This is a genomic window from Leisingera sp. ANG-M6 (assembly GCF_000813905.1).
Lineage (GTDB): Bacteria > Pseudomonadota > Alphaproteobacteria > Rhodobacterales > Rhodobacteraceae > Leisingera.
This window is the reverse complement of record NZ_JWLG01000018.1, coordinates 1-55,859: the sequence shown is the minus strand read 5'-3', so window position 1 is coordinate 55,859 and position 55,859 is coordinate 1. Positions and strand designations below refer to the sequence as shown.

Here is a 55,859-nt window from a genome sequence, read left to right as displayed (position 1 = left end):
GCTCGATCGAAGAGCCGATCACCTTGGCGCCTTTGGGGGCGTTCACACAGGCGGTACGGATCATCCGGAACAGCAGTTCGGTGCCGCTTTCGCCGGCAAAGAACTGGCCGGACTGGGCGTTCATGAACTCGGCCAGGTCTGCCTTGGCCTTGTTGATTGTGGTCTGGGTGGCTTGGCCCGCCGGATTGATACGACCCGGGTTGTCGGGGATGGCGGCGTAGAAGGCTGACGTCTCCGCCACCGATTTCAGCGTCAGCGCGCCGCCGGCGTTTTCAAAGAAGATGCGCTCGCCCTGGAACGGGCAGCTGTCCACATGGGCAAAGCGGCTGCGGATGGCATCGATAAGGGCGGGGTTGTCCTGGATCATGGTCTTGGGTCCTGTCAGATATCAGAGCGCGCGGCTCACGATGGTACGGCACAGCTCGACCACCGCAAGATGGCTTTGCCGGGGGAAGCCGTCGACGCTGTCGTCGACGATTCCGTGCGTGGAGTTGATGAGGCCGCTGGCCACCATGGTGTCCAGAAGCAGCGCCTCGCGTTCGGGGGTGTGCAGCAGCTTGGCGTTGCCCGCGCGGGCGGCCATGGCCGTGGCAATGGCGGTGCAGCCCCAGTTGGAGCAGGCTGCGGTGACCAGCACGTCGCAGGTGGTGACGGCGCCGATACCGCCGCCGCAGCCGCATTGGCAGGTATCGCCGTAAGGCACATGCGCCTTCACATGGTCCGCCACCTTGCCCATGCCGATCTCATTGCCGCCGTCGCCGACCGCAACCACGGGGATGCCGCGGGCCAAAGCCTCGTCGAACAGAAAGTCCACCCGCGCCCGGCCCATGCCGTAGTCGATGCCCTTCATCGAGTGGTAGACGCCGTATTCATTGCGCCCGACCCGCTCGGTCGAGAACAAGAGGTCCGGTTGCAGCTCGTCCAGCATCTGCACGCCCTGCGCCTGGCCTGCTTCGTCTTCGGTGGCATAGGGCAGCATCACGATGGTCGCGAGGCTCTTGTCGGCGCGCGCGATGGCCGCCTGCTCCAGCGAGACTGGAAACAGCCCCGCTGCCTGGCAGGTGCTGCGGATCGCGGGCAGCAGCGTCTCCTCGCACAGCATCACGCAGGTTGCATTGCGCGCCAGCACCAGCGCCCGGGCAATCGCCGCCGCGCCGGAGGGGCCGTCGTTCTCACCCAGATCAGGCGTGATCCAGGCGCGCGACACCGAGCCGGTAGTCAGCACCACGGTGCCGCCTTCGGGCACTGCCATCAGCGCATCCGCCGCGGCGCCCACCAGCGAGCCGTCCTGCAGTGCGCGGGCGGCTTCAAACAGATGCTCGACACCGCGCTCGCCCATGTCGATATTCACCAGCTGGTCCAGACGGTTGTCGAGCCGGGTGATCAGGTTTTGGTCTGCCATTTATGTCTTCCCGAATCGCATAACACCGAGAGCGGCGCCCGGCCTCGGAGGGGTGCGAAGCGCCCCCCCGTGGGGGAGGCCGGGCGCTGCCCGGCCTATCAGCCAGGCGGGACAAACAGTTTCAAACCCCATCTCAGCCCTCTCCGAACAGCAGGTTTGCAAACCACGCCGCATCGTCCAGATGCGCCGCAACGTCCCTCAGCGCCGTAACCAGGCATTCTGCCACTGCCGCGGCGCCGCCTGCCCGCGCCACCGCGCCGGAGGTCGGCTTCAGCCGGATCGAGACCCGGCCGCCGGGCTGGCCGTGGGTGTTTACGGTGACAATGCCCTTATCACGCAGCATCAGCATGCCCGCGGCGGCAGTGACCTCGGCAGGCACCCGCGCGGCAGAGGGCTTGCCCGCCATCTCCAGCACGATCTCCATCGCATCCTGTTCGTCAATCTTCGGCCCCAACGCCGAGCGGCTGACCCGCTCCGTGCCAAGCGCTGCCTCCAGCGCCACCGCTAGGTCTTGGCCGTCCTTCGCCTCCTGGATCAGCAGATCGGGGGTGAAGCCCTGCAGGCTGCGCATGGCGCCAACAGCCACCGGCGCCCGCGCTTCCATGCCCAGCTCGCTGGCCTTGGCCTGCACCGGCACCAAGGCGGCCGGATCGCCGCACAGAACGCCTGCGCGCGGACCCGATAGCCCTGCCTTGTCGGCATTGGTGATGACCAGATCGGCCCCGAACGTGAGCGACGCGCCGCCGCCATGCAGCACCGGGCGGAACCGCGCGCCATAGGCGTCGTCCATGAACACCACGCAGCCTGTCGCCTTGCCTGCCGCCGCAGCCGCGCGGATCAGGTCGTCAGGCAGCATCGCCAGCTCGGAGGTGACCGGCGTGATCACCATCAGCGCGGGCGCATCCGCCGCCAGTGCGGCTTCAACGCCGGCCAGATCGTGGACCTCATTCACCGCAGCATTGGCCAGTTTGGCGCCGCGGGTCACCGAGGCATGGCTGCGGTCGCCCGCGGGCACCAGCGACAAGACCGGCTTGCCGCCGGCATGGGCCAGCACTGTGGCCACGATGCCTGCGCTGGTGCGATTGACCACCGCTGCGGCCTCATCGCCGCGGCCACCCAGATGGGCAATCGCGGTCTGGCGCAGCTCCTCGCCAAAGAGGCCCGGTCCGACCCATTCCTCGCAATTGACGCTCAGGTCCTCGGGCGTGGCCGGATAGAACCGCAGGTTGCCGGTGCAGATGGCGATCTTTTCGATCCCCTCGCGTTCAACAAAGCCCGCCGCGGCCCGGCCCGCCTGAGCCAGCCGCCGCACCTCATCCGCCGAGCCTGCCAGCAGCGCTCCCCGGGCGTAGCCCACGCCCGGGTCGATGGCATTCCCGAAACGGTCGGTGCTCATGCCTCCGCCTCGATGTTGATGGTCACGCATTTGCGGTAGGTATAGGCCTCCAGCGCGCCCTCAATCGAGTATTCGCTGCCCATGCCCGACTGCTTGGTGCCGCCATAAGACATGCCCGGGATCTGGCCGCCGCCCTGGTTCACCTGGATCCAGCCCGCATCAATGGCGCGGGTGAGGCGGGTGATGCGGCTGACGTCATGGGTAAAGAGGAAAGCCGCCAGCCCGTAATGGGTGTCATTGGCCATTGCGATGACTTCTTCCTCGGTCTCAAACGGAATGGCGACCATGACCGGGCCGAACACTTCTTCCCGCGCGATCCGCCACGTGTTATCGACGCCGGTGATGATGGTCGGGTTCGGGCAGAAGCCTGCCGGATCTTCGGCCGGGGTTTCCCCGATCAGGAATTCGGCGCCTTCAGCCTCGGCCTCGGCCACAAAGCCGCGGATCTCGCCATAGCGTTCGGCATTGACCACAGCACCCATGTCCGCATCCGGATCCAGCGCATCGCCCACTTTCAGCGCCGCGGATTTCTCTGCCACCTTCGGCATCAGCACATCCCAGATGTCCTTATGCACAAACAGCCGCGATCCGGCGGTGCAGCTCTGCCCCTGGCGGGCAAAGCGCATAGCATTGGCCACCTGCTGGGCAGTGGAATCCAGACGTCCGTTTTCAATCGCATCCGGGAAGACGATGGTGGGGGATTTGCCGCCCAGCTCCAGCGTCAGCTTGGCAATGCGGTCTGCGGTGGCCTTGCCAATCAGCTTGCCCACTTCCGACGAGCCGGTGAAGGAGACCTTGTCGACCCCGGGATGCGCGGCTAGCGCGGCGCCAGCCTCTTCGCCGAGGCCGGTGACCACGTTGAACACGCCCGGCGGGAACAGCCCGTCGGCCAGCTCTGCCAGTTTCAGGATCGCCAGCGGCGCATCCTCAGCCGGTTTCAAGACCAGGCAGTTGCCGGTGGCGAGAGCCATCGAGATTTTCACTGCGCCCAGCTGCAAGGGCGAGTTCCAGGGGATGATCGAGCCCACCACGCCGTGGGGTTCGCGGGTGGAATAGCAGAGGAGGCCCGGCCCCAGCGGCAGGGTTTCGCCCTTCTGCTCGACCGCGACGCCGCCGTAGTATTTCAGCACGCCCGCCGCCCCCAGCGCCTCGCCGCGCGACTGGGTTTTGATCGCATTGCCGCTTTCCGCCGCCAGCACCCGGGCCACTTCTTCGGCGTTCTCTTCCAGCCGGCGGCCGAGTTCCGCGAGCAGCTTGCCGCGTTCGGCAGCCGCAAGGGAGCGCCACGCAGGCAAAGCGGCGCGGGCGGCCTGGACGGCCAAATCAACCTCGCGTGCCGTGCCGCGTCCGACCTCGCAGATAGCCGCGCGGCGGGAGGGGTTCTCGATGGTCAGCGTCCGGCCGTCCTCAGGCCGGTGCCAGGCCCCATTGATATAGCTCCCGGCCAGCCCGGCGCCGGGCAGTTTCGGTTCTAGAAGCGTTGTCATCCCTGTTCTCCTTGGCGAGATCGGTATTCAGAAAAGTCAGGTGCGCCGCCCTGGGGGAGCCGAGGCGGCGCAGGGCCCGGATGAGAGCGGATCCGGCCCCGGGAAGTCTCAGAGCTTGGCCTTGACCACGGCCCAGGCGTCGTCCAGCGCGCCCTTGAACCGCTCGGTGGCAGCCTCGATTTCGTCCTCATTAATGATCAGCGGCGGCATGAAGCTCATCCGGTCGCCGATCGCGCGCAGGTACAGCCCGCGGTCATGGGCAAAGTTCTGCACCAGCTCGCCCACCTTCCAGGAGGGATCAAACGGCTCGCGGGCCTTGGCATCCTTCATCAGCTCAAAGCCGCAGAACAGACCGACACCGCGCACCTCGGCCACCAGCGGATGATCCGCCATCGCGTGACACTTGGCCAGGAACTTCTCGCTCACCTTGCGGACATGGCCGACCAGGTCGATCTCGTCGTAAATATCCAGCGCTTCGAGTGACACTGCCGCACCGACCGGATGGCCCGCATAGGTATAGCCATGGCCGAACACGCCGACCTCGTCGGAGTTCTTCATCATGTCCGCATACATATCGTCCTTGAACATCAAGGCTGAGACCGGGAAGAAGGCCGCCGACAGCGCCTTGGCGCAGGTCACCATGTCGGGCTTCATGCCCCAGGTCTCGGATCCCCACATGTTGCCGGTACGCCCGAAGCCGCAGACCACCTCGTCGGCCAACAGCTTAATGTCATACTTGCGCAGAACCGCCTGCATCTGCTCCCAGTAGCCCTCCGGCGGCATCAGCGCGCCGCCGCCCGAGATCGCCGGCTCGGCAAAGAAGGCGGCAATGGTTTCCGGGCCTTCCGACAGGATCAGCTCTTCAAACTTGGCGGCCATGCGGGCCGAGAATTCCTGCTCGCTCTCGCCGTCGATGTGGAAGCGGTAGTAGTTCGGCAGCTCGGTGTGCTTGAACTCAGGCAGCGGCAGGCCGAATTTGGCGTGCATATGCGGCTGGCCGGACAGCGACACGGTGGCGATGGTGTTGCCGTGGTAGCCGCGCACCCGGCCGAGCACCTTGCGCCGCTCCGGCTCGCCTTTGGCAGTGTTGGTGTACCACAAGAGCTTGATCGCCGTGTCGTTGGCTTCGGACCCTGAACACTGGAACATCGCCCGCGTCATGCCGTTCGGCGCCATCGCGGTCAGGCGCTCGCCCAGCTCTGCCACCTTGGGATGCGAGCGGTTGTAGAAGGTCGGCGCAAACGGCAGCGTGTTCATCTGGCGCATGGCGGCGCTGGCCAAGCGCTCATTGTGATACCCAAGGGAAACACAACCGAGGCCGGAGAAGCCGTCGATGATCTCACGCCCTTCGCTGTCATAGATAAACACCCCCTTGCCGTGAGTGATCATGGTCGGCCCATTCTCGGAATGCTGACGCAGGTTCGACTGCGGATGCACGTGGTGGGCTTTGTCCTGCTCGATCGAGCGTTTCGCGTCGGCGTTCATGTCTGGCTCCAATGGAATTCTTAGAGGCGATTTCACATTCAACTTGACTGAAGTTCAATCTCGAAGTTTTCTCACTTTCGTGAAATGAATTCAGGCTAAAATCTATGAAACCACTCCTCGACCTGCGCCATCTGCAGCTGATTCAGGCTGTTATTCAGACCGGGAGAATCACTGATGCGGCCAAGATGCTGGGTGTCACCCCTTCTGCTCTGTCCCACCGTCTTCGCGAAGCAGAGCGCCGCCTGGACGTGCCACTGTTCACACGGATGCATAAGAAACTCCGAAGAACTCCCGCCGCGGACTACATGGCAGTTGTAGCGGAACGCATTCTCTCTGACCTAAGTCGAGCCGAAGAGGACGTGCGCCGCATGAATGCCAACGTCCAGCATGTTGTCCGCCTGTCAGTGGAGGCCTACAGCAACTACCGCTGGTTGCCCGCTTTCATCAAATTCCTGAAATCCAGCACAGAAGGCATAGACCTGCAGATCATGGCCGGAGCCAGCAGTGACCCGCTGAACGGAGTGTTGAACCGGCACATTGATATCGCGGTCATGTCGGGCACGGTCGCCCAGGCGGGCCTGCGCAGCCTGCCCCTGTTTGAAGACCCTCTGCTTTATATCATGTCCCCCGGCCACCGGCTCGCCGGCCGGGACTATGTCGAAGGCTCCGACATCGTAGGGGAGCCCTTCATCACCTACACCAAAGTGCCGGAACCCGACCGCGAGTTTGCCCTGCTGTTCCGCCCCACTGACAGCTACCCGAAATGGGCCGCCACCGTCGAGTTGCCCGAGGCCATCGTCGAACTTGTTGCTTCCGATCTCGGCACAAGTGTCCTGGCGAGCTGGGCTCTGCAAACAGCTCTCAACGAAGGCCGGATCGTTGGCGCCCGGGTGACACAGGACGGGATTTCAGTGCCCTGGTGCGCCGCCATCCGGGCCGAGGACATGGAAGAGGGCGATCCGATCTATCAGGTTGCCCAGCTGCTGTCGGAATGGTGCAGCCTGCCGGATGCAGGGTTCCACGTCGTGTAACGGAAAAGGGCGGCTTCTGCCGCCCTTCCGATGCGCTGGTCAGCTGCGCGCCCGCGCCATCGCCGGGTCGTAAAGCGGACGGGTGCTGGCCGTTGCTTTGATTGCGCGGCCGTTCACCATCACCTCATAGTTACTGTCTGCCAGATCTTTCAGGGTCATGCCCTCTTCCTTGGCCACATAGCCCAGGCCGACGGCGCTTCCGGCGGTCCAGCCATAAGTCGCCGAGGTCAGCCGCCCGACGATCTTGCCATCACGCAGAATGGGCTCCTTGCCAAAGATCAGCGCTTCGGGGTCCTCCAGCTTGAAGCTCAGCAGGCGGCTGGCGGTTCCTGCCGCCCGCTTGGCCTCAATCGCCGCTTTGCCGGTGAACTCTGTTTCAAGATAGCAGGCAAAGAACAGACCGCTTTCCACCGGGCTGTCATGCGGGCCGATGTCATGGCCCCAGTGGCGGAAGCCCTTCTCGATTCGGCAGCTGTCCACCGCCATGCCGCCGCAAAGCCGCGGGGCATCTTCGGCTGCCATGACGGTTTCGAACACCGCTTGCGCAAACTCGGCCGGAACATGCAGCTCCCAGCCCAGCTCGCCCACATAGGTGATCCGCTGCGCCCGCACCGGACAATGGCCCAGATGCAGATCCTGGAAGCTGCCGAACGGGAAGGCCTCATTCGACAGATCCGCGCCGGTCAAACCTTGCAGAAACTCCCGCGAGCGCGGCCCCATGATGGCCAGGGTTGCCTCGGACGCGGTCACGTTGACCACGCTGACGCCGGTGCCCTCCAACTGGGTTTTGAGCCAGCTTTCTGTCTGCGGTTCGGCCCCTGCCGAGGCCATCACCATGAACCGGGTACCCGAGAGCCGCGCAACGGTCACATCGGCCTCGATCCCGCCCTGTTCGTTGAACATATGGGTATAGACCAGCGCGCCGGGTTCCACCGCCATGTTGGCACCGCAGAGGTGCTGCATCTGCGCCTCTGCTTCCTGCCCGTCGACAATGAACCGGCCAAAGGTCAGGTCGATCATGCCGAGGTCGTTGCGCAGCGCCTCATGCTCGGCTTTCCAGTCGTCAAACCACGGCTCGCGGCCAAAGCCATCGGTCATTTCGCGGCCATAGTACAGCGGCCGTTCCCAGCCGTTGGCGCTGCCGAACTGGGCACCCGCTGCCTTCAGATGGCCGTAGTAAGGCGTGCGGCGCAGCCCGCGGGCCTCGGTCTTGCGCAGGTAGGGCCAGTGCATCGCATAGGCATGGCCCAGCGTCTCCGCCGCCTTGGTTGCCGTATAGCTGCGCGCATTCAGCGCCGGCACAATGCGGCGGGAGTCCACATCCGTCAGGTCCATGGTCATATGCCCGGCCATGATCCACTCCGCCAGCGCCTTGCCCGCGCCCGGCCCGTTCTGGATGCCGGTTGAGTTGAACCCGGCAGCCACCCACAGGCCTTTCACATCCGTGATCGGCCCCAGGTAGTGCTTGGCGTCCGGAGTAAAACACTCCGGCCCGTTGAAAAACTTGCGGATGCCGCTTTCCGCCAGCGCCGGAACCCGCTCCATCGCCGCTTCCAGCACCGGATAGAGGTGTTCCTCGTCGCAGGGCAGCTCGTCGAACTCAAAACTCTCCGGCAGACCGCCTTCGGGCAGCCAGGGGGTAGCATTGGGCTCGGAACAGCCGATCAGCAGCTTGCCGGCATCCTCCTTGTAGTAGGCGTATTCATCCATCACCCGCAGCACCGGCAGGTCGCCTGTGACGCCTTCGATGGGATCGGTCACCACATAATAGTGGTTGGTGTAATGAAGCGGCACCTGCACGCCGTGTCCCAGCCCGAACTCGCGCGCCCACATGCCGGTGGCGTTGACCACATGCTCGGCCCGCACCAGGCCTTGCGCGGTTTCCACGCCAATGGCACCGCCCCCTTCGATCACCACACGTTCGACCTTGGTGTCCTCAAAGATCTGTGCGCCATTTGTCCGCGCGCCCTTGGCCAGCGCCATGGTGGTGTCGATCGGGTTGGTATAGCCGTCTCCCGGGAACCAGAAGGCGCCCTTGGCGTCATGGGCGGACAGCAAAGGCCAGCGCTCCAGCGCCTCACTCACGCTGATCTCTTCCGCCCGGATGCCGCAGCCGTGGGCGTAATCCACCTTGCGCCGCAACTCCTCCATCCGGGCATCACTCAGCGCCAGCGTCATCGAGCCATTGCGCTTGAAACCGGTGTTCTGGCCGGTTTCGTCCTCCAGCCTCTCCATCAGGTCGAGACCGTATTTGGCAAGCGCCGTCATCACCGGCACGCCCTGGGTTTCGCTGACCAGCCCGGCAGCGTGCCAGGTGGTGCCCGAGGTCAGTTTCTTGCGCTCGAACAGCGCCACCGACCACCCCGCTTTTGCGAGGTGGTATGCTGTTGCACAGCCGACAATACCGCCGCCGACAATGGCGACCTGCACATCCTGGGGAAGGGTCTTTGCCATGTCCCTAGCCCCGCAGCCGGTCGTTTTCAGGATCGTAGAACGGCACCGCGGCAACGGTGGCTTTCACCGGCTGGCTCAGCACTTCGATGTCAAAGACGTCGCCCGGCTGAGCCTCAACCGTCAGATATCCCAGCGCAATCCGTTTACCGATGCGGAACCCGGTGCCGCCGGAACTGACATAGCCCACCGGCTTGCCATCCCGGCAGATCGGGTCAGAGGACAGCGCATCCGCGCCATGGCCGTCCAGCACAAAGGCAGTGAAGTGGTAGTCCTTCGGCTGCTCTGCTTGGCGCAGAAAGGCATCGCGGCCGACAAAGCTGTCTTTCTTCTTGCTGACGAACCGCTCCAGACCCGCATCAAAGGCGGTGTATTCGATGCCGAAGTCCGCCCCCCAGCCGTGGTAGCCCTTTTCGATCCGCATCGCGTTCAGGGCGTAGGAGCCAAACTCCACCATGCCTTTGTCCGCGCCCTGTTCCATGATAGCGCTGTAGACGGCAACCAGATCGGCCGAGCGCATATGCAGCTCCCAACCCAGCTCGCCCACATAAGAGACGCGCAGCGCAATCACCGGAGCACCGGCAATGGTGATCTCGCGCACCGACATCCAAGGTGCGGCCTCTTTCGACAGATCGTCCTGTGTCAGCGGCTGCAGCACTTCGCGGGACTTTGGCCCCATTACCATCAGTGCCGCGTCAAACTTCGAGCCGCGCGTGAGGCTCACGCCCTCTTCCGGCAGGAACTGCGACATCCAGTCATGATCGCGCTGGTCCGCCAGGGTCGGGCCGCACAAGAGGTATTTGTTCTCGTCCAGCCGGGCGATGGTGGCCTCGGACCAGATCTTGCCCTTGGGCGTCAACATGTAGCTGAGCTTGACCCGGCCCACCGCGGGCATCGCGCCGCAGAACACATGGTTCAGGAACTCTGTTGCCTTGGGGCCCTCAACCTCGTAGCGGGTAAAGCCGCCGTGATCCATCACGCCCGCATTGTCACGCACGCCTTCGCATTCGGCTTTTACCGCATCGTACCAGGCTTCGTGATGGAAGCTCAGCCCGCCATCGTCTTTGACCGCATCACTTTCGAACCAGAACGCCCGCTCCCAGCCGGCCACCTGGCCGAACACCGCGCCCTTCGCTTTCAGCGTATCGTAGAGCGGCGTTGTCTGCACCGGACGCCCGGCTTTCCACAGGCGGTGCGGATAGGGGATCGCGTACTGGTTCTCATACAGCTCGCTGGAGCGTTTGACAGTGTAGTCAAAGGTTGCCCATTCCTCCCCAAAACGGCGCGGGTCCCACATCGACATGTCCCACTCGGGCTCGCCTTCGGTGATCCACTCGGTCAGGGTCTTCGCCGCCGCTGCCGAATGGGTGATGCCAACCGGGAAACAGCAGGCGTGGTAGAAGTTCGGCAGGCCAAAGGCCGGGCCGCACAAGGGCGCGCCATCGGGGCTGTACGGGATCGGGCCATTCACAAAGCGGCTGACCCCCGCCTCGCCCAATAGCGGCACATGCTCCAGCGCCGCCTCCAGGATTTCAGCAATGTCATCCACGCTGTCGGGATAAAGCTGGTTGGCAAAGCAGTCCGGCATGCCGTCGAGCCAGGCCGGGCGGCCTTCGTGGCCGTAAGAGCCCAAGAGCAATCCGTTCCGCTCGCGGCGCAGGTAGTACATGATGTCCGGGTCACGGACGAGCGGGAAGTTCTCGGGGTTGGCTTCCAGCTCGGGCAGGCTGTCGGTGACCAGATACTGGTGCTCCAGCGTCACAACGGGCAGTTTCTGGCCGACCATCTCCCCCACCACACGGCCATAGTAGCCGCCGGCGTTGATCACGATGTCACAGACCACATTGCCCTTGTCGGTCACAACTTCCCATTCGCCCGACGGGCGGCGGTTGATGCCGGTGACCTGGGTAAAGCGCGCAATCTCGGCGCCCAGATCCCGCGACCCCTTGGCCAGGGCCTGGGTCAGCTGCGAGGGGTCCACGTCGCCTTCGTAAGGGTCGAGAATACCGCCGATGATGCTGTCGCCCGAGCTGAAGTAGGGATGCATATCGTCCATCTCGGAGGGCGTCAGCATCGCCATGTCATAGCCCAGGCCCTTGGAGATCCCCACCAGGTGCTGGAACAGGTCCATCCGCTCTTGCGTATGCGCGGGCCAGAAGGCGCCGGTGTGACGGTAGGTGATCGGGTAGTCCACTTCCTCCGCCAGATCCTTGTAGAGCCGCCAGGCGTAGTTGCCCGCGCGCATGCCGCCCCAGCTGTTGGCATAGGTCGGAATGTTGCCCGCCGCATGCCAGGTCGAGCCCGAGGTGAGCTCGTTCTTCTCGATCAAGAGCGTGTCGGTCACGCCCGCTTTGGCCAGATGGTAAAGGGTTGAGACGCCAACGGCGCCGCCCCCGATGATGACAACTTTGGCTTGAGTTTTCATGGTCTTACGCTTTCAGAATCTCGGGCAGGTGAATGGGCAGCCGGGCGCGGATGGCGGCCTCGGCCGCCGCAGGCAGATGGTCCGGCGCGGGCATGGCTTCGACTTCGGCCACCCGGGCCAGCGCCCGGTCCCAAACCGTCAGCGCGCCGCTGTCCAGCCAGTCGTTCACGCTCTGGCGGTCGCCAAGCTTGGGATAGACATATTCCTTGGTCATCAGGTCCAGGGTTTGCCCGGTACCCAGGAAATGCCCCTCTCCGGTCACCACCTGTTCGATCATGTCCAGATCGATGGCGCCGTCGAACATCTCCACCCCGCGCACCGAGCGCAGGATCGCGCCGCACATGTCGTTGTCGATCACCAGCGCCTCTTTGCTGGCCGCCATGATCGAGCCCAGCATGCCAACGCTGAGGTTGATCATGTCGGCCCCGCCCTGTGCCGCCAGCGCGATGGTATAGCCTTTCTCATAACCCGACTGCGCATCCGCGGTCTTGGCGTCGGTCATGCCCGCCGAGACGGTCGAAGGCAGGCCGAGGTTCAACAGCAGCTGCGCCGCCGCCGCATTGGCCACCGCCGCCTCGCCCGAACCGCCGGTCATCGCGCCGGTGCGCAGGTCCGAGATGAAGGGCAGGAAGGCCAGAATGCAGGGGAAGCCCGGCCGCATCATGTTGACCAGCACCAGCCCCGCCAGCGATTCCGCCAGGCCCTGCGCCAAAGCGCCGGCCAAAGCCGCCGGGCTGGTGGCGCCGGCCTGCGCCGCCGAACAGATCTGCAGCGGCATTCCCAGCCGCACGCATTCCCGCATCACGCCGCAGGCTTCCTCGGCCAGAGTCAGCGGCGGCACAACATGGCAGATCGAGGCAAAGCAGAACGGCTGTGCCCTGAACGCCCCCTCGCCGCCCAGGGCCTGATCGAACATTTCGATCACTGGTGCGACATTATCCGGCTCAAAGAAGCTGGTGCCGATCGGCTTTGACGTTGCCTTCATCGCCGCAAAGGCGGTATTGATGTCCAGCGTCAGCGGGTCCTCAAGATCGCGCGCCACAACCGGGCGCAGGCTGTAGTGGATGCTGTCGCAGGCATCGACAATGCGCATCAGCCCATACAGATCCTGCAGCGTCGAATCGCGGAACGCCTGGGTTGCCGCATCCAGCACCTGCACGGCCGCGCCGCCGGTGCCGATATGCACCCGGCCGCCGCCAACTTCGATCCCCCGGTCGCGTTTAAATCCCGGCAGTTCGACCCGCTTGCAGGCCTTGGCAATCATATCCTCGACCAAGCTGCGCGGGAAGGTGATCCGCCCGTCCGCCCGCGCGACAGCCCCGTTTTCCAGCGCCAGATCGCGAATATCTTCAGGCGCTTGCGACACGCCGATCCGGTCCAGGATCTCAAAAGCCGTGTCGGTGATATACGCAAGCTTGCTGTCATCCAGCGGCATAAAGCGGCCGCCCGCAGGCGGTTGGGTCAGCTGTGGCGCAGAGGGGTTGGCTCCCCGTTTAGATCGTGTTCGCCGCATTTGCGCATCCTCATTGGTGTTTGTCTTGGTGGCATCTTAAAAACACCAAAGGATTAGCTCAATTCCATTATTTGCACACCTTGATGAACGAAATTCACTCAGAAATCTGTAAACCCCCTCAGCCGCAATGTCCTGCGGCTGAGGAAAGCAAGAGGCCTCAGCCCTGCGCCGCCGCGCGGTCCGCCAGCACCCGGTCAAGCCAGGCCGGGTCCATTTCGGGGACCGACGACAGCAGCAGATCGGTATAGGGCGCATGCGGCGGCGAGAAGATCGCCTCTTTGGCGCCCTGCTCCACAACCCTGCCCTGCTGCATCACCACAACCTCATCTGCGATCGCGCGCACGGTCGAAATGTCGTGGGTGATGAACATATAGGCCAGATCATGCTCCTTCTGCAGCTTGTCCAGCAGCCGCAGAATGCCTTCCGCCACCAGCTGGTCGAGGGCCGAGGTCACCTCGTCGCAGATCACCAGCTTGGGCGAGGCCGCCAGTGCCCGGGCAATGCCGATCCGCTGCTTCTGGCCGCCCGACAGCTCGGACGGCAGCCGGTTCATGTACTGATCCGGCTCCAGCTCGATGTCGGCCAGCAGCGCCCGGATCTCCTCGGTCAGCTGTTTGCCCCTCAGCCCGCAGTAATATGTCATTGGGCGGCCGATTATATCCTTGATCCGCTGCTTGGGGTTCAGCGCAGTATCAGCCATTTGATAGATCATCTGCACCGCCTGCAGCTCGGCCTTGCTGCGTTTGCGGAATTCCGACGCCAGCGGCGCGCCGTTCAGCAGCATCTCGCCGGACACCGGCGGCAGCAGCCCCATCAGGCTGCGTGCAGTGGTGGACTTCCCCGAACCGCTTTCCCCGACAACCGCCACGGTGCGGCCTGCGTGGAAATCCATCGACACGCCGTTCAGCACCGGGCGCGCTATGCCTGGGTATTGTGCGGTCACGTTTTTCAGCGATACCACCGGCACTTGCTCCTCAGCCACCGGCGCTTTCTCAGCCGCCTTGAAGGAGCGCACGGCCCAGAGCGACTTGGTATACTCCTCCTTGGGGTCGTTCAGCATGGTTGCGGTATCCGCTGCCTCGACCTCTTCGCCATAGCGCAGCACCATGATCCGGTCCGCCATCTGCGCCACAACCGCCAGGTCATGGGTGATATAGATTGCCGAGGTGCCGAACTCCTCGACGATATTGCGGATCGCCGACAGCACCTCGATCTGGGTGGTCACATCCAGCGCCGTGGTCGGCTCGTCAAAGATGATCAGGTCCGGACGGCAGGCCATCGCCATCGCCGTCATTGCGCGCTGCAGCTGGCCGCCGGACACCTGATGCGGATAACGGAAGCCGATCTCCTCGGGGTTCGGCAACTGCAGCTGGCGGTAAAGATCAATTGCGTCCTTCTCTGCCTCCTCCTGGTGCATCAGCCCGCGGCGCACCGGGAATTCCGCATGCTGGCTGATCAGCTTGAAGGCCGGGTTGAAACTGGCCGCCGCCGATTGCGCCACATAGGCAATCCGGGTTGAGCGCAGATCGCGGCAGGTCTCGCGGCTGGCGCCGGTCAGCTCGATCCCGTCGAAATGCACGGTGCCGCCGGAAAACCGGCAGCCGTCGCGCACATGGCCCATTGCGCCCAGGCCGATGGTGGATTTGCCGGCGCCGCTTTCGCCGATCAGCCCCAGCACCTCGCCCTTGCCCAGAGTCAAGTCGACGCCTTTCACAATCGGTTTCCAACGGTCCTCGGACAGGCCTTCGATCTGCAGGTTCTGCATCACCAGCAACGGGGTTTGTGTATCGGTCATTGTTAGCCCCTCAGGTTTTCAGGCCGCTGGCCTTGTGCAGCATCCAGTCGACGATAAAGTTCACGGCAACCGTCAGCAGGCCGATGGCGGCCGCCGGGATCAGCGGCGTCAGATCGCCGAATGTGATCAGCGAGGCGTTCTCGCGCACCATTGAGCCCCAGTCCGCGGCCGGCGGCTGAATGCCCAGCCCCAGGAAGGACAGGCCCGAGATGGTCAGGAACACAAAGCAGAACCGCAGCCCGAACTCCGCCACCAGCGGCGGCGCCGCATTGGGCAGGATCTCCTTGCGCATGATCCACCACAGGCCCTCACCCCGGACCTGCGCCGCCTCGACGTAGTCCATCACCACGACCCCCATCGCGACAGCGCGGGCAATCCGGTAAACAAAGGTGGCGTATATCAGCGCGATCACCCCGATCAGGCTGGTCACTGAGGCGCCAAATATGGTCAGCAGCAGCAGCGCAAAGATCAGCGTCGGGATCGAGATCACCACATCCACCGCCCGCGACAGCACCTGATCGACCCAGCCTTGCAGCACTGCGGCAAAAAAACCCGCTGCACTGCCGACGGCAAAGGCGATCATCGTGGTCACCAGCGCGATGCCGATGGTGTTGCGGGCGCCATAGATCATCCGCGTTGCCATGTCCCGGCCCAGGCTGTCGGTGCCCAACCAGTTCGCCGCAGACCAGGGCTCGTATTCATAGCCCACCACTTCGCTTTCGCCAAAGGGCGCCAGCAGCGGCGCGAACACCGCCACGAAGATGTAGAACAACACGACCGCGATGCCGAATTTTGCGGTCAGCGGCGCCTTGCGCAGCTCATGAAGTATCGCGTTCATGGTTATTTCCTGTGCAGCAGGCGCGGGTTGGACGCGATCGAGATCAGATCGGACGCCAGATTGAAGAGGATATATGTGGCTGCAAACAGCAGGCAGGCGGTCTGCACGACGGTAAAGTCCCGCTTGGCCACGCTATCGACCAAGAGCTGCCCCATGCCCGGATAAACAAAGACCACTTCAACGATCACCACGCCGACGATCAGATAGGCCAGGTTGATGGCAATCACGGTGACAATCGGCGCAATCGCGTTGGGCAGCGCATGAATAACGATCAGCCGCCGCTGGCTTGCCCCTTTCAGCTGCGCCATTTCGATAAAGGGCAGTGCCAGGAGGTTGATCAGCGACGCCCGCGTCATCCGCATCATATGGGCGGTGACAATCAGCGTCAGCGTCAGCGCCGGCAGGAAGGTGCGGTAGATCCGGTCGCCTAGGCTGGCATCCTCGGACAGGTTGGCAATCGACGGGAACATCCCCAACTCAACCGCAAACAGCCAGACCAGGATATAGCCGACAAAAAACTCGGGCACCGAGATTGCCGTCAGCGTTGCCACGTTGATCGACTTGTCTAGAAAGGTCTCGCGGTACAGCGCAGCAATCACCCCCAGAAGCACCGCCAGCGGCACCGAGATCACGGCAGCAAAACCTGCCAGGAAGAAGGTGTTGTACATCCGCTCGCTGATTAGGTCCTTGATCGGAATGCCCGAGATCAGCGAATTGCCCAGATCCCCCTGCAAAAACCCGCCAAGCCAGCTCAGATAACGGGTATGTGCAGGCTGATCCAATCCCAGCTCGCGGCGGAAGGCGGCCAGGTTCTCCGGCGTTGCGGACTGCCCCAGCACCTGCTGGGCCACGTCGCCGGGCAAGAGCTCGATCGACAGGAATATCACAAGCGACACGACGAAAAGCGTCAAAAGGCCAAGCGCCAGCCGCTGGACGAAAAGCCTGAGTAGATAGTGCATTTGATGTCTCTGAAGCAGAGTTCAGGAAACTGGCGGGGCGCCTGCCCCGCCAGCCGTTTCCGGTTTTAGGCTTTCCACCAGCGCTCGATGGCCTTGTAGCCGTCCAGCGCCCAGTTCGAGGCCACGTCTTCGCCATGCGCCACATCGGCGCGGCGGGCATAGACGAAGTTGCGGAAGAACGGGATCACCGAGCCGCCTTCATCGCGCAGAAGCACCTGCATGTCGCTGTACATCTGCGCCCGCTTGCCTTCGTCCAGCTCGGACCGGGCCGCCAGCATCAGCTGCGAGAACGTCTCGTTGCTGAACTGGCTTTCGTTCCAGTCGCCGGTATAGGCGGTGGCAAAGATCATGTCCGGCACCGGGCGTGCGCCCCAGGAGCTGGTGAAGAAGGGTTTCTTCATCCACACATCCGACCAGTAACCGTCACCTGGCTCGCGCACGACCTGCACGTCCAGCCCGGCAGGCGCCGCGTGCTCGCGGTAGAGCGTCACCGCGTCCACCGCGCCGGCAAACAGCGAGTCCGACACGCTGAGCGCTACGCTCAGGCTGTCCAGCCCGGCTTCCTTCAGGTGGAATTTCGCCTTGTCCGGGTCATAGGCGCGCTGTTCGATCGACGCGTCGTGGAACGGCATCGACGGCGCAACCGGGTGGTCGTTAGCCACTGTGCCATGGCCGCGCAGCACCTGCTTGACCAGCGCTTCACGGTCAACGCCGTATTTCAGAGCCAGGCGCACGTTGTTGTCCTGGAACGGCGCCTGCGTGCTTTGCATGGCAAAGGTCGGGTGGAAGCCGCCCGAGATCGACTCGATCTCGACGTTCTTGTCGCGGCCCAACAGGCCCAGCGTCTTGTATTCGGCGGACTGGACTGCGTCTATCTCGCCGGTGACCAGCGCGGTGGTGGCCGCACCGCTGTCGGAGATCAGCAGCACTTCGACAGTGTCAAAGTTGGCCGCGCCCTCTTTCCAGTAGTCCGGGTTGCGCTTTAGCACGGTTTTGACACCTGGCTTCCAGCTGTCCAGCACATAACCGCCGGTGCCGGTGCCCGACATGTCCAGCGCGCCATCGGCACTGACCGGCATGATCTGGAAGTGATAGTCCGACAGGATGAACGGGAAATCCGCATTCGGCGCCGACAGGCTGAAAACCACGGTGTCGCTGCCGTCTGCAGTGATGTTCTCAACACCCGCCAGCAGCGATTTCGCACCCGAGGTCGACTCTTCGCCGCGGTGCAGGTTCAGCGAGGCAATGACATCTTCCGGAGCCAGCGATTTGCCGTTGTGGAAGGTCACGCCCTGGCGCAGCTTGAACACCCAGGTCTGGGCATCGTCCGACGACCAGCTGATTGCCAGCTCCGGCTTCAGCTTGTTGTCCGAACCGATCTCGGTCAGGTTATTGCGCAACGCCCAGCCGACCATGATCTGCTGCGAGCCGCTGGCCTCGGCCGGGTTCAGCGTGTCGCTGGTGCCGCCCTGGTTTACCGACAGGCGGAATGTGCCACCCCTTTGCGGCTGCGCCTGCGCCGCCCGCGGCATCTGGCTCAGGCCTGCCAGCGCAACCGAGCCCGCCAGAAAGCCGCGTCGGCCGATCTGAAGGCTGGATCCGAATTTCGTCATTTTGGGTCTCCTCCCCTGCAAAGTGCGTTAGTTCATTTCCGCCAGCTGGCGGTCCCGCGCGTAGTGGTCCGGATGGGCCTCGCCCCAGATCCGGATAGCTTTGTCTGATGTTGCGATGTCGTCCGGGTCGGTCACGTAGCTCAGCAGCAGGCTCTGCCGCTCGCCGCCCTTGGGCGCCGTGACCCGGTGCAGTGTGTAGCCGCCGCGGAACAGCTGCAGATCGCCGGGGCGCAGTTTCAGGCTGCGCAGGTTACTGCGGTCCCCGTCCAGCACCTTCTGCACTTCGCCGTAATTCTCATCCTCACGGCTGCGCAGGTTCGGCACATATTCAAACGCGCCTCCGTCTTCGGTCTGCTTTAGGCCGAACGAGACGGTGAAGTCGTTGTTGTCGAAATGCCAGGCAAACTCGCAGCCTTCCGGCTGCACGTTCACATTGGTGCAGGCATAGGGATCGCGGTAGGTGTAGAGCTTCTCGTACCCCAGCGCCTCAGCCACGAACCGGCACAGGTCCGGATTCTGGAACACCGACCAAATCACCCCGCCGCGGGCAAATTTGTCGCCGCGCACCATGCCGTGGCGGCGCGGCGAAAACCGGTTCAGCGGATGATCCTCGGGCATGCCCTCGGGTGGCTGAGAGAAATAGGGGTTCAGGCTGGCTTCGTGGTAAACCGCCTCCGGCGCCAGCCCTTCGGCCTCCGCCTGCATTGCAGAAAGGACTTCAGGCCGCACAAAGTCCGCCAGCTGGGCGCAATTGACGTTGTTCAACCCCTCTGCCGCGGCCTCCAGCATAGCGTTGTAGCCAGCGCTGCCAGGCTGATCAAGCGGGTAGGTTTCCACGTCAAACAGCTCTGCAGTCGAAAAAAACGCGTGTGCAGCTTGAGCCTCTGTTTCGGACATTTTCCCTCTCTCCCTGCTATGCCCCAGCCACGGGAGGCGCGCTCCAATACCCGGGAATCGTTTGGTAAGTATTTGAAAGGAAACGACAGTTTCGCCTATCTAGGTGGCTGTCGAACGCAGGGAGCAGTATTTGCAGAGTGTTGTGTTATTTCAATTTAATAATAATACCATTATCCTGAAATTCATTCACACAGCGGTACAAACAGGCAAACCAATATACCCAAGCAGTCATGCTGCTTGCGTAGCCGCCAACGTCCTGAGTGTTTCGTCAGGTCGATTTATCCAACGGCTTAGAACCTTTTTTTCTTCAACACCTTCGCGTGGTTCATCGATCAATTAGCCAAGCGATGCTTCGCGGCTCCCGTCTGTTCACAGTAACCCTCACCTGTCAAATCCATGCCGGAACCAGTTGAAACAGCTATGACAGGCTTCAGTGGGATCGCTGTCATACCCGAGAGACTATCTCTACCATCGTTCTGTCCAGTAGGGCTGGCAAGGGGCAGATTCACTTCACCTGAGTCGCTCCAAAAGCCGCGCTACTTTTGAACAGCTGCTTTGCAGAATGTACCTTGGGTGAAAGGATAGAGATGAATGTCGCTAAATAGGCACTCTCGCCAACTCAACCATTCGCAGATCACAATTTTGCAAAGGTACTATCTACGTTTTGTTCACCCTGTGCTGCTTTTAGTTTGAAAGATATTGCCCTGTGGACAGTGAAGGTCCGCCTTCACTGTCAATTGGTTTCGCTCTCGCAAACGCAGCGAACGGCTGCTTTCTCCGCCCGACCTGCTTGAACTGCTCTGGCGACGTACCAATGATCTGAATGGCAAATTTGGGCTGCGAGCGGCCGACTGCACCCGCAGCATTTTTTGAGCAAATCAATGATCACAAAGGGCTCATATCGCAAGTTCGGCGCGCTAGGTGTGAACGGCTGATCTCCGAGACAGCGGCTCTTCACCTGGTCGGGATTGAACTAGCAGTGAGCGGGACCGAGCGGACATTCGCTGCCGCTGCAGCATCGGTTACGAAGTACATCAGCTTGCACAGGAAGCCGACATTGGTGCCACATGCGGCGGACGGCAGGAGCGCGCCTAAGCCGGCTAGGGGCTTCGCTTGTGAAGTGCTGCTAGGCAAGCGATGACTAAATTGGGTTAAACCGCCGGAACCGACGCCCCGCTGTCAATCAAAGCCAATTGGTTCTGGCCGACACAGGCGGCCTTGAACTGCCATCTTGCTTCATGATGGCACCGCGACGCAGTTTGCCTACAGTGAAACAACGGATGTCAGTAAACACATGAAAACCAGTCTCACATTAGTTTCCTTGGGGTTGTGCCATTAGCGTGCGTTGCTTTTGGGCCTCCTGTAGGCGTTCCGGCCAAGTTGACTTTATGAAAGCTAGAACGTCCCAAACATCTTGATCGGATAGCGTGTCCTCGAATCCCGGCATTCCACTGATGACTCCCGTTACACCCATGCTCAAGAGTGCGGCTTTCCCCCCAAATTTGGTATAGCTGAACAGCAAGGCATCATCGTGGTGCCAAGTATGACCTGTACGGTCATGCGGTGGCGCGCGAAGCACGCCATCTCCATCAGGTGACTGCCAATCCTCCTGCCCTTCAAGATTCACGCCGTGGCAACTGGCGCAGTGTTCGCCATAAAGCTCTTCACCTCTTGAAAGGTCAGCGTTGGCCGGTTGCACCTGCGCTTGAGTTGAACCAACCCCAACCAAGGAAGCAAAAGCTCCAGCTAAGGCGGTCTTCTTTATGGCGGAAATTGTTCTCATGTAACGTCCAACCAAGTCTTCATACCTGCGGCCTGACGACAATTGAGGTTCATGCCATTGTTCCTTTCTGTGCCGGGCTTGCTTTTCTGCGAAATCTTCAACCACCGGAATGATCATCCAGAAGATAGGTCGCCATTGCCTTACGGTCGTTCTCGGTCAGAAAAGCAGTTCCATAGAGAACAACCTCCCCCATCGTTCCGCCAAATGCGTCGCCATCCGGCATCACGCCAGTACGCAGTGCGTAAGCCAGGCTGTCGACGGTCCAGCCGCGTTTCTGAAGCGACAAGTAGTCGATGGCCGGAGCTTTCCCGCCGCCAGGCAGGGCATCACTACCCTTGAAGTGCTCTGTGTCTGTTTTCCGGGCTCCGGCCAAATTGCGCCCGGTGTGGCACGCCGCACAATGCGCGGCTCCCTCAACCAGAAGCCGCCCGCGGTTCCAAACATCACCGCTCCCAGGGACAGGTTCCGTTCTTGGAGGTTCAAGAAACGCAGCGCGCCAGAGCTTCAGCCCCCATCGCTGGTTGAACGGAAATGCCATCTCTTGCTGCCTGGACGGCTGGGCCACAGCCGGAACTGTCTGAAAGGCGGCCCAGAGATCAGCAATATCCTGATCCGTGAAGTTGCTATAAAACGGGTAGGTGAAAGCCGGATAATAGGGCTGACCGTCAGGGGAAACACCCTGGCGGACAGCCTGAGCAAACTCTTCAACCGTCCAATTGCCTATTCCATGTTCGCTGTCCGATGTGAGGTTGGGCGAGTACAGAGTACCGAATGGGGTTTCTAGCTTTACTCCACCCGCCAAAGGTGCTCCGCCGTTAGAAAAGTCGGTGTGGCAAGCGATACAACCAGACGCTCTGGCCAGATAAGCTCCGCGGTTCACATCTCCCTTGAGGTTAAGCTCGCTCAGCGGCACACCGATAGGCCAAGCGACCACTGCGGCGAGCCCTGCCGACGCAGTAACTGCCGCGGCAAGGACAAAACGAAACATGCGTTTCATAATCCGAATTCACTCTTCGCGGAAACGAGTATGGCACGCTGAACAGGTTTGGCTCAGCATTAGGAACACACCGTCAGCAGGCATCTGAGACAGGGCCTCAGCACTTGAACTGCCGCCCATCATTGCGCCGCCCCCCATCATGCTGCCGCCCATCATGCTTCCTGAACCCATATGAGATGATCCCATCATTGTGCTGTTGGACATCATGCCCGTCCCTTGGGCTTCTGACATCATCAACCCGTTCTGCGCCGCCGAGGCCAGACCATCAGAATAGGTCTGCAATTTTTCTGCGAGATCGACAAAACCTTCCCAATCGGCCCATATCTCAGCCTTGGCTTCAGATGGATGCCCATTTGAACCCTCCGGAAAGAGCGCCGTCAGGACTTCACCCGCATGGGCTCCAATTTTTTTGGCTTCCCGGCGGACTGCCGCTGCATTATAGGCCGTTTTTCCCTGCATCATCGGAGCCAGCACTTTCATGCTGTCTTTCATAACTCCCATGCCATCCATCCGTTCCTTTACGATGCCTGTTGCACCGCTATGGGCATGAGCAGCGACAGCAATGAGCGACGCCAATGCGGCGCCGGAAACCAGTTTGGAAAGTGTCATCTTGTTTTCCTGAAATAGTTTGAGATTGCGCTTTGAAGGCGCAGGATCAGTGCTCAGGAAAGGTAACGGGGAGGCGGCGGATCAAAGCCAGTGATCGTAAACGGCCTCAACAGGGCTATCGGCATATCATCACGAGAGATTTGCTTGCTCGGCCTCGTTGAAAGGCAATTGCCTATGAGAACAGCAAAGCCACCACAGAGCAAACTGCCATGACAGTGTTCAGTATGGCTACTGCCCGCCTGTTCTTGATCAGTGTCCTGAGCAGTGACAGCGATATGCGCTCCGCCGCCAGCCCCGTGTGCATCTGCCTGACTTGCAGACAGGAAGATAACTGCGACGAGCAGACCCGCAGCCAGCAGCAAATACCCGGTTTTTAGTCTGCCAAAGTGGCGCACTGCTCAGTTTATCCTGTTTTCGTGGCTAAGTTCACGGACACAGACAACGATGCCTTTCCTACCGATCCAGGTCAAGCGGCCGACCGTTGCAGTTCACTCTGCTGAACCACGCGGCTCGTTCATGTGGGAGCTTAAATTTATGCACTCGAAGATAAGCAGGAAAGCCTTCTGTAAGGTAGATAACCTCACACTGCTCGCTCGCTGCTGAGTGTTTTCATTACTGCGCAAGCAGAGAAGCAAGCGAAGCTGCCTCTGATACACTTCGCGACAAATCTCTCTCGAACCTTGCCGCAGTGTTCGTATATTTCAATCAAGTATGAGCAACACCCCCCATATTCTGGTGGTCGACGATCACCGTGAAATCCGGTCTGCGGTCACACGTTACCTGGAGAAAAACGGCATGCGGTCCTCCGCCGCCAAAGACGCCGAAGAAATGGATGCGATGCTCACTTCCGGAAGCTTCGATCTGGTTGTTCTGGATGTGATGATGCCAGGTGAGGACGGGCTGTCTGTTTGCAAACGCTTGTCTCAAGAAGGGCAATTGCCTGTGCTGCTGTTGACCGCCTTGGGCGAGGAGCACGATCGGATCACCGGGCTGGAGACCGGTGCAGACGATTACTTGGCCAAACCCTTTAACCCGCGCGAGCTGCTGGCTCGCATCCGGGCAATCCTGCGCCGTACAGCAAAGGAAGAACCACCCGCAGGCCGATTAGCAGGAAAACGTGTGAAATTCGGGCAATGGGTCTTGGATAGCGACAGGCGGGTGATCCTCGACAGCGCAGGACAAGAGACGGCTTTGACCGGCTCCGAATTCAAGCTGTTAGTCGCGCTGCTAGAGCGTAACCGCCTGGTACTGAGCCGCGATCAGTTGATGGATCTGACCGCTGGCCGGGCAGCGGCGCCAATGGATCGGACAATTGACAACCAGATCAGCCGCCTCCGCCGCAAGATAGAGAGTGATCCCTTGCGCCCGCGCCTGATTACCACGGTTCGCAATGGCGGATACTGCCTGTCCGTGGATATTGAGGTTTTGGATCAATGAGTTTTGTTCCGCGCAGATTGCGGTCGCAGTTAGTGCTTTTGGTCGTGCTGGCGCTGGCCGCCGCACAAGGCGTAAGCCTGTTTTTCTTGTCTGGGGAACGCAGCCTAGCGATCCGGGCTGCGATGAGCACCGAGGCAGCCGGCAGGGCAGCCAATGTCGCGAGGCTGATTGAAGAAGCTCCCCCGTCCCTCCATCCCTCGATTGTCCGGGCTGCCAATTCTCCCCTGGTGCGTTTCGAACTTAGCGGCAGCCCGGCCGTAACGCACACTTCACATGACACTGATGGTGCTGCCGAGGCACGGGTTCGCGCACTTCTGGGTGGAGACACCAACCGGGAGATCCGGGCTGAACTGCACGAGACTGATAGTGCTGGACTGCCACTTCCCTATCTGGAACCAGAGATGGCTGAGATCCATCGGGAAATGATGCGCGGCCAGATGCTGGCAATTGAATTGAACCTGTCAATTGCGCTGAGCGATGGCCAATGGCTGAACGCAGAGACATTGTTCGAGCGGCCACCGCTGCAATGGTCCTTACAGCCGACGATCACCTTTGCCCTCAGCGCAGGCTTCATCCTGGCTGCAATTTTTCTGTTTGTGCTGACCCGTGTCACGGCTCCGCTGCGCATGCTTTCCTCAGCGGCTGAAAACCTGGGGGGTGAGGAAGCTACTGAACCGCTTCCCGCAGACGGGCCTCTGGAGGTACAAGAACTCATCTGTGCGTTCAACAGGATGCAGCATCGAATAACCAGCCTCGTAGCCGAGCGCACCCGGATGCTGGCCGCCTTAGGCCACGACCTGCGCTCGCCGCTGACAGCAATGCGGGTGCGGGCAGAGTTTGTGGAAGACGGTGAAACCCGCAGTAGCATGATATCCCTTATCGGGGAGATGCAGAGCATGGTCGAAACAACACTCTCCTTTGCCCGTGGTTTGGCGGACGCAGAAAAGCCTGAAGACTGCGAGCTGGGCAGTTTTCTCCAGGCTTTACGAAACGACATGCTGAACGGTTTTGAACTGCTGCCTGGGGATCCCGTCCAGATCTGCCTGCGGCAGAACGCCATGCGCAGGGCTCTGCGCAATGTGATTGAAAACGCGCTGAGGTATGGCGGCGCGGCGCAGGTTGAATATCGATTACAGGACGGTGGCGCCGTAATCACTGTGTCGGACCCAGGACCGGGTATTCCGGAAACTGACTTGGAGCGTGTATTCGATCCCTTCACGCGATTGGAAGACTCTCGCTCGCTTGAAACGGGCGGGCACGGGCTGGGGCTGTCGATTGCCCGCACCATCCTGCGCGCGCATGGCGGCAGCCTCACATTGCGCAACCAGACGGAGGGCGGTCTCTGCGCCGTGCTGAAGCTGCCGCTTGGACAGTGAGACCGGCTATATTCGGATACATACCGATACAAATCACCGGCCGTACAGGCGTTGACCTTCCTGCGCTGGAAGGCCGCAAATCTATTGGCCGCTAGGACAGCTCCCGCAACGGTGGCGGCTTTGACAATTGGATGGGGAAGACATGAACAGAACGGGCCTTTTGCTTGCAACAGCGCTGATTGCCATCGGCGGATTTGCCATGTGGGGCGTTTCCCGACCAACAGAGCAGAACCCGGAAGCAGCGGAAGCCATATTGGAGGGCGTGGCTATTGTTGAGGTGAAGTTGCCCAAGACCCTTTCTGAAAACGCTCAGATCGGAAAACGCATCTTTGAAGCCAAATGCGCATCCTGCCATGGCGAAAACGCCGCTGGTCACGAAGGGGTTGCCCCACCGCTGGTTCACAAGATCTATGAGCCAAGCCACCACTCCGATACCGCATTCCTGCTGGCTGCCAAAAACGGCGTACGAGCACATCACTGGCGGTTCGGAAACATGCCGCCAGTGCCCGGGGTGACTGATGGCGAAGTCAACCTGGTGACACGCTACGTGCGCGAGCTGCAGCGCGCAAACGGGATCCACTGAGATCGGACAGACTTGTCTGCATAGCTTTTTCCGCCAGAAGGCCAGGCAGCAGCGCTGCTGGACGTCAGCTTTTCACTGCCGACTTTAAATCCGCTTGCTGCTGTTCCAACAGAAACCCTAGAATCTCCTTGTAGCGTATCCGTGTGTCTTCGAGCTGCTGGTAAAAGCGGAACAGCTCTTTCAGCGGAGCCGAGAAATCCTTATGCGCCGCCAGTACCGCGATCAGAGCGCCCAGAGTGATGCGTTCCTCAAGCACAAAGTACCCGCCTAGCGAATAGAAGAGGAACGGCGTCAGCGCGGTCAGAAAATTGTTCAACGCCTTGGCAAAGAACTTCACCCGGTGGATCCGCCTGCGGATCGCTTCCAACTGCCGCAACGAGGCCATTGTATGCAGCACATCTCTGGGGCGGTCCTGCGCCGGGTTCAGCTGTTCCGTTAGACCGCGGGTAAGTCTCCGCATCTCCTGAATACGTTCCCGGCTCAGCCGGTTCACGATCCGCTGCAGATAGGGCAGCAGAAACAGTTGCAGCGGCAGAATAGTCAGCGCTGCAGCACCCAGGATCGGATCCTGAATGAACATGAACAGCAGGATCGTAAGCAACGTTCCGCCCTGGGTCACTGGAAGCGCAACCAGATCCGCTGCAAAGCCGCCAATCGGCTCTGCTTCCTGCCCTAAAATTTGCGAAAGCTCGCTTTTTCGCGGGCGGCCGGCTTGTTTGCGCCAACGACAATAGATGAGCAGCCGGAGACGTCTGAGACAGCGTTCGGCAAGCCGCCCTTTCAGCACATTCAGCAGGTACTTCCCGACACCGTTCAGCGTGATTGCCAGCAGAAAAACACCGCTCAGAACTGCCAGATGCTGTGTAGCAGTCAGATCATATCCCAACAGGCTCAGCGGTGCGTGCGATTTGCTCAGGACGTTGTTCACGATCTGCTTGGGCAGTTCCAGCGATAGATACAACACAGGCAATAAGGACAGGCTCAGAAGCAGAAGGAAAAACTGCTGCCGGCGCGTGGTCCGGGCAATGTGGGTAATTAGGTTCCGGTCTAGACCAGCGATGGACACGGTCGTAGGGGGCACCAGGCTAGCGGAGGAACGCGCAAGCCGCAGATGGAGCGCCCGGCCAAGCAGCGTAGCCGCAGAGATTGCCAGCAGAGCCGGGGCCAGCAGCAATACCAGATGCATCGCCGGATGCACCCATTCCGGAGAGGCTTCATCGTAGCTGAAGCCCAGCCAATTCGCGGCCTCATGGGCGAAAGAATGGTAGTGCGGGAACCTGTGCTCGGGCGGCATCGAAATAAGTCTGCTGAGATAGAGGGAAATGCGGCAGCCCCATTGGAGCTGCCGCGCTGCGGTGCTGCTGCCTGAGGGGCGAGGCAGCGGCACTCAGCAAATCATTGAACCGTAACCTGGCCGTACATGCCGGATTCATAGTGCCCCGGGATCAGGCAGGCGAATTCGAATGTGCCGCCATTGCTGAAGTTCCAAATAACTTCGCCGCGTTTGCCGGGTGCCAGGGTGACAGCGTTCGGCGTGTTGTGTTGCTCCATCCCTCCGGCCATAGCCTGCTTGTGCATGGCATTGCGCTCCGGCGTGTCCAGGACGAACTCGTGATCCAGCTCGCCCTCATTCACCACCATAATGCGGATGGTTTCCCCCTGTTTGAACTCCATGGCCGAGGGGGTGAAGATCATATCGCCATCATCGGTTTCCTCCATCGCCACCTTCACGGTGCGGCTGACCTCGCTGAGCTTGCCTGGCACGCCCGCGGCCATCTGTTCACCGTGGCTGCTATGGGCGCCATGGCCGTCGCCGTGGCCCGATACACCAGCCAGAACAGGCGTGCCGGCCAGGACGGCCAGCGCCGCTGAAAGGAAAAGCTTCTTCATTGGTATCTCCTTGATTTTATGAGGGGGAATTGCCCTTCCGCCGCCAGGTTCACGGCGGGAAGGGAGTGCGTCCGGCCGGACTGCCCCGGCCGGGCGCAGGGGCTTCAGAACATCAGGCGGGTCCCGAAGACGACGGAGAACACGCCGTTCTCTTCACCATTGACGCGCAGCAGATCCGCTGTGCCGCCAAAGGATTCCTCGTAGTTGATGCCGACATAGGGAGAGACCGCCCGGTCGATCAGGTCATAGCTGAGCCGCAGCCCGGCCTCGACCGTGGCGCCGCCAGCGGCCTGATCGTAGGCCAGGTCGTCCTGCAGCGGCAGCGTCAGCTCCAGGCTCGGGACCAGGACCAGACGGTTGGTCAGCAGCGCCTCATACTCGCCCTCAAAGCGGAAGAACGAATGGTCCGACAGGTAGAGATCGGCATCGATCTCGAACCATTGCGGCGCCAGCCCTTTCAGGCCCAGCACCGCGTTATAGCGGTCCGGCAGCCCGTCCGGCGTGCTGGCTTGCACCCCGACCACCGCATCAAAGAAGGTGGAAACCGGGAACTGAAGCCGCAGCTGGTTTTCCAGAGCTTCGAACTCGCCCGATCCCTGAACCCGCTCGCCTTCGCTGCGCCAGACAAGTTTCAACTCATCGGTGCCGATCAGGGTGTCGAAATCCCAGACGAACGCGTCCGCGCCGTCGTTCTGCCGGTACTCTAGCTGCTCAGCCTGAAAGCCGTAGATCAGCTGCTCTGCTCCGGCAGGGGCGGACCAAAGTGCCACCGCGCTGGCCGCGGCAAACGCCGCGTTGCGTGTCTTGCTCATGTTTACGTCTCTTTCTGATCTTGCAGGGTTAAGCCGGGCCGCCTTCCACGATCACTTTGCGGAACATGCCCGCGTCGGCGTGGTAGGAGAGATGGCAGTGGAAGGCCCACTGGCCGGTCACATCGACTTCGGTTTCGGTGTAGACGGTGGTGCCCGGCGCGACGCTGACGGTGTGCTTGATCGGATCCCTGCGGCCTTTGCCGGTGTCCACGATCGTCCACATGCCATGCAGGTGCATCGGGTGGGCCATCATGGTTTCGTTGACGAATTTGAACCGCACCCGCTCGCCGTATTTCAGCCGCAGCGGTTCGGCCTCCGACAGTTTCTTGCCGTTGATCGACCAGATGTAGCGCTCCATGTTGCCGGTGAGGCGCAGCTCGATTTCCCGTGTCGCAGGACGGTCTCTATAGAGTGGCCGGCGGGCGCTGAGGTCATCGTAGGACAGGAACTTGCCGCCGTTTGCCGCGCTTGGGGTAAGGCCGCTGCCCGCCGCATAGAACCCTTCCTGTTCGCCAGCCATCGCCATTTGATGCCCGCCATGGTTCATCCCGGCCATGCCGCTGTCTTTGGACGCCTTGGCCCCTCCCATGCTGTGCTGGCTGTGGTCCATACCCGCCATCGGCTCTGCCTTGGCAGGCGCGGCCATATTGTGCTGGCTGTGGTCCATTCCTGCCATGGACTGGCTGTCCGAGGCGGCCTGCATCTGATGCTGGCTGTGATCCATGCCCGGCATCATCATCACGCTGTCGGACGAGCCTGTGTCGCTGCGCATCACATGGCCTTCCATGCCCATGCCGCCCATCATGCCGGCCATATCGGCCATCGTCAGCCGCGGCTTGGGCCGCATCGCGGGGACCGGCCCGGCCAGGCCCTCGCGCGGCGCCAGGGTGCCGCGCACCATCGCGGTGCGGCCCATGGATTCCGCCACAATGCTGTAGGCGCGGCTTTCGCGGGGCTGAACGATCACGTCATAGGTCTCTGCCACCGCAATCCGCAGCTCATCCACGGTGACCGGCTTCACGTCATTGCCGTCAGCCTGCACCACGGTCATCTTCAGCCCCGGTATCCGCACATCGAAATAGGCCATCGCGGAGGAGTTGATCAGCCGCAGCCGGACTTTCTCGCCCGGCCTAAACAGCCCGGTCCAGTTCTGCGCCGTGCTCTGGCCGTTGATCATCGGGGTAAAGCCCTGAACATCCTCGATGTCAGTCGGCATCATTCGCATCCGGCCCCACATCTTGCGGTCTTCCAACGCCGCCTTCAGGCCCATGCTGCCGGAATCCTGGATCAAGTCCTGCAGCGTGCGCTGCGAGCGGTTGTAGTAATCCGCCGACATCTTGAGGTTCCGCATGATCCGCTTGCCGCGGTGCGGGTGGGTGTCCGTCAGCTGCAACACATAGTCGCGGTCCGCCCGCACTGTTTCACCGCGTTTTGGCTCGATGACGATGGCACCATAGGCCCCGTCCGGCTCCTGAAAGCCGGAGTGGCTGTGGAACCAGTAAGTACCGGCCTGCACGATCGGGAACTTGTAGGTGAAGGTTTCGCCCGGCTTGATACCGTCAAAGCTGATCTTCGGCACCCCGTCCTGGTCAAACGGCAGGATCAGCCCGTGCCAGTGAATCGAGGTGTCCTCGCGCAGGTTGTTGGTCACATTGAGGGTGATCTCCTCGCCTTCCTTAAAGCGCAGGATGGTCGGCGTCTGGCTGTTGTTGTAGCCGACACCGGACTTGCGGAAGTCTCCGGCGTCGATGCGGATTTTGTCCACGGTGATGTCATAGGTCCCGGCCTGGGCCGAGGCAGCCGCGGACAGGGCAAGGGCGGCGCCGGCAATGGCCGTGCGCCAAGGTGCGATGGGTGGCATCGTCAGTCCTTTGGTCTGTTGAGATGTTGGTCCGGTCATCCCCTGCAAGCATCCGCAAGCGCAATTTTTTACGCGCCGGGATCAACCGATGCAGCGTTCACTCATAGAGCGGCGCAATTGCACGCTGCTGAAGTCCTCAAGCAGAGGGAATGGCAAGCAGTGGGTTCAAGTGCTTGGGATCATACTTTGGGAGGTGGAAGGTGGGCTTCGGGCGCCACGGAAGCCAGGCCAAAATCATTCAGGACGACCGCCAGCTTTCCTGCTTTTCCGATGATGGACACCTGTTGCCAAACCTGAAGTGCAACCGGGACTTCACAGGCCGCAGCCTTGTGGCATAGGCCGGTGCTGGAATGGCTGTGCCCGTCTGCCGTTTCATGCTGGGCAACAGTAACAGCTTCAGCCCGATTTTCTATTTCTGCAGTCAGGGGCGCGAAAAGTGCGGACAGCGCCAGCAACAACGCCAGCGTCAATGATGTCCACAATTTTCCCGCTTTTGAGCGCATAAAACAGTTCCGTTTGCTTTCGCTCTATCTAGCTAGCCAGTGCGGGTCTCCAACTCAAGGATACGTTTTGATACATTTGCAAACCGGGTGCGCATTCGTCAGTTCGCCACAAAACGTTCAGCACATTTGCGGCCTTCTGAGCAGAGAGCGATCATCAGTGCTTCTAGGAAAAGAAAGGCTGAGGAGATCCCAAACGATGCGCAGGGAAGCTGTTGCCCAGGCTTGGCAGACAACGCGCCCAAGGCACTACTCCAGTGTCACTAGCTAGGGACCAGGGAGCCTGATGGCCTTTATTTCGCACCGGGAGGGGTTGCGCCGAAGAAAATTTCCATTATGTGCCACGCTATGGCAGTTACTGGGTTCAGGAGTGACTTTGGTCGGTTGATACGCGCCGTTGCGTCAACCATCCTTGTTGCTGTGGTTCTCCTGAATACACTTGCGACAATTTCTGCTCATGCATCGCCTCCCGCAAATGCCGTCACCGCTGTTTCTGACGTACAGCACGAGACATGCACTTTGCACAAAGCGGCAAAAAGAGTGCAGCACAGGCACCATCAAAAGGGCGCCTGCGAAATCCCTGATGAAGAACGGCACGCCACTTGTTCGGTGGCCGTTTGCTGTTTTCACGAATTCAACGCAGCACCAATTCTGTCTGTTGAGCGCCGCCTGGTAACTGTTCAACTCGTGATAGCGAGCTCGACTGGAGTAATTTCCAGGTCAGAACTCCCGCATGATCGTCCTCCCCGTTCAATCTGATTGAATCCGCTTGGCGCTCAATCGAGTGCGCCATCTGTTTCTGATCAGACAAGGTTTGCATGCTGCAAGCCAGAACGAGGTATTCCATGCGTGGACGCTATTTTGCTCTCGGTATTCTTGCGCTTGCTGCAGGGGTTGCGGGAGGCATCTCTCTCGAAAGACTTTTCCTCAACCCGTCATCAATGACCGGGGCAAACGAGGCCGAGATCTTGTATTGGGTTGCACCGATGGATCCGAACTTCCGGCAACCAGGGCCGGGTAAATCGCCAATGGGGATGGACCTTGTCCCTGTATATGCAGGCCAAGAGCCTTCCGGGGACCCTGCAGAAGTGCAGCTATCTGCGGCAGAGATTAACGCCATTGGCGTCCGCACCGCGATTTCACGCATGTCCGAGGTGTCCGGAAAGATCGAAACCGTTGGCTTTGTTGGCTATGACGAGCACCGGACAAGCCATGTTCACACTCGTGTGGACGGTTGGATCGAAAAGCTGAACGTGCGCGCTGTCGGAGACCCCGTTCAAAAGGGCGATGTCTTGTTTGAGATGTTTTCGCCACAGATCGGCTCGTCAGCCGGCGACCTGGTTCGCGCCATCGAGGCAGGAAACCCTCAGATCATTGATGCCGCCCGTAACAAGCTGCGCAGTCACGGCATGTCTGACAGGCAGATCGAGCGTATAGAAGCCAGCCGTACTCCTGAGCGCAACATTGAAGTCGAGGCTCCGCAGGACGGTGTTGTGATTTCACTTGAGGCTGCAGACGGAATGTTTCTGCAGCCCGGCACACGCGCTGCATCGCTGACAGAACTTTCAACTGTGTGGCTGATAGTCGATGTGTTTGAGCGCGACATTGCAAAGCTGACTGACAATATGCTTGCCGAAGCGCGGTTTGAGCATTTGCCTGGCCGGGTTTTCAAAGGTTCAGTTGACTACATCTACCCTGAACTTGACGCAGTAACCCGAACGCTTCCCGTTCGCTTGCAATTTGACAACTCCGACATGCTGCTACGCCCGAACATGTTCGGCACGGTCAGCCTGATCCCCTCAGAAAACCGCATGGCGCTGACTGTCCCAACCGAGGCTATCATTCGCACCGGGACTGCAGAACGGGTGATACTGAAAACCGGGGATGGCACTTTCAAACCCCGCCTCATTACAGCGGGACTACGCGACAATTTTGGTGACGGCGGGCGTACAGAAGTTGCACAGGGATTGGAGCCTGGAGAAGAGGTTGTAGCCTCCGCTCAATTCCTGATCGACAGCGAAAGCGCGCTGAGCGCCGGACTTATGCGCATGGCGCCGACTGATGAAGCTCCTGCACGTGGATCAGGAGAGTTGGTTGCTCTGGATTTTGAGTCCCGTATGGCAAAGATCCGGCACGGTGCTCTAGACAGCCTCGACTGGCCAGAAATGACGTCTAGTTTCCCGATCCGGGCTGATGTTTCTCTTTCGCGTTTGGTTGAAGGTCAGCAGGTGTCGTTTCGGCTGTCTCGTGGAGCAGATGGCCTGCTAGGGCTCATTGAGCTTGGTCCAGACGACGGTGTTGCTGCCACAGGCACCGGTATTGTGAGCAGCGTCACAGCAGAGGGAAAGCTGTCGCTCTCACATGACCCCATTCCTGAACTCGGCTGGCCTGCAATGCAAATGGATATGCCAGTGGCAGGTCTAGACACTGCCGAAGTACCCATGGATGTGCCAGTCGAGTTCGATCTCTCAAAAAGTGATGACGGGATGTTCACCATTGTCGCAGTCCGGGCTGCAGGCGCCCCGCCCTCAGCCGGCTCTGCCCCAGAGGCGAGTGAACCAGAGACCTCCAAGGCTGCTTCAGATGTTCTCGTTTCAGGAACCATTGACCAGGTCGACGCAGAATCCCGCATGGCCACGATAACCCACGGCCCTATCACGGAAATTGGCATGCCAGGCATGACCATGAGTTTTGCAGTGAGTGAAGAGCTGGAAATTACCAGCCTTCCGGTCGGCTATGAATTGGCTCTGACATTTGCGCGTCCAGACGGCATGACCATGGTGCTCACCGGGGTGGAAACCGCCTCACCGCCGATGGAGGTGCTGGGCAAAATCAATAGCGTCGACTCCGAAACGCGAACCGCGAACATCACGCATGGCCCAGTGACGCAGATTGGCATGCCAGGTATGACCATGGACTTCTCGATTGATCCAGCCCTCGACTTAGCTGGATTGCCGTCCGGACAAGAAGTGACTCTGCTTTTCACCCAGAACGCAGACTTCTCAATGACCCTGGTAGGCACAAAGCCGGTTGAGGTGACGCAATGATCGCTTCTGTTATCCGGGCGTCTGTTGCAAATCGCTTCGTCGTTCTTGCACTTGCAGTCATGATGGGCGTGATTGGTGTCTGGGCGATCCGCGAAACCCCCGTAGATGCTATTCCCGACTTGTCGGATGTTCAGGTCATTGTCCGCACGCCTTATGCCGGGCAAGCCCCTCAGGTCGTTGAAGATCAGGTCACTTTCCCCATTGCCACTGCCATGCTCGCTGTGCCCGGAGCCAGTGATGTGAGAGGCTTTTCCTTTTTCGGCGACAGCTACGTCTATGTCGTTTTTGAGGACGGCACTGACCTTTACTGGGCGCGCACCCGTGTGCTCGAATATCTGGGTCAGATTACTGCGAACCTTCCAGAAGGGGTTTCGCCCCAGCTCGGGCCGGATGCAACCGGTGTCGGCTGGATCTACCAATATACGCTTATTGACCGGACTGGCGGGCACGACCTGGCCCAACTGCGGACACTCCAGGACTGGTTTCTGAAGTATGAGCTGCAAACCGTCGACGGTGTGTCCGAGGTCGCAACCATCGGCGGCATGGTCAAACAGTATCAGGTCGTTGTGGACCCGAACAAACTGCGCGCCTTTGACGTCACCCTGCCGCAGATCCGCAGTGCCATTCAAAACGCCAACCGCGAGACCGGTGGTTCCGTGATTGAAATGGGCGAAGCGGAATTCATGATCCGCTCTACTGGCTATGTTGATGAACTGGCAGACCTGGCCAAAGCACCCCTCATGGTCAACGAACGCGGTGCAGCACTGACAGTTGGCGACGTGGCAGACATCCGCCTGGGTCCGGAAATGCGACGCGGCGTCGGGGAGTTTAACGGCGAAGGCGATGCCGTTGGCGGTGTCGTTATCCTGCGCTGGGGCGGGAACGCCCTGGCTACAATCAAAGCTGTTGAGGCGCGTATCGAAGAGTTGCGGGCAAACCTGCCCGAAGGGGTTGAGCTAGTCACAACTTACAACCGCGCGGGTGTTATCGAGCGTGCAATCGAGAATCTCGAAACAAAGCTGACCGAAGAATTTATCGTTGTCGTTTTGGTATGTGCAGCCTTCCTGCTGCACATCCGCTCGTCCCTGGTGATCCTTCTGTCACTGCCTCTCGGCATCTTTGCAGCCTTCATCATCATGAAGCTGCAGGGGGTGAATGCCAACATCATGAGTTTGGGCGGGATTGCCATCGCCATCGGCGCGATGGTGGACGCGGCTATCGTGATGATCGAAGCTATGCACCGAAGGCTAGAGAAGGAAAAGCTGACCAATCAAAACCGCTGGCGCCTCGTCACCGAATGCGCAACCGAAGTGGGACCGGCACTTTTCTTTTCCCTGGCAATCATCACCGTGAGCTTTTTGCCGGTCTTTGTTCTGGAAAGCCAGGAAGGGCGGCTTTTCAAGCCGCTGGCCTTCACAAAGACCTACGCAATGGCAGCGGCGGCGATCCTTTCCATCACGCTGGTGCCAGTTCTGATGGGATACTTTGTGCGCGGCCGGATTCTTTCGGAGCACAAGAACCCTCTGAACCGTATCGTGATCTGGATTTACCGGCCCTTTCTGGATGCTGCTGTCGCGTGGCCGTGGGCCACGACGTTGCTCGCCGGTGTGCTGGTCGCTTCGATGTGGTGGCCGCTGCAGCGTATCGGGACCGAGTTCATGCCAGAGCTGAACGAGGGCGATTTCCTTTACATGCCGACACTGTACCCCGGTGTCTCCATCGGCAAGGCGCGCGAAGTGCTGCAGCAATCCGACCGGCTGATTGCTACGGTCCCTGAGGTCGCGACGGTGCATGGCAAGCTTGGACGCGCCGATACCGCCACGGATCCCGCCCCGCTCACAATGATCGAGACGACGATTCAGCTGAAACCTGAATCCGAATGGCGCGCGGGCATGACGATGGAAGGCATACGCGACGAGCTTGACCGCGCTGTGCAAATTCCTGGTGTGACCAATGTCTGGATTCAGCCGATTAAGAACCGCATCGATATGCTTGCCACAGGGATCAAGACACCCGTCGGTGTCAAAATCTCCGGCGCTGATCTGAGCGTCATCGAGCAGATTGGTGTCGATATCGAACGCGTGGTTGCAGGTATCGACGGCACGGCATCAGCCTATGCAGAGCGGCCTGTAGGAGGGCGGTTTGTGGAGATCGACGTCAACCGAGATGCCGCTGCGCGCTATATGATGAGCGTACGTGAAGTGCAGGATGTTGTTCAGACCGCAATCGGCGGGATGCAGGTGTCGGAATCCGTGGAAGGCCTTGAGCGGTTTCCAATAAACCTTCGCTACCCCCAGGAGTGGCGGAACAGCCCCGAACGCCTGCGGGACCTTCCGGTGGTCACACCGTCCGGCGCGCATATCCCCCTTGGCAACCTGGCAGAGATCAAAGTGGTGGACGGCCCCGGTATGATCCGGTCTGAAAACGCACGCCGCACTGGTTTTGTCTTCATCGACATCGCGGGCCGGGATCTGGGAGGCTACGTAACCGAAGCCCGTCAACTAGTCGCCGATGAGGTGGAATTGCCGCCTGGCTACTCGATTACATGGTCCGGTCAGTACGAGTATATTGAGCGCATGCAGGAGCGGCTGAAGCTGGTAGCGCCGGCAACGCTGCTTATCATCACACTGATGCTCTTTCTAGCCTTCAATCGAGTAATTGAGGTTGGGATCATCCTTGCCGCGTTGCCGGTAGCCCTCGCAGGAGGAGTCTGGTTCCTGTGGTACCTGAGCTTCGACATCTCTGTCGCCGTTCTGGTTGGGTTCATTGCGCTTGCCGGTGTCGCGGTAGAAACCGCGATTGTTATGTTGCTGTATCTCAATCTAGCCTGGGAAAAGCGGAAAATCCTCGCTGCTGAGGCACAGCGCAAGTTGACAACTGATGATGTAGAAGAGGTGGTATTCGAAGGCGCACTTCTACGAGTACGCCCCAAGGTTATGACAGTGGCGACAATTTTCGCCGGCCTAATTCCGATCATGTATGGCCAAGGCACCGGTTCGGAAATCATGCAGCGTATCGCAGCCCCGATGGTTGGCGGGATGGCGACTGCCACACTGCTAACCCTTTTCGTCATTCCTTCCATCTTCGTGATCTGGAAGCGGTTGGCTCTTGCACGGGTCAACCGAACCCTGCTGCAGGAACCCGGCCGAGAGACATCACCGGTACCGGCAGAATAGCCCGAAATGTGAAATCACCCTAAGGAGACAATCCAATGAAAAAACTTGCTGTAACCCTAGTGGCCTCGCTTTTGGCTGCACCAATCGCTGCCGCTCAGACGAGCCATAGCACAATGGACCATTCCAACATGGGGATGAGCGATGCTCAAATGGAAGGTGCTGTTCACACAAAGGCGACAATCAATTCGATTGACGAAAACTCTGCAAACGTCAGTCACGAGCCAATCCCTGAAATCGGTTGGCCTGCGATGACAATGGATCTCAACTTGGCGCCAAATGCTCAGGTGATGGGTGACATATCAGAGGGTGCTTCAGTTACTCTGATGCTGGTCAAGAACGACAACGGAATGTACGAAATCGGCGCGATGATGCCTGAATAGGCAGATAGGTGAGTGGCAGATCACATTGTCTCTGCCACTTGCGAAGACTGCAAATGCAAGGCGGCAACTTTTCCCCTGCTCCGTACAAACCGACGTTTTGCCGTGAAGATCTAGCCATCGAAGCAATTCTAGCGCACATGGTATTGAAAGCTCTCCGCGCTCAGAAGACTGGTTTCTACTTAAAGCTGGTAACGTATAACGCGCTGTAGAAAGTCCGCTTCCCATCCCTCAGGCCTGAGGCAGCCGTTCTTTGTCGCGCTTATCGCACCTGCGGCGAGTGATCGGAAAGCCCCGCCAGCCGCCTTTCTTAGACGGGCCTTGCAATGGCCGCTTAGCGCCGTTTGCGGCCTGCTGCACTCGCAAAGGGCCGCGCGGTGGTTGATGACCGTAAAGGGCTCAACCCGGCCGCTCGCTGCGATGAGCACAGCCAGGCGGTTTGAGCCCTCACCAGTCGTTGCTATTTTGTGCTGCGTGCGCTCGCTGCTAGGATTTTTCTGCACGCGCGCAACTTCTCATGTTGCGGTGCGGCGGCCATTCCGGCCGTTCGCGCACCGCGCAGCACTTTTAAGCTGGGAATTTACAGGTCGCGGACAAAGTTGCCGCTTCCGTTGCCGGAAGCTATGGCTACAGGCTGCTCAAACCGACTTCCTGACCGCCGACCGAGCGCTAAAGCCACTCATCCCGGTCGGGCAGAAAGTGAGAATTTGCTGCGGTTGCTCGGGGTTCGCTTCAGAAAAGCTAAAGCGGGCTCAAGAAGGCGGCGAAGACTTGAACTGCTGATCAGTCATTAAATTCCGAGCGTACCCAAATCCAAAATACGCTAAGAACATCAAGGCGATGTTGATCAGCCCAATGCCCTTTGCTCAAAAAACTTAGGACTTGTTGACGCATTGAGCGTATTCAATCTGAAATTACAAGATGTGATTTTAGGCGCTGCACGCAGTGCCTGTCTGATAATGGTAGGGCTGCTTATTAGCACGCTTCAAGTTCCAAGCGAACCATAAAACAGCTGCTAAAGCCCCAGTTTTGAACGGGTTGCCATAACATTCGAATGAAATTTGTAACCCTTTTTCATCCCGGAATAATCCTTAATTCCAGAGTGTTTTCCAGACAGCGGCCACCATTCCGCGTCATTTGGCCAGCTACGCCAAACTGTTCCCCAGCGGTCGACAACATGAGAAATGCACGTTTGATCGCCAAGGCTCTTTCCTGCCCGGCTGTTGTTGGGCCAATACCAAGACAGCTGGTGGCACAAGCGGCCCTGGGCGTCGACATTCCATTCCCCGGCGCCAAGGCTGTCACTGTTGTCGCCGCACCAGGCGCGGGCTTGCTGATTAGGCGAGTAGTAGATGCCGCCATTGCACCCTTCAGCCCAGATATCAGTATTCCCAGCATAGATTTTCGATACTAGGTGCGGGGGTGCAGGCTTGGCGCTGCGCGGCTTCGGGTCCGCCAGGACAAGAGATGGAATGGTGCCCAAAAGAACGGCGGCCATCAGTTTTACAGATATCTTCATGTGAACCCCACTAAGCGCTCTTGCCCAAACTTGGATTTTCATTCGGTTGAAAACCCCTTGGGTAAAAGGTGATAGAACGCTTCCTAAGAGAAACAATAATTTTTTGTAGAAACTGAATCAAACCTCGCACGTCCCGCCGGATTTTTCACGTAATCCCGATAATCACCAGCTATTGTCTCCGTGTTGGCAACAGCTTGTGCCCGCACGACGCCGGCCTCCTGTGGGAACCTGATTCTAGGGGTGTCCACGGTTCTAGACTGACTCCCGTGCAGCTGTACTTAATGCGGCTTGTGGCAACAGTGCCTTCCAAAGTCATGGAATTGTCGCTTGAACTCGGGGTTCAAAAGGCAATTTCTGCTAAAATTTGAGGAAATTTTGACAAGCCCTCCCTCAATGGGGAAATTGGACGCCATGTAGCCTGATCTGATTGTCATGCGTGGAAGCCTGTGGGGACAGGCACCGCGCAAATTTGACAGCAGTGTTGGCCTGCAAAGGGGTCGGGGGACCGTGGCTGACAGCAGTGTTGATATTTGCTTTGCAGGTGTGTGCCTGGCGGCTTTCGAAGCGCAGTACTGCTGCGTTCGGAGGGTGGCTGTTTGAGGCGGTTTTCCTTTCATCAGAACAGACTTGAAACAGCTGCGTCATCCGGCAGGGTATTTGCCGATCCCAAAAGGATCCGTGTGCGCCGGGTAAGGGCTGTTCTTATTGCCTTGCTAACGGCTGTCATTTGCTGGGCTGTGCTGTTTCTTGATGGCTCTTTCTCTTTGCAGTCTGCACTGCGGGAGCTGAATCCCTTCTACGATGACAAACATATTCATTCTTCCTTTACCGCGGATGGTTCCGGTCATCACGACCAAGTTCATCTGGCTTCGGCCTTTGCGGTACCAGAAGCAGAAACTTCCTGTGGAGATGGACGCAAACAGCCCCTTTTTTCGGCACTGGCAAACACGGCGGATCCCAAGGTTTTTGGTCATGTGCCTGTGTCATCTGAACAAGCATTTTTGTCGCTGGATGACAGTTGCGGCCAAATTGGCGTGGTCGTGCCTGAGTGGATCAGCATTGTCGAGAAAAAGGGCCGTCCTGCAGTATCCGTTATCAGCAAGGATACCCGGATTGCTGTTGAAGAGTACATTGCCGGGGCGGCTTTGCGTCCGCAGCTTTTGCCGGTCATTTTACTGGGTGAGGCAAGGCAGAAAGAGGTCTTTCTGGATAGCCTGGCAGATGCAGAGCGCGTGGCGGCCCTTGCCGAAGATATGGCCGCCGCTGTAGCGGCATTGAATGCCCAAGGTGCATGTCTGGACTTCACTGGATTGAAGCCAGACGCGTTCCGTCGCCTCAGGCCTCTGATGTCGGGCTTCTCAAAAGCATTCCGTTCCCGAGGGCTGAAAGCCTGTACTGTCCTTGCGGGCCAGCAGCCCCATTGGAAGGAACCGGATCTGACTGATCTGTTTGACCAGATCATCCTGAAGCTCTTTCAGGAGCCATGGGCGGAGACCGTGCCAGGTCCGCTTGCACCGTACACTTGGATTGAGGACTTGTCCGCTGAGGCAGTTCAGGCCGTTGGAGCAGAAAAGCTGGTTGTCGCGCTCGGCAATTTCTCGGTTGAGTGGACGTCTGGCGTATCAAAGCCTGAGGTCTTGTCATACTCGGAAGCCATGCAGAGAGTAAGCTCCTCAGGAGCGAAATTGCGGTTCAGCGCCAAAGCCCAAAATAGCTTTAGCCGCTACCGTGACGCCCAAGGACGTCAGCGCAAAATCTGGATGCTGGATGCCGCGTCAGCGCACAACCAGCTGGTGCGCCTCAAGCAGCTTGGCATTGCCAACGTTGCTGTGTGGTCTCTAGGGCAAGAGGATCCCGGAATTTGGAAAGTCCTGCAGCATCAAGATGCTTCCAAAGATGTTTTGGGGGCTGAACTTCATGTCGTAGAGCTCAATAACTATGTTGATTACAAAGGACAGGGCGCGTTTATCCGCATCGACCAGCGCGCAACTGCAGGAGCACGTCAATTGTCCTTCGAGGCGGAGAGTGGCCTGATCAGCAACCAGACCTATAGCCTTCTGCCCAAGCCGTATTCGATTGAGCTCTACGGCAAACCGGACAGGCGCAAGCTTGTGCTGACCTTTGATGACGGTCCGCATGAAAAATACACCAAGGAAATTCTGGATATCCTGCAGGAAGAGAACGTTCCGGGATCCTTCTTTGTTGTCGGCACCAGTGTCATGGATTCTCCCGACCTGGTCACCCGGATGGTTGACGAAGGGCATGAGGTCGGTGCGCACAGCTTTTCTCACCCCAGAATGGACCAGATCTCCAACACCCGCGTTGATCTGGAGTTTTCGCTCTCAGCCAAAATCCTGGCTGGATCTACCGGTCGGAAGACCTTGCTCTACCGCGAACCCTTCCAGCGTAGCGGTGGCCCGATCAGCGCAGAGCGGGTGGCCTCACTGGAGGCAGCTGAAGCCCGGGGGTTCGCGATTGCGGGTATGGATATTGTTCCCAAGGATTGGGAAGGCTGGGACAGCGGGGAGATCGCAAATTATGTGATAGACCAGGTGGAACAGGGAAGCGGCAATGTCATTCTTTTGCATGACGGTGGCCAGGACCGTACTGCCACAGTAGACGCAGTTCGCCCGATAATCCGATCGCTGCGGGCAAAAGGCTATGAGTTTACGACGCTGGCGGACCTTCTTGGCGCCAACCGGGCTGCGCTGATGCCTGTTGCCGAGGGCGGATCCCCGGCCTTTGACAGAGTTTCCTTCTCCATTGTCTGGATGGCGCAGCAAGCTGTCGTTGTTGTTTTCTGGATGGTGCTCGCAATTGGCATAGTTCGCTCAGCCGGCATTCTTCTCCTGGCGCTTTTGAACCGCCGTGAAAGATTTACACCCCTGCAAAGACAGCCGAAGGTTGCGGTGATAATTCCCGCCCACAATGAGGCAAAGGTGATCTCCCAGAGCATCGAAAGCGTGCGCGCCAGCGGCTACAAGAACCTGGAAATTATCGTGGTGGATGACGGCTCCACCGACGACACGCTTATTGAGGTGCTCAAGTTTGGCCACAAGAGCGAAGTCCGCCTTATCTCACAACCAAACCAAGGGAAGTGGAGTGCGCTTAACAGGGCGATATTTAGCACAGATGCTGAGTTTGTAGTCTGCATCGATGCGGATACGCAAATGTGCAGAAACGCAATTACACATCTCGTCAGGCACTTTGCAGATCCGAAGACCGGTGCAGTGGCAGGTAAAATCATTGCAGGCAACCGTGTGAACCTGCTGACCCGGCTTCAGGCATTTGAGTATGCAACGTCCCAGAATGTCGAAAGGAAAGCGTTTGACCTGATCAACGGCATTCTGGTGGTTCCGGGAGCCATCGGTGCATGGCGGGTTGAGGCTTTGAAGAAAGCGGGATTGTTCAGTGAGGAAACTCTGACCGAAGATACTGACCTTACAATCCAGGTGAACCGGGCGGGGTATAATATTGTCTTCGAGCCAAAGGCCAAGGCGTACACCGAAGTGCCGGAAAAGGTGGGTCAGCTTCTGAAACAGCGGCTTCGCTGGTCCTTTGGAATGTTCCAAAGCGCCTGGAAGCATAAACGGGCGATCATTGAGAGGCGTTCGGTTGGCCTGGTATCAATTTCCGACATGTTTGTGTTTGGCTATGTTTTCCCGCTGTTGGCCCCTATCGCAGATCTGTTTGTGATCTTGATGCTGTACAAGCTGATGGCCGGTGGCTGGGCCGGCGAGGTTGGAGGTTCCCAGCACACACAACCGGCGCAGTACATATGGGCCTACCTAGCACTCCCGGCGTTGGAGCTGTTGATTGCTGCCATTGCCATCACGTCCGATGAAGACGAAAGCAAATGGTCCTTGCTGCTGTTTCCGCTTCAACGCCTCGTCTACCGTCCGCTCATGTATTTTTCGGTAATACGCTCAGTTTTACGGGCCGTAACCGGACGTTTAGCCAGCTGGGGTAGCGTAAAGCGCCAGGGACGAGACTATGGTTTGGTGGCCGGCCACACATGAGACGCAGATTATTTCTGAAATCGGTCGCGGCCGGCTTGGCCCTGTTCCCAAGGGGTGGATTAGCTTCTGTTACACAGAAGCTTCCTGCGCAAACTGTCCCCGTAGTGACAGATATCAACGAAGACGTTTCAATCCCGCATCTCATTGCGGTGATTGATGCCTTTGTTGACCAGAACATACCGCTCGCCTGCGTTGTGAACCCCTTTGATAAACAAGGCCGCCCGCATACCGCAAAAAGCAAGCTAGCACAGGTTCTGAACGGCTATCTGATTGGCAGAAGCGGGTTGGATGTTGTGCCATACGTTCCGGAACTGCAGTCACTGTCCGAGCATTTCCAAGCCCGAGCAGCTCATGACGCCGTCTCTGCCATGCAAAGGATGCTGTGGTCGGGGGGCTCTGCACGGCAGCCGGCCAAGGTCCTGCAGGCAATCGCCTGTGCGGACCAGGAAGATCCTGCCGCTCCGCGCGGAGTGCGTTCTGCGGGCATTCTCAATCTCCTGTCGGTTCCGGCGAAATCAGCTCCGGTCAGGACCGAAACTTGGGACAATGGTGTCGTGAGGCTGTTTGGCGGCAACCTACTATCCCTGAATGATTTTGACGGGACAGCGCAAACCGTCGCAGCTTCTGCCAGCCAGAATATAGTCTACTTCTCAGCGAAGGATTTCTCTGGGATGGATGTGAAAAAGCTGAAGGCAGCCGCGATTTGGTTTGCAAGCGCGCTGTCGCAGCAAGAGCTGGATGGAGATGTGTCGCTATTGCCGGTGACAGACATTCAACTGCGCGACACCTACGGCTTCAAACGGACGGTTTGCCTGCATGTTCTGAAGCCGCAAGAGAATGATCATGATCAATTATCTGGGTATTCAGGTTTTACAAAGTTTCTTCAGGCAGCCGGAATCCCCTATTCCACTGGAAACCAGTTTGCGGGAGAGGCCAACAACGGCTTTTGGGTTCCAACCGACTTTCACCCAAAGAACGCTGAGGCCAGTGCCGCGCAACACATAATGCTCCCTGTGGAAATTGAAAGCCGGAGTGAGGCGAAAATCCGGACGGTCAGGCCGTTGGGGCCTGGAATCGGCGTTGCCTTTATTGCAGAAACAGGTGGTGTCCAAGGGCTGGAGGGCGCGGGATTCCTGCAATTCCCGCAACGGGTTGTCAGCGATGGCGGTGCGGCGGAAGCATTTGAATCAGCCACGGCGGGAACCAGGGATGTGGTGGTTTTTATACAGCCGGAGGCGATTGCCTTTCCGCCTGAGCGGCGAGCGTTGGAAACCCTTTTGAAGGACATGCTCAGGGATGAGGAGACGAAGTTTCTCCTTCTTGAAGAGTTTGCCCGGACCGTTGCCCCGGCAGGGCCGCTGCCAACACGATGGAGGAGGACGGCAGCCGCCGCGCCGGAGTTGGCAAGAACACGCCAGAACCTTTCGGATGCCAAGCGGCAAGAGCTTTTGGAAGATGCCCGCGTTGCCTGGCAGTATTTCGAAAATTTCACTGATCCCAGGACCGGGTTGTGTCCGGCGACCGTGGACTTCGCTCCGGGGGGGCGGAAACACGAGGCCGTCACGATGTGGGACGTTGGAAGTCACATCAATGGCTTAGTGGCTGCTGTGCAGATTGGCTTTATCAGCCAACCAGACTTTGAAACTGCTATCCGCAAGATCCTGCCAAATATCACGGGCAGGACCTTCATGGGACGTCACCTGCCGCAGGGATGGATCCGGACCGATCGCCGCAAATGGGGCAACAGGGATTTTGACGGATCCGACGCAGGCCGGCTGCTGGCTGCCTTGGACAACCTGCGCCGGCACAGCAGTTTCGGAGAGCAACTGGCTAAGCTTGTCGCTTCCTGGGACCTTCGGAAGGTGATCATAGAGGGCGAAATTCACTCGGTCACAAGTGGAGAACTTGAGACTTCATATGTGTCACATAGCGCTCATTACTCGGCATTGGCCTTCCGGCGCTGGGGGATTGCTGCCAAATCCCCATATGAGGTGTTTTCTGGCCGGTCGGCGGCCGATGGGCAAATGGCATTGCTGGAAGCTGCAGCCAAAATCGGGCCGTTCGGCGCAGAACCCCTGCTGCTTGAAGCAATGGAAATGGGGATGTCGAAGGAAAGCGCCTATCTGGCGGACGTCCTGTTTGCCGCCCAACTGGAGGACTTTCGCGAGACCGGCCGGCTCATCTGCGTCTCGGAAGGGCCAATCGACAAGTCGCCCTGGTTCCTCTATCAGGGGTTGCAACTGGATGCAAAGAAAAGGACCTGGGCCTTTGACACGGTTGGGCAGGAGCCTGAATACAGAACGCCTGAGTTTCGTGAGGAAAATCTGGTTATCAGCAGTAAGGCTGCTTTTCTCTGGTCAGCTTATCAGCCGCATGAATACTCTGAGAAACTATACAGGTTCACTAGAAGTGCCGCGAAAACAAAGAACGGGTTTGCGTCGAGCATCTACCTGAAGACCGGTCGAACAACCGAGACCTACTCTGACTTGAATACAAACGGTGTTATTCTTCAGGCCATTGCCCATCGTCTTGCCCGCTCCAACTGACAGGCTTAAGCCGGCAAGACATGGATTTACTGCAGCTTCGCGTCAAAGGGCTGCACACCCGCTGGCTGCAATTTCCCCTGGTGTAACCGGGTAGCCAGGACCGGGATTTAGAATTACCGGCTGAATTCCCGTGATACGGTTCATGCAGCGGTCGACCCAATTCTCGTCGATACCTTGGCCGCCAACGTAGATATCCAACCAATCGTGCCCCTGGTAGCCGCTGTGGCAAGGGCCTGCTTGCGGTTTCGGCCCGTCACCGCAAAGATCCTCGACAATTGCGTATCTTTGCAGGTTTTTAACGTAGAATTTCGTGCCTGCAGGGTAGTCCATGTAGCTGCGGCCGTTTCGTTTCACATGCCCGACTGCAAGAGTGATCGGATCCTCGTAGGTTCCTGTTCCGCCAGCCTGCCGGTGGATCACTGGCCGGGCAATCTGTGCCGATCCGCGGGGAGTGTTGTCCCAGTAACTGTAGCCAGTCAAGAAAATGTTCATGGTTTGTTCCCCATCGTACATGGAACTTCTGACAATTTCTCTAGGCATTCCTTCGTCAACAAGGAGGCGGGTGCTTTGCACTCCCTCGAGACTGTCGTTGGAATTTCCACTCACACTACAAGCAGCTATTGAAAGCAACGCCCCGGTTAAGAGCAAAATTCTGGAAACTTTGTAGGTCATACCGCCATCCTGTTTTACTGAGAACTCAGGAAGCCGCAGCGCACTTAGATATTGCGGCCGCCAACGATGGCAATATGCATGATGGATGATAATAACATGTTAAAATAAAAGGGAGAATTTTAACTCTCCCAATTCTCTGAAGTCAGCTGTGTTGCTTAGAGAAGTCGCTGCAGGCTTTCCAAGCGTTTCGTGCTGGGTTTCTGTGTTAAGTAGCAACAGAACAGCGGCACTGACCCGTTACCGTAGCCGAATGCAGAAAAAAGGGAGTGCGGATGATCAAAATTGCAGCCTTTCAACTAGCAATTCGAACAGAGCCGCGGACCCTTGGGGGGGTCGTTGAAGTCAGATACTCTGGTAAATATCTCACTGGCATCACAAAACCTTTGATGGCGAATGAAGTCAACTATGTTTGCGATGTTCGTTTCGGTAATGAGGGCTGCACTAGAAGCTAGGGTCAAGACCCATATGCAGTAGATGACGGTAGCGGCCAGCGTGATTGCAGATAGGAAGGCTTTCGGGGATCTGTCATATCGAGTCGCGACACGCCGCCTATCCCTCAGCCTGCCGAACATGAGCTCAATGCCATTGCGTCGCCTGTATCGGTGCGGTTCAAACCCCAAATGGCTGAAACTGATGGCTAAGCGGCTACTGAGGGTCCACTGGTAAAGGACGGCTTCGTCCGGCTCCTCGTTAGCTGGTCCTGGCTGCAGCGAAAGGGCGGTTTGAGCTTGGTCCCTCAGACTGGCTTTCAATGGCCGCTATGACGACACATGCAGCTTCACGGCAAAAAAACACGCCGCACCTTCGAATGGATGCTGCGTCAGCAACATGCCGAAACGTCAATGTCGGCAAAGTCCGCGTAGTTAGCATTGAAGCTTCGCGCAGTGAGTGACTGATTTCCGCCCTTGTCGAACTCTATCAATCTGAGCGGCTCTCCGGAACTAAACCTCAAACCTCTCGCCTGGATCATTGCGCTGGAAGATTGCAGCAACCACTGGATCCTCCGGCTGGTCCAGTTTCTGCCGGCATTCTGCCAAAGCTTGCGCATCCCTGGCAATCGCCCTGCGATGCTCATGCAGCGCATCCTCGATGATTTCCGCGATGATCTTCAAAAGGATCTCGAGGAGCGACATCGCCGGCGACAGCCGTGCATGCAGCTTGAGCGGCAGCGGCCGTTCCGGACCGCCGCGCGGGCCAGCCACCAGCCTGCCTCCACGCCTGTCATTGCCGGCCACCCAATGCAATTGATCACGGCGGATCAATTCCAATCCCAAAGAAATTGCTTCAACCCGCTTTTGAACAGCTCCCGCCCTTTCTTCCTGACCCTTTATCGATCTTTCCCTGTCCTCAACCTCCTTCTCCCGGCTCGCCAACGCTTCTTCTCTTTCCGTGACCTCTGCCTCCTTCTTTTTCATTGCAAAATATTCTGCCGCAAGGCAGCTCTCTTTTTCTGCCAAGGCCTTGGCCTGCGCTTCCAGCGCCTGCTCCTTCACCTCGAGCTTGGTTTCGAACCGGAGGTTCGCCACCTGCTCTTCGGCCCTGGCCTTGGCACTAGCCTTGCGCGCAGCGTATTGCTTTGTGGTCAGGCGCTCGTGGCCCGGTCCCTTGCGCAGAAGCCCGCAGGGCCTGCCGACCGCTTCGTAGTAGCGGTCTTGAAAGCGTATCATCCCAGCATCAAACGCTTCCTTTTCAGGGTTCTTTTCTTTCCGCTTCTTCCGGGCGGCATGCAGATGCCGCCCGTTCTCCTTCTTCCACGCCTCGAGCTTTTTGGCATTGGCAGCTTCCGCCCTGGCGCAGGCTTTCTCCCATTCAGCCAATGCCCGTTCATGTTTTGCCATATTCTTTTTCTGGGTGACCCGGTTCTTGCTCGGGCGCGGCTTCTTTGGTTTCCGCGGCTTCGGTTTCAATTCTGGCTTCGGCAGGGACGAGAGTGTCCGCGGCTTCTCATGGCTGGCCCGGTAATCCGCCGCCGCCACTTTTCCGGCGTGCAGCTTGTTGGCATCCAGCCGCGGGTCGTTCATGTTCAGCGCCAGAATGTGCATATGCACATTCGCCTCATCCAGGTGGAACACCGCAGCAAACTGGACGCCCGGCGGCATCCGGTTTCGGAAGTCCTTCAAGGCTAGGTTTGCCCATCTGTTGATCACCGGCTGGTGCTTGTTAGGGTCTGCCAGAAACTCGCGGGCTGCAACTGGATGAGAATGAACTTCTGTGTACAAGGTCGGCGCATCAGAACGCAGTCTGCGGGTGTAGCTCTCGCCGGACGACGCCGTGACCGTTTCCCGTATCTCACGGCTGCGACGGTCATGCAGCGCCTGCAGTTCGCTGACTGGGATGGCGCCGTGGCGCAGGACCTGAACCGGCGCACGCCGATGTTCGACATGTTTGGAGAATTCCGGACTTCTCAGCGCTTCTTCAAATATCTGTCTTGTACTGTTCCACTGGTCTTTCGTGCCCTTCACCAGCTGCGGCTTGCGGGTATAAGTTTCAACGTGGACGTATTGGTAGGCCATGAGGCGGTACTCCTTTTTTCATTGGGTACGCGGCCTCGGCGAAAACGCAAAACGCGGATCCGCCTCAGAAACTCTTCATTTTGAGGATTAACTCTTTTGTCATATAGTTTTTCTGGGGCTTGGGCAGCTTAGACAGGCGCACAAATGCGCGTGAAAGCTCCCCAAAGAGACAGACTATAGGTAGCTGAAGCTACCTCGTCTGCCCCTTACGCCGGGGAGGCGCTCCAGCAGCCCTGCGGGTGCTTGCGCGGCCGGTTCCCGGCCTTGCATTTGGACTTGATTTCGATTGTCTCTATTGGGCTTCGAACTACTTACACATAGGCGTCAAACTACACCCGGCTTGGCCATGGCGCCCCGGTTACATTGCCATCACAGGAGTTCTGGACCCGCCCTGCCAGAGCCTGGGATTGCATTTTGATTTTCGATAATCTGGATGCGCAGAAGGTCGCCACTGACAGCAATTGCTATTCGTCGACTTCAATTCCGCGATCCTGGCACCATTGCTTCAACATCCGCCGGATCATAGCAGGCCGTGTCGGAAGATCGTCTTGCTCGCGGCGCTGATTATCAATGACTTCGATCATCCCACGCGCCAATCGGAGATTGACCGCTTCGGTATCCACCGTCGGGCGTCCTCGCGCTTTTTTTGACATGTATGACAATCTCTTATTGATTTTTGGTTTTATGGTACCATATATTTCAGGTGCGGCAAGGCTCCTACCCCTTGCCGCACCCTAACCAAAACCGATCTCGCGAGAGGAGACCGACTATGGCTGATACTTGCCGTATCACGCGCGAATGCGCGCTGAAAGACCCGTGGCCCGCATCTGTCGCAGGTGACAGCCCGACCTTCATCACCCGCACCTTCGGCGCACTAACCAAGGCAGTGGACGAAGCGCTTTATTTGGAGCGTGATCTGTCGCACGCGCTTTCCTGGGATCCCGCGTCCACCGATATCCAAGACGCCGCCGAAGCCAAATGGCAGGATTGCTTGTCGCTAAGCGGTGAGATCTTTACCGCACCTCCGGCCTCCGCATCGGACCAACCGCTGCAGCGCATGAGCATGCTGCTGCACTTCCTCATCGAGGCCACGGGACCGGAAGAGGCTCGCAGATTTCAGCAGCTGTACTTTGAGAACCAGGAGCTGTTCACCGTCGAAGATGGTGATTGCCAGGCCCTGCTGCAGACCGGCGCGCGACAGATGAACGCTCTCATCGAATTCTCTGTGGCGGCTGAAGCGCAGAATTTCCTGCCGATCTAAAGCCAACCTCCCAGCATTCTTCTGACCCGCCCCGCAACGGACACACCCGCTGCGCCTGGCTCAGCCATGCCATTTCTGAAGTTTCAGCAAGCGCCAGTTCCGGCGCCTGCCCAGCCCAATTTTGCCTATGCGGAGGCTGCCATGCCCCACTCAACCTGCCAACAATTCCCGCAAACGGTCCATTCCCACTGGCGCGCCGCCGCCGAAGCCAAGGGCTTCGGCATCCTGCAGCGGGTCAAGGACCGCTATCACCTGCTCCTGTCCTGCCACACCTGCCGACGGACACATACCAGTAAGATCTTTGTTCTTATGAACAGCCAGCTGCAGTGCCCGCACTGCATTGAAGCGCGCTGGCGGGACGATGCCACGGCAGCCGGCCTTGAATGGGCAGGCCGCGATCCGGAAGACCGTCACTATGCCCACTATATCGCCCCCTGCGGCCATAACTTGCGCCGGCAATTTGAGATGGTGAAGCGTGCCGCCGAAGGCGTCTGCGACGTACGCTGCGAACTCTGCCAGCAGCATAAGGAGCAAGAAGAAGCCTCCGCGCAGGGTTGGGAGCTGATTGGACCGGATCCGAACAGGAACCAGAACTACCGCCTGTACCAGCACCAGGCCTGCGGCCATGTTCAGCGGATCGCCCGTGCCAACATGCAGACTGGCCGGTTTCAATGCGGCAGCTGCGGCGAAGGCTGGAGCAGTGCGCCAAGCTTTCTCTACGTCATGCAGCTTAAACTCGCCAATGGCGCCAAGCTGATCAAGCTGGGCTACAGCCGCGATCCCGTCTCCCGCCTTTACCACCAGATTTTGAAGACCAAAGAGACGGAAGCGCAGGTCCTTCGGACGGTTCCCGTCTCCTCCGGCCACACAGCTGTGCAAATTGAAAAAGGCCTGCATGCGCTGTTGAAGGCAGAGTACCCCGGCAGTGTCGCGCCACCTGACCTCTACGCCGGTGAATTGAGGGTCAAAAGTGAGGTCTATTTTCCGGATGTGTGCCAAGTGATCTTCGCGATGCTCAACACTGTCAAGGCAGAAGAAGACAGCTAAGCGCCCCTCCCTCTTCAATTTCCAACATCTCCAGCCCGGTTCCACCGGGCGCCCGATCCCTTTTGCCTTTTTGAAGGAGGCTTTCCATGAGCCAGCTTGATCTCTCCAAGCCCGCGCGCCCTGATTGGTGGCAGTTCGCCGAAGACTGCGCCCGCCGCTATCATCTCTTTTACAGAGAGCTGCAGCAGACGCGCCGCAAAACACTCAAAGAAGACGCGCCAGACGGCAGTGCTGGCGCCGAGGAGCCGCTTGTGCCCCCAGCACCGGATCAACCCCATTCTTTGCTGCAGCATCTGAGCGAGCACCCGGACGCGCGGCATCTGCCGCCGGATCTTTGGGAAGCGCTGGAGCAGGAAGGAGCCGACCCATATGCCTGTGATGACACGGGCCGCTGGCTGCCGGGCACAGACCTGCCGGCAGACAGGCTGCTTCTGCTGCTGCGGATCGCCGCGGCCTTCGGCTCCCCGGCTGCTGTAGACGCGCAGCTTGCCCGTGGCGCCGTACTGATCCTGCAAAACATTCCAGTTCCCGGGTTTTCCGTCGTGGAAAATATCCTCAACCACGCCCTGCTGCCATCGGGCTGGCAGGCCTATGACGCCCGGCGCCAGGTGCAGCTGCCTCAGCGAGTGACCCTTGCTGTCCCCAGCGTCCGCGATGGCGCGATTGAGCAGGGTCACTTTGATGACCTGCAGGATCTGATCATCAAAGGCCTGGCGCATAGCCAGCCTTTGTGGATCTGCTTGCCGGATGAGATGGGACTGCCGGCGCCACTGGTGACGGAGCACTGTCATCAGCTGACATTGCCGCAAGTGGACGCGGATTTTCTGATCGCCCTGCTGCGCCAGACGCACAGCCGCACGGGCCGCATTGATGAAGCCGCCGCCCGCACCGCACTGCCCCCGAACGGCCAGCTGCAAGAGCTCTCCACTCCCACACTCTCTTTTGCCCTGCGTGCGCCCACAGCGAAGAAGATGGCGCAACGCCTGTCCCAGGCGCTTGCTGCCGCTGCCGCTTCACCGCCTGAAGCCCTCGCGCCAAGGGAGGAGATCACCGGCATCGGCCCGTCCTATGACACCGCCCGGCAACTGGTTGCAGACCTGCAGCTCTGGGCCGAAGGCGGCGTGGCCTGGAATGAGATCCCGCACTCCTTGCTGCTTTTTGGCCTGCCGGGCACCGGCAAGAGCCACCTCGCCCGCGCTATGGGCCGGAGCGCCGCTGTCAATTGCGTCGAGACCAGTTGCGCCGAGTGGCAAAGCGCGGGGCACCTTGGCAACCTCCTGCTCGCGATGCGCAAAAGCTTCGATGAAGCACGGAAGAATGCGCCCTGTATCCTCTTCATCGACGAGATCGACGCGATCAGCTCTCGCACCAGCGGCGATACCCACGGCAGCAGATATGGATCGCAGGTGATCGCCGGATTCCTTGAGCAGATGGACCGCGTCAGCCTGGAGGAAGGGATCATGGTCGTCGGTGCCTGCAACCACCCGGAGCACCTAGACCCCGCGGTGCTGAGAGCCGGGCGGTTTGACATCAAGATCGAGATGCCGCTGCCAAGCATGGCGATGCTGCAGCACCTCCTTGCTGAGCGGCTGCAGGACGCATTCCCTGAGGGGGATCTGCGGCAGCTGGCACGGGAATGTATCGGAAAGACCGCCGCCGACGTGGACGCCGCGGTGCGCTCTGCCCGCAGTGAAGCCCGGCACAGCGGCTGCCCGCTCGATCTGCAGCTTCTGCGCCGCCATCTCGGAGTCACGGCGCAGGAGGAGAACCAAGACCTCTTGTACCGCATCGCAGTGCATGAGTCTGGCCACGCCATCGCCGCCTGGATCTTCGGTGAGACGGTCAACCAGGTCCGGGTGGCGGTCGCAGGCGGCACAATCGAGCGGGATGTTCCCCCGAACGCGGGGCTGGACACAGATTTCGACCGTCAGCTCTACGTTCACCTGGCCGGGCGGGCAGCGGAGCGGCTCGTCTTCAATACTGTTTCTGCCGGGGCCGGCGGGGGCGCCACGTCCGACTTGGCACAGGCTGCGCGGATTGCGCTGGCAGTGGACCACGAGCTGGGACTCGGTGCCTACGGCAACGGCTGGTTCGGACCGCAGGATCCCGCTCAACTTGCAGAACCCGACCGCAAACGCCTCCGTGAGAAGCTCGACCACGCGGAGGACCACGCACGCGCACTGCTGTATCCCTATCAGCAGCTGCTTCAGGACATGGCTGCAGACTTGGTGCAAAAACGAGAGTTCGATGCCAAAACGGTCCGGTCCTGGCTGCGTGATGTGCCACGCAAAAATGGTCCAGAGCAGGTCCTGGACCAGTAGATGCGTTCGCCAACCAAGCCGCGCCGCCGCGAGGTTTGCACAATTCTTATGTGCAAACTTCCGCGGTGCAGGCTCCGGTTGGTCCAAAATCCGGATAATTCTCTCCCGGAAAGGTTTTGCCCGCACGGCGGACGCCGCCGGTCCGGCCGCAAGGACGTCCGCCACAGCTCGCAGCCCCGCGCAAACCGGCCCAAACGGCAGGTTGTCCACATAAACCCGGCTCCGGGGCGGCATCTCCCCCCCTTTCACGGGGCCCGCCGCCCTCCCGCACCCGCTATGATGAAGCCAACAGCCGGCGGAGCAGTACCCCGCCAGACCAGCATCATCAATAAATCGCCCCGGGCACCGGCCCGGGAGCGGCGGGAGACCTCGGCCGATGGCACGGGACCAGAAGAGCTATGTCAATTGCCAGGAGACAGCCTGTCTTTCCGGCACATCTCAGACAAACGGCCGGGCCAACTGCCCGGACCCGCTTCTGCACATCATCCAGCTCCTTGCCCGCCAGGCTGCTCAGCAAGACATCGCGGCACAGAGGAGCCAACCGCCTTCGAAGGAATAATCCATGAATGCAACACCCGGTCTCCGCGCTGCCATCTACGCCCGGTACTCCACAGACAAACAGAAAGACACATCGGTCGAGGACCAGATCCGGCTGTGCCGCCGTCTGTGTGAACAGAAGGGGTGGCAGGTAACGGAAGTATTCACCGATCACGCGCTCAGCGGCAAGAATGCCCTGCGCCCGGGATACCAGCGCCTGATCCAGGCAGCCGAACGCGGCGGGATCGACGTCATTGCCGCCGAGAGCCAGAACCGCCTCTCGCGGGATATGGCGGATTCCGCAAACCTGCTGAAGCGCATGAACTTCTTCGGAGTCAAGATCCACACGGCTTCGGAGAATGAACTGGATGACATGAAGGTCGGGGTCGGCGGGCTGGTGTCCACCATGTTCCTCAAGGACTTGGCCCAGAAGACACGGCGCGGGCTGGAGGGGCGTGTCACCAAGGGCAAAAGCGCAGGAGGCATTTGCTACGGCTACCGGGTGAAGCGGGAGATCCTGCCCGACGGCACGCTCAGCACCGGCGACCGGGAGATCGAACAGGACGAGGCCGCCGTTATCAAACGAATCTTCCGGGATTACGCAGACGGGCTTTCCGCCCGCACGATTGCCGCTGCCCTGAACGCCGAAGGTGTAACTGCCCCGCAGAGCGGCAAAGGAACCGGCACCTGGAACCCGTCGACGATCTCCGGGAACATCAAACGCGGCACCGGCATCCTGAACAATGAGCTCTATATCGGACGCCTGGTCTGGAACCGGCTGACCTATGATACCAACCCGGACACCGGCAAACGCTTGTCCCGCCTCAATCCGCCGGAAGACTGGATCACGGAGGAAGTCCCCGGCCTGCGTATTCTGGATGATCAGCTCTGGCAGGCGGTGAAGACGCGCCAGGGGGAGGTGCGGCAAGCGATGAACCCGGCGGGTGTTCTGACGGAACGGCCCAAGCTGGAACGCGCGCGCCGGCCAACCTATCTGCTATCAGGCCTCCTGCGCTGCGCCTGCTGCGGCGCCAGCTACACGCTGATCAACAAGACGCGCTACGGCTGCGCAGGTGCCCGCAACAAGGGCGCTGCGGTTTGCACCAACCGCGCCACCATCGGCCGGACAGAAGTGGAAGAGCGGGTTCTTTCCGGGCTGAAGCAGCGCCTGCTGGCACCGGACCTGCTGGCGCAGTTCGCGGAGGAATACCGCAAGGCGTTCAACGACGCCGCCGCGGGGGCCTGCCAGGACCGGCAGAAGGCCGAACGCTCCCTCAAGAAGGTGGAGAGCCGGATCTCAAATATCCTGACCGCTATTGAGGACGGCATGTACACCGCCTCGATGAAGGACAAGATGTCTGAACTGGAGAGAGAGAAGGCCCGCCTGGAGGCGGTCATCACGGACAACCCGGAGCCCCCTGCCCTGCGGCTGCATCCGAGCCTGTCATCCCGGTACCGGGAGCTGATCGAAGATCTGGCTGGGTCCCTGAATGCGCCAGAGGTGCGGAGGGAGGCGACGGCGGCGCTGCGGGCGCTGATTTCGGAGGCTCGGATGGTTCCGGACGCAGACGCGCCGGGCGGGCATCAGCTTGAACTTGTTGGGGAATTGGCTGGGCTGATGGCTTTGGGGAGCCCCGAATCGAAGAAGCCCCCGCTGTTTGCGGAGGCTTGGTCGGAAACGGTG

The 55,859-nt window shown here is 59.6% G+C and carries 37 protein-coding genes and 2 pseudogenes; 13 read left to right on the top strand and 26 right to left on the bottom strand.

Annotated features, from left to right (window positions below; all coding sequences use genetic code 11):
- The 5 genes and pseudogenes from RA24_RS22815 to RA24_RS16900 form a co-directional block, all read right to left on the bottom strand.
- A pseudogene (locus RA24_RS22815) lies at positions 1-367 on the bottom strand (aminotransferase class V-fold PLP-dependent enzyme); the annotation flags it as partial.
- 21 nt (positions 368-388) lie between these two features.
- Positions 389-1,402 (bottom strand): glutamate cyclase domain-containing protein, encoded by a 1,014-nt coding sequence (locus tag RA24_RS16915; protein WP_039193121.1) that lies wholly within the window; start codon positions 1,400-1,402, stop codon positions 389-391.
- Positions 1,403-1,535: 133 nt separating this feature from the next.
- Complete coding sequence (locus RA24_RS16910; protein ID WP_206540665.1) at positions 1,536-2,798, bottom strand: hypothetical protein; 1,263 nt, start codon at positions 2,796-2,798, stop codon at positions 1,536-1,538.
- Entirely contained in the window at positions 2,795-4,285 is a 1,491-nt protein-coding gene (locus tag RA24_RS16905) for an aldehyde dehydrogenase family protein (RefSeq protein WP_039193120.1), read from the bottom strand. Before RA24_RS16905 ends, RA24_RS16910 begins: the two co-directional genes overlap by 4 nt.
- A 108-nt stretch (positions 4,286-4,393) precedes the next feature.
- Positions 4,394-5,770, bottom strand: coding sequence for an aminotransferase (locus tag RA24_RS16900; RefSeq protein WP_039193119.1), 1,377 nt, complete (start codon positions 5,768-5,770; stop codon positions 4,394-4,396).
- A 104-nt stretch (positions 5,771-5,874) separates the two neighbouring features.
- Here RA24_RS16900 and RA24_RS16895 point away from each other — a divergent pair, with 104 nt between their 5' ends.
- Complete coding sequence (locus tag RA24_RS16895; protein WP_082020382.1) at positions 5,875-6,801, top strand: LysR family transcriptional regulator; 927 nt, start codon at positions 5,875-5,877, stop codon at positions 6,799-6,801.
- Between the two features lie 39 nt (positions 6,802-6,840).
- Here RA24_RS16895 and RA24_RS16890 read toward each other — a convergent pair whose 3' ends face one another.
- The 11 genes from RA24_RS16890 to RA24_RS16845 all read right to left on the bottom strand — a co-directional run bounded on the left by RA24_RS16890 (position 6,841) and on the right by RA24_RS16845 (position 22,681).
- A complete protein-coding gene (locus RA24_RS16890) occupies positions 6,841-9,255 on the bottom strand; it encodes a GcvT family protein (protein WP_039193117.1) in 2,415 nt (804 codons plus the stop codon).
- 4 nt (positions 9,256-9,259) lie between these two features.
- Complete coding sequence (locus RA24_RS16885; protein WP_039193116.1) at positions 9,260-11,677, bottom strand: GcvT family protein; 2,418 nt, start codon at positions 11,675-11,677, stop codon at positions 9,260-9,262.
- A 4-nt stretch (positions 11,678-11,681) separates the two neighbouring features.
- Entirely contained in the window at positions 11,682-13,190 is a 1,509-nt protein-coding gene (locus RA24_RS16880; protein WP_082020381.1) for a trimethylamine methyltransferase family protein, read from the bottom strand.
- Positions 13,191-13,347: 157 nt separating this feature from the next.
- Positions 13,348-14,985, bottom strand: a complete 1,638-nt coding sequence (locus tag RA24_RS16875; protein WP_039193115.1) for an ABC transporter ATP-binding protein — start codon at positions 14,983-14,985, stop codon at positions 13,348-13,350.
- A gap of 10 nt (positions 14,986-14,995) precedes the next feature.
- Positions 14,996-15,823 (bottom strand): ABC transporter permease, encoded by an 828-nt coding sequence (locus tag RA24_RS16870; protein WP_039193114.1) that lies wholly within the window; start codon positions 15,821-15,823, stop codon positions 14,996-14,998.
- A 2-nt stretch (positions 15,824-15,825) separates the two neighbouring features.
- A complete protein-coding gene (locus tag RA24_RS16865) occupies positions 15,826-16,782 on the bottom strand; it encodes an ABC transporter permease (protein WP_039193113.1) in 957 nt (318 codons plus the stop codon).
- Positions 16,783-16,847: 65 nt separating this feature from the next.
- Positions 16,848-18,395, bottom strand: coding sequence for an ABC transporter substrate-binding protein (locus tag RA24_RS16860; RefSeq protein ID WP_039193112.1), 1,548 nt, complete (start codon positions 18,393-18,395; stop codon positions 16,848-16,850).
- A gap of 27 nt (positions 18,396-18,422) precedes the next feature.
- Positions 18,423-19,292, bottom strand: coding sequence for a HalD/BesD family halogenase (locus tag RA24_RS16855; protein WP_052269619.1), 870 nt, complete (start codon positions 19,290-19,292; stop codon positions 18,423-18,425).
- 1,312 nt (positions 19,293-20,604) lie between these two features.
- Positions 20,605-21,192, bottom strand: coding sequence for a c-type cytochrome (locus RA24_RS22055; protein WP_342586310.1), 588 nt, complete (start codon positions 21,190-21,192; stop codon positions 20,605-20,607).
- Positions 21,173-22,072, bottom strand: coding sequence for a c-type cytochrome (locus tag RA24_RS16850; protein WP_039193111.1), 900 nt, complete (start codon positions 22,070-22,072; stop codon positions 21,173-21,175). The genes RA24_RS22055 and RA24_RS16850 overlap by 20 nt, the downstream gene beginning before the upstream one ends.
- Before the next feature lie 9 nt (positions 22,073-22,081).
- Complete coding sequence (locus RA24_RS16845) at positions 22,082-22,681, bottom strand: c-type cytochrome (protein ID WP_039193110.1); 600 nt, start codon at positions 22,679-22,681, stop codon at positions 22,082-22,084.
- A gap of 711 nt (positions 22,682-23,392) precedes the next feature.
- Between RA24_RS16845 and RA24_RS16840 the strand changes: the two genes are divergently transcribed.
- The 3 genes from RA24_RS16840 to RA24_RS16830 all read left to right on the top strand — a co-directional run bounded on the left by RA24_RS16840 (position 23,393) and on the right by RA24_RS16830 (position 26,077).
- On the top strand, positions 23,393-24,118 hold the full coding sequence (locus tag RA24_RS16840) for a response regulator (protein WP_039193109.1): 726 nt from the start codon (positions 23,393-23,395) through the stop codon (positions 24,116-24,118).
- The gene (locus RA24_RS16835; protein ID WP_039193107.1) at positions 24,115-25,494 is read left to right on the top strand and encodes an ATP-binding protein; all 1,380 of its coding nucleotides are present in this window, start codon (positions 24,115-24,117) and stop codon (positions 25,492-25,494) included. Before RA24_RS16840 ends, RA24_RS16835 begins: the two co-directional genes overlap by 4 nt.
- A 199-nt stretch (positions 25,495-25,693) precedes the next feature.
- The gene (locus RA24_RS16830; RefSeq protein ID WP_446720215.1) at positions 25,694-26,077 is read left to right on the top strand and encodes a c-type cytochrome; all 384 of its coding nucleotides are present in this window, start codon (positions 25,694-25,696) and stop codon (positions 26,075-26,077) included.
- A 64-nt stretch (positions 26,078-26,141) separates the two neighbouring features.
- Here RA24_RS16830 and RA24_RS16825 read toward each other — a convergent pair whose 3' ends face one another.
- From RA24_RS16825 to RA24_RS16805, 5 genes are all read right to left on the bottom strand, one after another.
- Positions 26,142-27,371, bottom strand: coding sequence for an ABC transporter transmembrane domain-containing protein (locus RA24_RS16825; protein WP_039193103.1), 1,230 nt, complete (start codon positions 27,369-27,371; stop codon positions 26,142-26,144).
- Between the two features lie 101 nt (positions 27,372-27,472).
- Entirely contained in the window at positions 27,473-27,967 is a 495-nt protein-coding gene (locus RA24_RS16820) for a cupredoxin domain-containing protein (protein ID WP_039193101.1), read from the bottom strand.
- Positions 27,968-28,071: 104 nt separating this feature from the next.
- Positions 28,072-28,779 carry a copper resistance protein B gene (locus tag RA24_RS16815; protein WP_052269618.1) on the bottom strand — a complete coding sequence of 236 codons (708 nt, stop codon included), beginning with the start codon at positions 28,777-28,779 and terminating at the stop codon, positions 28,072-28,074.
- Between the two features lie 28 nt (positions 28,780-28,807).
- Positions 28,808-30,640: a copper resistance system multicopper oxidase gene (locus RA24_RS16810; RefSeq protein ID WP_039193100.1), complete on the bottom strand. Its 1,833-nt coding sequence runs from the start codon at positions 30,638-30,640 to the stop codon at positions 28,808-28,810.
- 179 nt (positions 30,641-30,819) lie between these two features.
- Positions 30,820-31,143 (bottom strand): hypothetical protein, encoded by a 324-nt coding sequence (locus RA24_RS16805; protein ID WP_082020379.1) that lies wholly within the window; start codon positions 31,141-31,143, stop codon positions 30,820-30,822.
- A gap of 842 nt (positions 31,144-31,985) precedes the next feature.
- On the opposite strand from RA24_RS16805, the gene RA24_RS16795 reads away from it, so the two are divergent.
- Genes RA24_RS16795 through RA24_RS16785 form a run of 3 tightly spaced genes read left to right on the top strand, consistent with a single transcriptional unit; the run spans position 31,986 to position 37,743 of the window.
- Positions 31,986-34,187 (top strand): efflux RND transporter periplasmic adaptor subunit, encoded by a 2,202-nt coding sequence (locus RA24_RS16795; RefSeq protein WP_039193095.1) that lies wholly within the window; start codon positions 31,986-31,988, stop codon positions 34,185-34,187.
- Positions 34,184-37,363 (top strand): efflux RND transporter permease subunit, encoded by a 3,180-nt coding sequence (locus tag RA24_RS16790; protein ID WP_039193093.1) that lies wholly within the window; start codon positions 34,184-34,186, stop codon positions 37,361-37,363. The genes RA24_RS16795 and RA24_RS16790 overlap by 4 nt, the downstream gene beginning before the upstream one ends.
- A gap of 35 nt (positions 37,364-37,398) precedes the next feature.
- A complete protein-coding gene (locus RA24_RS16785) occupies positions 37,399-37,743 on the top strand; it encodes a copper-binding protein (RefSeq protein WP_039193091.1) in 345 nt (114 codons plus the stop codon).
- Positions 37,744-38,755: 1,012 nt separating this feature from the next.
- Here RA24_RS16785 and RA24_RS22050 read toward each other — a convergent pair.
- Positions 38,756-39,301, bottom strand: coding sequence for a DUF995 domain-containing protein (locus RA24_RS22050; RefSeq protein ID WP_241480963.1), 546 nt, complete (start codon positions 39,299-39,301; stop codon positions 38,756-38,758).
- Between the two features lie 695 nt (positions 39,302-39,996).
- Here RA24_RS22050 and RA24_RS16780 point away from each other — a divergent pair.
- Together RA24_RS16780 and RA24_RS16775 are read left to right on the top strand one after the other, a co-directional pair.
- A complete protein-coding gene (locus RA24_RS16780) occupies positions 39,997-43,278 on the top strand; it encodes a glycosyltransferase (protein WP_241480962.1) in 3,282 nt (1,093 codons plus the stop codon).
- 104 nt (positions 43,279-43,382) lie between these two features.
- Entirely contained in the window at positions 43,383-45,824 is a 2,442-nt protein-coding gene (locus RA24_RS16775; RefSeq protein ID WP_241480961.1) for a DUF3131 domain-containing protein, read from the top strand.
- A gap of 42 nt (positions 45,825-45,866) precedes the next feature.
- Here RA24_RS16775 and RA24_RS16770 read toward each other — a convergent pair whose 3' ends face one another.
- The 4 genes and pseudogenes from RA24_RS16770 to RA24_RS22555 all read right to left on the bottom strand — a co-directional run bounded on the left by RA24_RS16770 (position 45,867) and on the right by RA24_RS22555 (position 49,632).
- A complete protein-coding gene (locus RA24_RS16770; RefSeq protein ID WP_052269617.1) occupies positions 45,867-46,496 on the bottom strand; it encodes a hypothetical protein in 630 nt (209 codons plus the stop codon).
- Positions 46,497-46,966: 470 nt separating this feature from the next.
- Positions 46,967-47,098, bottom strand: a pseudogene (locus RA24_RS22045) (transposase); the annotation flags it as partial.
- A 339-nt stretch (positions 47,099-47,437) separates the two neighbouring features.
- Positions 47,438-49,009 (bottom strand): hypothetical protein, encoded by a 1,572-nt coding sequence (locus RA24_RS16765; protein WP_039193086.1) that lies wholly within the window; start codon positions 49,007-49,009, stop codon positions 47,438-47,440.
- 464 nt (positions 49,010-49,473) lie between these two features.
- Positions 49,474-49,632, bottom strand: coding sequence for a hypothetical protein (locus RA24_RS22555; protein ID WP_167738125.1), 159 nt, complete (start codon positions 49,630-49,632; stop codon positions 49,474-49,476).
- A 146-nt stretch (positions 49,633-49,778) separates the two neighbouring features.
- Between RA24_RS22555 and RA24_RS16760 the strand changes: the two genes are divergently transcribed.
- The 4 genes from RA24_RS16760 to RA24_RS16740 form a co-directional block, all read left to right on the top strand.
- Positions 49,779-50,270, top strand: a complete 492-nt coding sequence (locus RA24_RS16760; RefSeq protein WP_039193084.1) for a hypothetical protein — start codon at positions 49,779-49,781, stop codon at positions 50,268-50,270.
- Positions 50,271-50,579: 309 nt separating this feature from the next.
- Positions 50,580-51,317 (top strand): GIY-YIG nuclease family protein, encoded by a 738-nt coding sequence (locus RA24_RS16755; RefSeq protein ID WP_241480960.1) that lies wholly within the window; start codon positions 50,580-50,582, stop codon positions 51,315-51,317.
- Between the two features lie 86 nt (positions 51,318-51,403).
- Positions 51,404-53,638: an AAA family ATPase gene (locus tag RA24_RS16750; protein WP_052269616.1), complete on the top strand. Its 2,235-nt coding sequence runs from the start codon at positions 51,404-51,406 to the stop codon at positions 53,636-53,638.
- 562 nt (positions 53,639-54,200) lie between these two features.
- Positions 54,201-55,859: recombinase family protein (locus RA24_RS16740; RefSeq protein ID WP_039193081.1), on the top strand; the 1,659-nt coding region annotated here is incomplete at its 3' end.

What these genes read in the sequence shown, in the direction of transcription:
- RA24_RS16805 (WP_082020379.1), bottom strand. Translation starts at nt 31,143, where the DNA reads ATGCGCTCAAAAGCGGGAAAATTGTGGACATCATTGACGCTGGCGTTG.
- RA24_RS16885 (WP_039193116.1), bottom strand. Translation starts at nt 11,677, where the DNA reads ATGAAAACTCAAGCCAAAGTTGTCATCATCGGGGGCGGCGCCGTTGGC.
- RA24_RS16810 (WP_039193100.1), bottom strand. Translation starts at nt 30,640, where the DNA reads ATGCCACCCATCGCACCTTGGCGCACGGCCATTGCCGGCGCCGCCCTT.
- RA24_RS16880 (WP_082020381.1), bottom strand. Translation starts at nt 13,190, where the DNA reads ATGCGGCGAACACGATCTAAACGGGGAGCCAACCCCTCTGCGCCACAG.
- RA24_RS16915 (WP_039193121.1), bottom strand. Translation starts at nt 1,402, where the DNA reads ATGGCAGACCAAAACCTGATCACCCGGCTCGACAACCGTCTGGACCAG.
- RA24_RS16790 (WP_039193093.1), top strand. Translation starts at nt 34,184, where the DNA reads ATGATCGCTTCTGTTATCCGGGCGTCTGTTGCAAATCGCTTCGTCGTT.
- RA24_RS16755 (WP_241480960.1), top strand. Translation starts at nt 50,580, where the DNA reads ATGAACAGCCAGCTGCAGTGCCCGCACTGCATTGAAGCGCGCTGGCGG.
- RA24_RS16865 (WP_039193113.1), bottom strand. Translation starts at nt 16,782, where the DNA reads ATGCACTATCTACTCAGGCTTTTCGTCCAGCGGCTGGCGCTTGGCCTT.
- RA24_RS16845 (WP_039193110.1), bottom strand. Translation starts at nt 22,681, where the DNA reads ATGACACTTTCCAAACTGGTTTCCGGCGCCGCATTGGCGTCGCTCATT.
- RA24_RS16820 (WP_039193101.1), bottom strand. Translation starts at nt 27,967, where the DNA reads ATGAAGAAGCTTTTCCTTTCAGCGGCGCTGGCCGTCCTGGCCGGCACG.
- RA24_RS16850 (WP_039193111.1), bottom strand. Translation starts at nt 22,072, where the DNA reads ATGAAACGCATGTTTCGTTTTGTCCTTGCCGCGGCAGTTACTGCGTCG.
- RA24_RS16760 (WP_039193084.1), top strand. Translation starts at nt 49,779, where the DNA reads ATGGCTGATACTTGCCGTATCACGCGCGAATGCGCGCTGAAAGACCCG.
- RA24_RS16785 (WP_039193091.1), top strand. Translation starts at nt 37,399, where the DNA reads ATGAAAAAACTTGCTGTAACCCTAGTGGCCTCGCTTTTGGCTGCACCA.
- RA24_RS16895 (WP_082020382.1), top strand. Translation starts at nt 5,875, where the DNA reads ATGAAACCACTCCTCGACCTGCGCCATCTGCAGCTGATTCAGGCTGTT.
- RA24_RS16840 (WP_039193109.1), top strand. Translation starts at nt 23,393, where the DNA reads ATGAGCAACACCCCCCATATTCTGGTGGTCGACGATCACCGTGAAATC.
- RA24_RS16870 (WP_039193114.1), bottom strand. Translation starts at nt 15,823, where the DNA reads ATGAACGCGATACTTCATGAGCTGCGCAAGGCGCCGCTGACCGCAAAA.
- RA24_RS16905 (WP_039193120.1), bottom strand. Translation starts at nt 4,285, where the DNA reads ATGACAACGCTTCTAGAACCGAAACTGCCCGGCGCCGGGCTGGCCGGG.
- RA24_RS16750 (WP_052269616.1), top strand. Translation starts at nt 51,404, where the DNA reads ATGAGCCAGCTTGATCTCTCCAAGCCCGCGCGCCCTGATTGGTGGCAG.
- RA24_RS16765 (WP_039193086.1), bottom strand. Translation starts at nt 49,009, where the DNA reads ATGGCCTACCAATACGTCCACGTTGAAACTTATACCCGCAAGCCGCAG.
- RA24_RS16815 (WP_052269618.1), bottom strand. Translation starts at nt 28,779, where the DNA reads ATGAGCAAGACACGCAACGCGGCGTTTGCCGCGGCCAGCGCGGTGGCA.
- RA24_RS16855 (WP_052269619.1), bottom strand. Translation starts at nt 19,292, where the DNA reads ATGTCCGAAACAGAGGCTCAAGCTGCACACGCGTTTTTTTCGACTGCA.
- RA24_RS16830 (WP_446720215.1), top strand. Translation starts at nt 25,694, where the DNA reads ATGTGGGGCGTTTCCCGACCAACAGAGCAGAACCCGGAAGCAGCGGAA.
- RA24_RS16900 (WP_039193119.1), bottom strand. Translation starts at nt 5,770, where the DNA reads ATGAACGCCGACGCGAAACGCTCGATCGAGCAGGACAAAGCCCACCAC.
- RA24_RS16875 (WP_039193115.1), bottom strand. Translation starts at nt 14,985, where the DNA reads ATGACCGATACACAAACCCCGTTGCTGGTGATGCAGAACCTGCAGATC.
- RA24_RS16825 (WP_039193103.1), bottom strand. Translation starts at nt 27,371, where the DNA reads ATGCCGCCCGAGCACAGGTTCCCGCACTACCATTCTTTCGCCCATGAG.
- RA24_RS16860 (WP_039193112.1), bottom strand. Translation starts at nt 18,395, where the DNA reads ATGACGAAATTCGGATCCAGCCTTCAGATCGGCCGACGCGGCTTTCTG.
- RA24_RS22050 (WP_241480963.1), bottom strand. Translation starts at nt 39,301, where the DNA reads ATGAAAATCCAAGTTTGGGCAAGAGCGCTTAGTGGGGTTCACATGAAG.
- RA24_RS16835 (WP_039193107.1), top strand. Translation starts at nt 24,115, where the DNA reads ATGAGTTTTGTTCCGCGCAGATTGCGGTCGCAGTTAGTGCTTTTGGTC.
- RA24_RS16770 (WP_052269617.1), bottom strand. Translation starts at nt 46,496, where the DNA reads ATGACCTACAAAGTTTCCAGAATTTTGCTCTTAACCGGGGCGTTGCTT.
- RA24_RS22055 (WP_342586310.1), bottom strand. Translation starts at nt 21,192, where the DNA reads ATGATCATTCCGGTGGTTGAAGATTTCGCAGAAAAGCAAGCCCGGCAC.
- RA24_RS16795 (WP_039193095.1), top strand. Translation starts at nt 31,986, where the DNA reads ATGCGTGGACGCTATTTTGCTCTCGGTATTCTTGCGCTTGCTGCAGGG.
- RA24_RS16910 (WP_206540665.1), bottom strand. Translation starts at nt 2,798, where the DNA reads ATGAGCACCGACCGTTTCGGGAATGCCATCGACCCGGGCGTGGGCTAC.
- RA24_RS16890 (WP_039193117.1), bottom strand. Translation starts at nt 9,255, where the DNA reads ATGGCAAAGACCCTTCCCCAGGATGTGCAGGTCGCCATTGTCGGCGGC.